Origin of the sequence: Mycobacteroides sp. LB1 (genome assembly GCF_013449725.1) — a bacterium.
GTDB lineage: Bacteria > Actinomycetota > Actinomycetes > Mycobacteriales > Mycobacteriaceae > Mycobacterium.
This window is the reverse complement of record NZ_JACCFF010000001.1, coordinates 1,252,639-1,309,208: the sequence shown is the minus strand read 5'-3', so window position 1 is coordinate 1,309,208 and position 56,570 is coordinate 1,252,639. Positions and strand designations below refer to the sequence as shown.

Genomic DNA, 56,570 nt, shown 5'->3' with positions numbered 1-56,570 from the left:
CGACGTGGTGGTGTCCTGCACCGGCGCGGTCCGCCCGGTGATCTCACTGGCCGATGTGCACCGTGCCCTGACCGGCGGACGTCGACTGGTGTTCTGCGATCTGGGTATGCCGCGTGACGTCGACCCGACGGTGGCCGGTCTGCCCGGTGTGGTCGTGGTGGACATGGAGCGCATCCAGCGCGAACCCACTGCGCGCGCGGCAGCCAACGACGCGGGAGCGGCCCGTCAGATCGTCAACGACGAGGTCGCCCGGTACCTGACCGGTGAGCGGATGGCGGAGGTCACCCCGACCGTCACCGCGTTGCGCCAGCGGGCCGCCGAGGTGGTGGAGGCCGAGCTGTTGCGTTTGGATGGTCGTCTGCCCGGCCTGGCCGGGACCGACCGGGACGAGGTGGCCAAGACGGTGCGCCGCGTCGTGGACAAGCTTTTGCACGCCCCCACGGTGCGCGTGAAGCAGCTGGCGTCGGCACCCGGTGGAGACAGCTACGCCGAGGCGCTGCGCGAGCTGTTCGAGCTCGATCCGCACACCGTCGAGGCAGTGGCCACGGCTGGCGAATTACCGCTCGCCACAAAGGAATTACGCGAAGAGAGCCGTGGTTGACGGTGTTCGCCCACGTGGCTCATCGACGTTCGATGGTCCTCGCCTGACAGGCTCATCCATCCCGACGGTCTTCGCCTGACAGGCTCATCCATCCCGACGGTCTTCGCCCGAGAGGCTCATCCATGATCCGAATTGGTACCCGCGGCAGTCTGTTGGCGACGACTCAGGCCGGGGGAATCCGCGACGCGCTGCGCGCCAAGGGGCACGACGCCGAGCTGGTGATCGTGACGACGGCGGGAGACCAGTCGTCGGCACCTGTCGAGCAAATCGGTGTGGGGGTCTTCACGGCCGCCCTGCGGGAGGCCATCGCCGATAACGTCGTCGATGTTGCCGTGCACTCCTACAAGGATTTGCCAACCGCTGCCGATCCCCGGTTCGTCATAGCCGCCATTCCGCCTCGTGAAGACTATCGGGACGCCCTTGTGGCCCGTGATGGTTTGGTGCTGGGGGAGTTGCCGACGGGCTCTGTGATCGGTACCTCGGCCCCCCGGCGGGCCGCGCAGCTTAGAGCACTGGGTCTCGGTTTGGAAATTCGCCCCCTTAGAGGCAACCTGGATAGCAGGTTGAGCAGGGTCTCCAATGGTGATCTTGATGCTGTGGTAGTCGCCCGGGCGGGTTTGGCCCGTATCGGACGGCTTGCCGACATCACCGAGACACTGGAACCGGTGCAGGTTTTGCCCGCACCGGCTCAGGGAGCGCTGGCGGTGGAGTGCCGTAGCGAGGCCACCGAACTGGTGGCTGTGCTGGCGGAACTCGATCACGCCGACACGCGCGCCGCGGTGACTGCCGAAAGGGCTCTGCTTGCCGAGCTGGAGGCGGGTTGTACCGCACCGGTTGGCGCGATCGCCGAGGTGGTCGAGTCGATCGATGAGGATGGCCGCGTCTTCGACGAATTGTCGTTGCGCGGATGTGCGGCGGCGCTGGACGGATCTGACGTGATTCGGGCCTCCGGGATTGGCACCCCCGATCGGGCCGCAGAGCTTGGGCTCGCGGTTGCGAGGGAACTGCTTGATCTCGGTGCACGAGCACTGATGACAGCTGAGTAGGCGGCACAAACCGCCGATATGGGAGGCAGTAGTGACCCGAGGGCGCAAGAAGCCAGGGCGCATCCTGTTCGTTGGTTCTGGTCCGGGTGACCCCGGCCTGTTGACGGTTCGAGCGCGCGCGGTGCTGACAGGCGCCACGGTGGCGTTCACCGATCCCGACGTACCGCAGGCTGTGCTCGATCTTGTCGGATCCGCGGTCGAGCTTCTTGAACCCGCGCCCGTCAAACCCGCACCGGCTGACGTCGAGGCGCCCACTCCGGGTAGCAGTGAGGCCGCTGCCGAGCCCGCGCTCACCATCGACATCCGTCCGGCGCTGGGAGATCCCGCCGATGTCGCCAAGACCCTGGTCGCCGAGGCCAAGAACGGCGTGGACGTCGTGCGACTGGTCGCCGGTGATCCGCTGTCGATTGATTCGGTGCTCGCCGAGGTCATTGCCGTCACACGGACACAGGTGGCCTTCGAGATTCTGCCCGGTCTGACGTCGAGCACTGCGGTGCCCGCCTACGCCGGTGTGCCGCCGGGATCCGCCCACACCGTTGCCGATGTGCGCGGCGATGTGGACTGGGCCGCGCTGGCCGCCGCTCCCGGCCCGCTGATCCTGCACGCCACTCCGACGCATGTGCCCGATGCCGCCAAGGCGCTCCTCGAGCATGGACTGTCCGACCAGACGCTGGTCGCAGTGACCGCGCAGGGCACCACCTGTGCACAGCGGACAGTGGAGACCACGCTGGCCTCGCTGATCGACGGCATTCCGCTGGATGCCAATGATCCGCACGGGCCGATGACCGGTGCGCTGGTGCTGACCATCGGTCGTGTGGTGGGTGGTCGGTCCAAGCTGAACTGGTGGGAGAGCCGTGCGCTGTACGGCTGGACGGTTCTGGTGCCGCGCACCAAGGACCAGGCCGGCGAGATGAGCGAGAAGCTTGTCGGATACGGAGCCCTGCCGGTCGAGGTTCCCACCATCGCCGTGGAGCCGCCGCGTAGCCCTGCCCAAATGGAAAGAGCCGTCAAGGGTTTGGTCGACGGCAGGTACCAGTGGGTGGTCTTCACCTCCACCAATGCGGTGCGCGCGGTGTGGGAGAAGTTCGGTGAGTTCGGTCTGGATGCCCGGGCCTTCTCCGGTGTGAAGATTGCATGCGTGGGCCAGGCGACCGCCGACAAGGTGCGCGCGTTCGGTATCAACCCCGAGCTGGTGCCCGACGGAGAACAATCATCGCTCGGCTTGCTGGATGAATTCCCGCCCTATGACGACATTTTCGATCCGGTGAACCGGGTGCTGCTGCCCCGCGCGGATATCGCCACCGAGACCCTCGCTGAAGGGCTGCGCGAGCGCGGCTGGGAAATCGACGACGTGACCGCGTATCGCACCGTGCGTGCGGCACCGCCGGCGGCGCAGACCCGCGAGATGATCAAGACCGGAGGTTTCGACGCGGTGTGCTTCACGTCGAGCTCGACGGTTCGCAACCTGGTGGGTATCGCCGGGAAGCCGCATGCGCGCACCATCGTGGCGTGCATCGGACCGAAAACCGCTGAGACCGCCATCGAATTCGGCCTGCGGGTGGACGTGCAGCCGGAAACCGCGGCCGTCGGTCCGCTGGTCGAAGCCCTGGCCGAGCACGCCGCGCGGTTGCGCACCGAGGGTGCACTGCCGCCGCCGCGTAAGAAGAGCCGGCGGAGATAAGCGGAGGGCTTGCCGTGCCTTTTCCCTACCAGCGTCCGCGACGGCTGCGAACCACCCCGGCAATCCGCCGGCTGGTGGCCGAAACCACGCTGGCGCCACGGCAATTGGTGCTGCCGATGTTCGTGGCCGACGGTTTGGCGGAATCGCGCCCCATAGCTTCTATGCCGGGGGTGGTGCAGCACAGCACGGAATCGCTGCGCCGGGCTGCCGAGGATGCCGTGAAGGCCGGTGTGGGCGGGCTCATGCTGTTCGGGGTTCCCGAGGAGAAGGACAAGGACGCCAGTGGCAGTGCCGGACTGGCGTCGGATGGCATTCTCAACCGGGCGCTGTCGATCCTGTCTGAGGACCTGGGTGATTCCACGGTGCTGATGGCCGATACCTGCCTCGACGAGTTCACCGATCACGGCCATTGCGGGGTTCTGGCCGCCGACGGTCGCGTCGATAATGACGCGACGCTGGTGCAGTACGCGAACATGGCGGTGGCACAGGCGAATTCTGGCGCTCATGTGGTGGGACCCAGCGGCATGATGGACGGCCAGGTAGCGGCCATCCGCGACGGCCTGGATGCTGCCGGGCACACCGATGTGATCATCTTGGCGTACGCCGCCAAGTACGCCTCGGCGTTCTACGGACCGTTCCGCGATGCCGTCGGATCCTCGCTGCGCGGCGACCGCCGCACCTACCAGCAGGACGTGGCCAACGGGCGAGAAGCCCTGCGCGAGGCCGAGCTTGATGTCGAAGAGGGTGCCGACATCCTGATGGTCAAACCGGCCATGGCGTATCTCGATGTGCTGCGGCAGGTCGCCGACGTCTCGCCGGTGCCGGTAGCCGCGTATCAGGTGTCGGGTGAGTATTCGATGATCTGTGCTGCGGCGCAAAATAATTGGATTGATTTACAGGCCATGGCCCTGGAGACGCTGACCTCGATCCGGCGTGCGGGCGCCGATATCGTGCTGACCTACTGGGCGGCAGACGTGGCGGGTTGGCTCGCCGACTAGGGGTGTAGTGCCGTCCTCCACTACCGTGGTCGCGTGACATATCCCGATCCGCACCATCCCGGCGGATTGGCTGGACCACCCCCGACTGGTCCGGCCAAGCCGCGACCCGCCGATATCGAGACCGGCTGCTGGCTTTGGCTGGCCGCGCTTCCGCTGATGATCGTGAGCTATCTGGCCGCGAACGTCGGCCAATGGCAACTGGACCCCGAGGTGCGCAAGTCCGCGCCGCTCTGGACGGTGTACGCCTCCAACGGGTTCATCGTCATCGTGGTGGGGTCCCTTGTCGTTACCGCGATCTTCCTGATGCGCGCGGGATATCGCCTGGCCCGCACCTTCCTGACCGGTGGTGCTGTGGGCTCGGTGGTGTTCACCGCAACACGGCTGTTCGGCCTGGAGGGCGTGCCGGCGGTCGTGCACGCGCTCTCGGGGATTACCGCGGCCGTCTTGATCTGCGGCGGCCTGTTCCTGCTGCATCGCGAGGACTCCACCGCGTACCTGACGAGGCAGCGGTAACGCCCCGATACGCTGCTCGAATGACTCCGGAACAACCGCGGCCACGCATCGTCGATGTGGCGTTCTGGTTCTGGGCGGTCGCGGCGGCGGCGCTGTTCCTCAACGGGTTGGCCGGGGTGACTCAGCGCTTCGGTCCGGTGCGGGCTGCCGCGAAGCCTGCGCTGACCGACGGGGACGTAAGAAACCTCGTCACCTACTTCCGGGTGTGGGGCGTGCTGTGCATTTTGCTGGCGATCGGCATCGCATTTCTTGCCGGGCGGACACGGCAGGGGGACAAGCGTTTTCGTCGCGCATTGATCGCGCTCTCGGTCGTCTCGGTCCTCGGTGCCATTGTGATGGCCGGCTTCGGGTCGGTGGGACCGCTACTGCTCATCGCCGCGCTGTCCCTGATCGTGGCTAATGTGCTGATCATCAGGCCGACCGCGCAGGACTGGTTCGATGGCGGTGAACATGCCTGAGAAATCGACCGATGGCGAAAGGCTGTTCTACGAATCGGGCGGCCGCTGGCGATGGCTGCTACTCGGGCCGCTTGCGGGTCTCATCATGTTGGGCCTGCAGCTGTGGAGCAAGATGGGCGTCGATCTCCTCATGCCGGTGGGCACCGCGGCGGTGGTGTCCTTCTTCATCGCACTGCAGATCTATGCCGCACGGATCCACGCCAGCGTCGAGCTGACGCCCACCGTGCTGCGTCAGGGCGCCGAAACCCTGGCCGTCAGCCAGATCAAGTGGCTGTATCCCGACGCCGATCGCGATATCTGGGAGGAGGCCCGTCCTCTCGGGGAGCTGACGGGTGTGCCCAAGGGGCGCAAACCGGTGGGTCTGCGTCTCGCCGGGGGGCGGCGTGCACAGGCGTGGGCCAGAAGGCATGAGGAGCTGCGGGCGGCGCTCGCGAAGTTGGTGCCCGCCCCGCCGGCAGGCATGGATCTGGGTAACGACCCGGAAATCGATATCGAAAGTGAGCAGTGGTGAAGTTTGGAGCGCGAGTAGCGGTGGATCTCGCCATCGCGGTGGCGGCGATTGCACTCGCCGGCTGGGCGGCAGTGGCCGCCCGCATCCCGACCGAGATCGCACCCGTCGCGAAGGGTGAGCCGACGCTCTACTTCACCGCGCTGGATGGCGCATGCGTGGCCCGGGCGCTCGCACTTGCCGCTGTCGCCGGAGTATTCCTGGTTCTGGCGATATCGCGGGGTGTCCGTGACCGTCGCATGATTCACAGCTAATCCTTATGTCAGGATAACTGACATTGGCATAGGCTGCTGTTTATGACGAAAACCACTGATATCGATGTGATGCCACGCGCTGGATTCGGCGCCTGCGTGTTGGACCGCAAGCTGCAGACGGACCGGCTCGAGTACCTGGACCGTGACGATGTCCCGGCGAAGAAACGGGCCGTCGTCGAGTCTCTCGACCTCATGGGCCAGAAGAAGGGTCTGCACAGGTGGAATGCCGAACAGGCGGCCGGGTTCCTTGTCGGCATCGACAATCCCCGGGTGCTCGAGCTCGGTGCGGCGCATGGTGGCTTATCGCGTGAACTGCTGAAGCTGCGTCCCGATGCCTCGATCACGGTGACGGATATCGAGCCCACCTCCGTCGCGGGTATCGTGGCTTCCGGCCTGGGTTCGGACTCGCGGGTCACGGTCCGCGCCATGGATGCGACAGCTATTGAGGCACCCGATGGGGCTTTTGATCTGGTGGTATTCGCGCTGTCGTTTCACCATCTCCCGCCGTCACTGGCCGCGAAGGTGTTCGCCGAGGGCACCCGGGTGGGGCGCACCCTCTTGATCGTCGACTTGCTGCGCTTGCCGGCCCCGCTACTGGCCCCGGCGTTCCTCTTTGCGGCGGCCGTCGGTTGGGTGCGTCCGGTTGCTCACGACGGTGCGATCAGTCAGTTGCGCGCCTACGGCCCCAAGGCGTTGCGTACCCTAGCTGCACACGCGGACCCCTCGATCGCTGTCGAACTCCGTGCCAGAGTTCAGCTGCCGATGCCGTTGCAGATCGTGGCGGCGCGTCGGGGGCAGTAGCGTAGGTCACCCTATCGATTAGTACCCCCTAGGGGTATCATTTAGGCATGGAGTTTGTTGACACCGGCATGGAGACCACTGATCTGCGGTTGCATGGCATGACATGCGCCTCGTGCGCGTCCCGTGTGGAAAGAGGCCTCAACAAGATCGAGGGTGTGACGGCGCGGGTCAATCTCGCGTTGGAGAGCGCTCGCGTTGAGCACGACGGTTCGATCTCCGATGTGGATCTGGTCAAGGCCGTCGAGTCGGTGGGCTACCAGGCTCAGGTGATCGGCGGCTCGCAGCGCGGTGCTGGTTCCGGTCACGAGCATGCCGGTCACGATTCGCAGGACCACATGAGCCACGATGTGCCGGACCGTCAGCTCAAGTCGCGGCTCATCGGCTCGCTCATCTTGGCCATCCCGGTGGTGGCCATCTCGATGGTGATGCAATGGCATTTCCCCGGCTGGGAGATCGTGGTCGCGGCACTGACCACCCCGATCCTGCTGTGGGGCGGCTATCCGTTCCACCGCGCCGCGTTCGTCAACGCACGCCATGGCGCGTCGACGATGGACACCCTGGTTTCGTTGGGCACCATCGCCGCATTCGTGTGGTCGCTCTGGGTGCTGTTCGCCGGTGCCGGGCACACCCACGGCGACGTCCACGTCTACTTCGAGGTGGTGGCGGCGGTGACCGTCTTTCTGCTCGCGGGCCGGTTCGCGGAGTCACGCGCCAAACGTTCGGCGGGCTCGGCGCTGCGCGCGCTGCTGTCTCTGGGCGCAAAGGAAGTCGCAGTGTTACGAGGCGGGCATGAGACACGCATCCCCGTCGAACAGCTGGCCGTGGGCGACGAATTCGTCGTGCGGCCGGGGGAGCGCGTAGCCACCGATGGCGCGGTGATCGACGGCCACTCGGCGTTGGACACCTCCACCATGACGGGCGAGTCCGTGCCTGTCGAGGTGGGTGCGGGCGATCCGGTGGTGGGCGGCTATGTCAACACCCACGGACGGATCGTGGTCCGCGCGAACAAGGTTGGTGCGGATACCCAGCTGGCGAGGATGGCGCAGCTGGTTTCGGATGCGCAGACCGGCAAGGCGCAGGTGCAGCGGCTCGCCGACCGGGTGTCGTCGATCTTCGTACCTGTCGTGCTCGGCATCGCGGCGCTGACGTTCGTGGCCTGGGTGGCGCTCGGCTTCCCGCTCTCCGCGGCGTTCACCGCGGCCGTCGCCGTGCTGATCATCGCGTGCCCATGTGCACTCGGATTAGCCACGCCCACGGCCATTCTGGTGGGTACCGGACGCGGTGCGCAGCTGGGTGTGCTGATCAAGGGCCCCGAGGTTCTGGAGAACGTCAAGAACATCGACACCGTCGTGCTCGACAAGACGGGCACCGTGACCACCGGCGCGATGAGCGTCGTGGCAGTGCGGCGCAGCATCGGGTCAGGTGTCTCCGATGCCGATGAGATCCTGCGCATCGCTGCCTCGGTGGAATCGGCCTCCGAACATCCGGTTGCCCACGCGATCGTTGCGGCGGCAGGAGCTGCTCAACTCATCCTGTCGCCCGTCACGAACTTCCGCAACGAACCCGGCATCGGCGTTGTGGGTCTTGTGGACGGTCAAGAGGTTTCGATTGAGGCCATACCCGGTCAGAACACCACCGCGGCGGTCAGCTGGGGCGGATTGCGCCGCGGTGAGATCGAGGTGGCCGATACGGTGAAGCCGTCGAGCCGGCAGGCCATCGACGAGCTCAAGGCCATGGGCATCACCCCGGTGCTGCTGACGGGCGATAACGCCGAGGTGGCCGCGCGCGTCGCGGAGGAAGTCGGCATTGACCCCGGCAATGTGATCGCCGGGGTCAAGCCCACCGAGAAGGCTGATGTCGTCAAACGTTTGCAGGCCGAGGGCAAGAAGGTGGCCATGGTGGGCGACGGTGTCAACGACTCCGCCGCACTCGCGACCGCCGATATCGGGATGGCCATGGGCACGGGTACCGATGCCGCGATCGAGGCCAGCGACCTGACCCTGGTGCGTGGTGACCTCACCACCGTGCCGACGGCACTGCGTTTGTCGCGCAAGACACTTGGCACCATCAAGGCCAACCTGTTCTGGGCTTTCGCCTATAACACCGCCGCGATTCCGCTGGCCGCATTGGGTTTGCTCAACCCGATGATCGCGGGGGCAGCGATGGCAGTGTCATCGGTCTTCGTGGTGCTGAACAGCCTGCGGCTGCGAACCTTCCGTCCCCTCTAGCGCCGACACGCCGTGTGGTGGCGGTTCCGTATCGCACTTTGTCGCCACAGGACGGCGTGTCGACGCTCAGAAAAGCAAGCGCCACAGGCCGATCAGGCCCACCGCCACGATCACCACGCGCAGCGCGCCGGGCGAGAGCCTGCGCCCCCAGCGTGCACCCGCCAGACCGCCGGCAAACGAACCAACCGCGATGATTCCCGCCACGGTCCAGCTCACCCGGTCGAAGGCAACGATCGTATAGGCAAGAGCCGCAACAATATTCGTGACCATTGCGAGCACATTCTTGGCGGCGTTCATCCGCTGCATGGATTCAGGCAGTAGAGCGCCCATCACCGCGATCTGCATGATTCCTTGGGCAGCGGTGAAGTACCCGCCGTAGATCCCGACAAGAAAGTTGCCTCCGGTGAGCGCGGCCATACGGCCCGGAGGGACATGGTCGGCGTCCAGGCCCTGCGCTTCAGAACGCTTTCGCGCCCACGCCTGAATGCGCGGCCCAACCACCACCAGAACAAGCGCCAGGATCAGCAGTATCGGCACGATGGTGACGAACGTCTTCTCGGGTAGGTGCAGCAGCAGGAACGAACCGATGAGTGCGCCGAGCAGCACCGCGGGTATCTGCCATTTGAGTCGCGACCATTGTCCGGACAGTTCGCGGCGGTATCCCCAGACGCCCGTCATGCTGCCGACCGTCAGCCCGACGGCATTGGACATCGTCGCGACCACCGGTGGATAGCCGAACGCGATGAGCGTGGGGAAGGTGATGAGGGTGCCCGACCCGGCGACCACGTTGATTGCGCCGGCACCGAAAGCGGCAAGCGCGACGAAAAACATCTCCTGCACCGGCACTCGTGCCAGCGTACGACCGTTAGCCAGTCGAACCAATTCCTACTCTCAGTGAAACCCGCCACAGGTGCTGGATCCTCTTCGCGCACGCGGCTCATCGACGTGATGCTCGACGCGGCGGCGTAGATGGGCAAAATGGTGGGCATGCGTGTAAGTCGATCCGCCGGTGTGGCGGCATTAGTGCTGGCCATGTCCATCTCAGGGTGTACCCGAGACCAGCCGACCGCCCCGGTGGCGTCGAACGCTCCCGTTCCGACGTTCGACAACGCTCAGCTGAGCATGCGTTTTGCCGCGTGTGCCGACCTCAACGGGTTTGTGAACGCCAAGTGGGTCGAGCAGGCCACCATCCCCGCGGACAAGTCCAGCTATGGCAGCTTCGACATGCTGGCCGATGAGTCCCGCAAGGTTCAGCACGAGATCCTCGATGGTGCGGTCTCGGGGCTCGGGACCGCCGACCATGAGTCCGTCAACTATCAGGTCGGTGTCCTCTATCGGGCTGCCACCGATGACGCGAAGCTGGACTCCGCGGGATATGACCCCATCCGGCCAACGCTCGCCGCGATCGAGCAGATCACGTCACCCGAGGAGCTCGCGGCGTTTCTGGCCGCCGATGGAGCCACCGGACAGCATTTGGTGTTCGATTTCACGGCCGGTGCGGATTACGCGAACGCCACCGAGCAGATCGGCTATGCCACCGCCGACGCGCTGGGCATGCCCGCCAAGGACTACTACACCGATCCGAAGTACGCGACCGTGTTCGATGCCTACCGTTCGTACATCACGTCGACCTTCGGATTGATCGGAGCGGACCAGGGGGCCGCCAAGGTTCGTGCAGAGCAGGTGGCCTCGCTTGAATCGGGATTGGCCGCCGCGACGTTAAGCCCGGTGCAGCGACGCGATCCGGCCAATCAGTACAAGCTGGTGACCGTCGAGCAGGCCGACGCGGTGACACCGCATTTCGAATGGGGCGCCTACCTGAAGGCGCTCGGAGCTCCGCCCGCCAGGCCGTTCTCGCTGGCCGAGACCGAGTTCTTCACGACGTTCGATCGGCTGCTCGCCACCACTGACGTGGACACCTGGAAGTCGTACCTGACGTTCCATGCGGTACATCGGTCGGCTGACGCGTTGTCGAAGGCATTCCGGGACAACGCCTTCAAGTACAAGTCGGCGCTTACCGGAACCACGGCACAGCGGCAGCGGTGGGAGCAGGGCGTTGAGATCGTCAACAAGCTGGTGGGTCCCGCGCTGGGACAGTTGTACGTCGACCGGATGTTCAGCGATCGCGCGAAGCACGCCGCCACCGAAGTGGTGGGCAACGTCAAGGAGGCGTTGCGCAAACGCATCGAGGCCGTCGACTGGATGAGCCCGCAGACCAAACTTGCCGCAAAGGGCAAGTGGGACAAGCTGATCCTCAAGGTGGGGTTCCCCGATAAAAATCGGGACTACTCGAAGCTGAAGCTGGCAGGCGATAACTTCTACGCCGACCGGGCCACGGCGCTGAAGTTCAACCACGACTTCGACATGGGCAAGATCGGGCACCCCACCGACAGGTCGCTGTGGGGGATGACGCCGCAGACGGTCAACGCTCAGTACGACCCCACCGAGAACAGCATCACCATTCCCGCCGCGATCCTGCAGGCACCGTTCTATGACGCCAAGGGTGATCCCGCGTTCAACTACGGCGGTATCGGTGCGGTGATCGGTCACGAGTTCACCCATGCGTTCGACGACGAGGGCAGCCAGTTCGACGGTGAGGGCAACCGGGTCAATTGGTGGACGCCGAACGATCGAGAGGAGTTCGAGAAGCGTGCCAACCGGCTGGTGGAGCAGTTCAACGCCTACGCGCCGATTCCGGGCCATCCCGAGCTGCACGTCGACGGCAAGCTCACCTTGGGGGAGAACATCGCCGATCTCGGCGGTATCAACACCGCCTATGACGCGCTGGTCGCCGAACTGGCCAAGAAGGGCAGCGGGGACACGCTCAGCGGCATTGTCGGATTCAACGCCAAGCAGCGGTTCTTCCTGAACTACGCCAGGATCTGGCGTGACAAGCAACGACCCGAGGACGCCATCACGCAGCTGGCCAGCGATCCGCACTCTCCGGCCGCGTTACGCGTCAACGGTGTGGTGCTGAATGTCGCACCGTTCGCCGCCGATTTCGGCTGTCTGTCAGGCGATCCCATGGTGAACGCGCCGGGCAAGTTCGTGAAGATCTGGTAGGCGCTTTCGCGTTTCCCCTCGCGAGCAGACATGTATTGCACGCTCGACCTGCGATCTGTGTGCAATACGTGTCTGCTCGCGGGATGGAAGTTAGGCGTAGGTCAGCAGTACGGCCTGCTCGAACGGGAGTTTCCCGAACGTGCGGCTCTTCACCAGCGTCGCGGCCTCATCCCGGTTGACGACCCGGGGGTTGACCACGGTGTGTGTCTTGCCTCGGCGCACAACCTTCCCGCCTCCGGCGGCTTGCAGGTTCTTGAGCCAGTCGCGGTCCGGGCCATAAGTCAGCAGGATGGCAACGCCGTCAGGCGTTAGGAACGCCGTGACGGGTGTTCGGAACTCCTTGCCGGACTTGCGGCCCTTGTGCTCGATGATCGCGAAGCTCGGTGCCCAGCCCGCCCACAACCGCTGGATGGGGTTGGTGACGTACTTGTTGATACGTGCGACCGATTGCGGTATTTGCATGCCCCCATCAAACTGTGATTCATGGCATACCTCAAGCCCCCATGGTTCGTGAAGAACATCTTCAACCGGGTGGCCATGGCCGCCAATATTGGTGAGACCCTCACGATCACCAAGCGGGTCAGCGGAGAGTCGCAGCAGATCCCTGTGGCCACTGTCGACGTCGCTGGCGTCAAGTACCTGGTATCCACCCGCGGCGAGAGCCAATGGGTCAAGAACATCCGGGCCAACCCGCAGGTGACGCTGACGGTCAAGGGCGCCAGCACGGTATACACGGCCGCCGAGGTCCCGGCGGCCGACCGCGCGCCCATCATCGCCGCCTACAAGCCGAAAGCCGGAAAGGTGGTCGATGGTTACTTCGCCAAGCTGCCCGAGGACGCCGATCACCCCACCTTCGCGCTGACACCTACCTGATCCACTACACCCTGTAGTGGACGATTTGGCGGCTGCTGAGACACTGGATGCCGTGCCTGACGCGTCCTCATCGCTGCCTAACTCTGCGCGACTGTTCGCCGAGGCCTCCGCCGTCATCCCCGGTGGTGTGAATTCGCCGGTGCGTGCCTTCGCCGCGGTAGGCGGTACGCCGCCGTTCATTAGATCGGGCTCCGGGTGCTGGCTCACCGATGTCGACGACAACCGATACGTCGACCTGGTCTGCTCGTGGGGCCCGATGATCTTGGGGCATGCTCACCCGGCGGTCGTGGATGCCATCCGGGAGGCCGCGCTAAGCGGTACGTCCTATGGCGCCCCCACCGCGGGGGAGATCGAGCTGGCGCGGGAGATCATCGACCGCGTGGCACCGGTGGAGCGGGTGCGTCTGGTCAACTCCGGCACCGAGGCCACCATGAGCGCGGTGCGCCTGGCACGCGGATTCACCGGACGGCCCAAGATCATCAAGTTCGCCGGCTGCTATCACGGCCACGTGGACGCGCTGCTTGTCGACGCCGGATCGGGGGTCGCCACCCTGGCGCTACCCTCAACGCCCGGTGTCACCGGCGCTGCGGCTGCTGACACAATCGTGTTGCCCTACAACGATATCGGCGCAGTGGCTCGCGCATTCGCCGAGCAGGGTGACCAGATCGCCGCGGTCATCACCGAGGCCGCCGCAGGCAATATGGGCACCGTGGCCCCGGCCCCGAATTTCAACGCCGGGCTGCGCCGCATCGCCGAAGACCATGGCGCACTGCTCATCATGGACGAGGTCATGACGGGCTTCCGGGTCAGCCGATCCGGCTGGTTCGGGGTCGAACAGGTGCCTGGCGATCTGTACACCTTTGGCAAGGTGATGAGCGGTGGTCTGCCGGCTGCGGCTTTCGGTGGCCGCGCCGACATCATGGAGCGCCTCGCGCCGCTGGGGCCGGTGTACCAGGCCGGCACGCTGTCCGGCAATCCAATCGCGGTCGCCGCAGGGCTGGCCTCGTTACGTGCTGCAGACGCCAAAGCGTATGAGACGCTTGACCGTAACGCTGACGCGATCATCGCGCTGCTCACCGCATCGCTGGACGCCGAGGGTGTTCCACATCAGATCAGCCGGGCCGGCAACATGTTCAGCGTCTTCTTCGGTGCCGAGCCGGTGCACGATTTTCAGACCGCGAAGGCGACGGAAACGTGGCGATACCCCGCGTTTTTCCATGCACTGCTGAGCCGTGGCGTGTATCTGCCGGCGAGTGCGTTCGAGACCTGGTTCGTTTCAACCGCCCTCGATGACGAGGCGTTCGACCGTATCGCCGACGCTTTGCCTGCCGCTGCCCGAGCCGCGGCCTCTGTTGAGGAGAGGTAAGAAACCCGATGACCCGCACCATCGTTCATTTGATGCGCCATGGCGAGGTACACAACCCCGAAGGAATTCTGTACGGCCGGCTGCCAAATTTCCGGCTGTCGGAAAAGGGCCAGGCGCAGGCCGCGACGGTGGCGAAATCGTTGGTGGATAACAAGATTACCGCCGTAGTCGCCTCACCGCTGTTACGTGCCCAGCAGACCGCCACGCCCATCGCCGAAGCTCACGGGCTCACCATCGTCACCGACGAGGACCTCATCGAGGCCGGGAACTCCTTCGAGGGTATGCGGGTGTCGGTGGGTGACGGCGCATTGCGTGACCCCCGTAACTGGTGGAAGCTGCGGGACCCGTTCACCCCGTCTTGGGGAGAGTCGTACAGCGATATCGCCCACCGGATGACGGCGGCGATCGACCGCGCCCGCACCCGCGCCGAGGGTGCCGAAGCGGTGTGCGTGAGCCATCAGCTGCCGGTGTGGACCGCGCGCCAGTATCTGCTCGACAAGCGACTGTGGCATGACCCGCGCAAGCGCCAGTGCAATGTCGCGTCGCTCACCTCGCTGGTGTTCGAGGGGCCGGATTTCGTCGACGTCGTGTACTCGGAACCGGCGGGGTAGTCGGTGCGACGTGTGGTCGCGGCGATGGCCGCGCTGGTACTGCTCATCACCGCGTGTTCCACCGGTGATGACGCGGTCGCGCGCGGCGGGCAGTTCCAATTCGTCTCACCGGGCGGTAAGACCGATATCTTCTACGACCCGCCCGAGACGCGGAAGACGCCCGGCCCCATCGAAGGGCCAAGCCTCCTGGATCCCACAAAGACGCTGTCGCTCAACGATTTCAGCGGAAAGGCCGTCGTCCTCAATGTGTGGGGGCAGTGGTGCGGTCCGTGTCGTTCGGAGTTCTCGGCCCTGGAAGACGTCTACAAGGCCACCCATGCGCAGGGTGCGGAGCTCCCCGTCGAATTCTTGGGCATCAACGTCCGGGACAACGAGATCACCAAGGCACAGGACTTCGTGGCCGACCGCAAGGTTCCGTATCCGTCAATCTATGACCCACCGATGCGCACGCTTATCGCGTTCGGCAAGAAGTTCCCCACCGGGGCCATCCCGGCCACCCTGGTGCTGGACCGTCAGCACCGCGTGGCCGCAGTGTTCCTGCGTGAGCTACTCACCGAGGATCTGCTGCCTGTCGTCGAACGTGTTGCGAAAGAGCCTGCAGGAGACATGAAGTGATTCTCGCCGACGCCGGCTCCTCTTTCCAGGAGGTGGCGACCAGTGGACCGCTGCTGCTGGCGCTGGGTGCCTGTGCTCTGGCCGGGCTGGTGTCGTTCGCCTCGCCGTGTGTGATCCCGCTGGTGCCCGGGTACCTGTCCTATCTCGCGGCCGCGGTGGGTGCTGATGATGAGGACGGCGGACGCGGCGCACGGCTGCGAATCACCGGATCCGCACTGTTGTTTGTAGCCGGATTCACCGCGGTGTTCCTACTGGGCACGGTGGCCGTGATGGGCATGACGACCACGCTCATCACCAATCAGGTTCTGCTGCAACGTATCGGCGGCGTCATCACGATTGCGATGGGACTGGTGTTCATCGGTCTGGTCCCGGCGCTGCAGCGCGATATCCGGTTCACGCCCCGCCGCCTGTCCACAGTGGCCGGTGCGCCGCTGCTGGGTGCGGTGTTCGCGCTCGGGTGGACGCCCTGTCTGGGCCCCACCTTGACCGGGGTCATCGCGGTGGCATCGGCCACCGAGGGCGCCGATGTGGCCCGCGGGATCGCGTTGGTGATCGCGTACTGCCTTGGGCTGGGCATCCCGTTCCTGCTGCTGGCCTTTGGATCGGCGCGCGCGGTGCGCGGTTTGGAGTGGCTGCGGCGGCACGCCCGCACCATCCAGGTCATCGGCGGTATTGCACTGCTGGTGGTCGGAATAGCCTTGGTGACCGGAGTGTGGGCGGACTTCGTTGCCTGGGTGCGTGACTCATTCGTCACCGACGCGAGGTTGCCCATCTGATGAGAAGGATTCTGGCCTTCGTGCGGAACACCTGGCGCGGTCTGACCTCCATGGGCACCGCGCTGGCGCTGCTCGTATTGCTTGCTCTCGGTGCGATACCCGGTGCGATGCTGCCGCAGCGTGCACTCAACGAAGCCAAGGTCGACGAGTACCTGGTGGAGCACTCCACCCTGGGCCCCTGGCTCGACCGAGTACAGGCCTTCGACGTGTTCTCCAGCTTCTGGTTCACGGCGATCTACGTGCTGCTGTTCATCTCGCTGGTCGGATGCATCATCCCGCGGACCGTGGAACACGCCAAGGCGCTTCGCGCGCAGCCGGTTCCGGTGCCACGAAATCTGGGGCGCCTGCCCAAGAATACGAAGAGCACCGTGCGGGCCGACCAGTCCGCTGTTGCCGCAATCATCGACGGCCACCTCAAGGGTTGGCGCAAGACCACCGGTCAGAACGGCGAGATAACCGAAATATCGGCCGAAAAGGGCTACCTGCGCGAGTTCGGGAACCTGGTTTTCCACCTCTCATTGGTGGGCCTGCTCGTCGCGTTCGCCGTCGGCAAGCTGTTCGGATACGAGGGCAATGTCATCGTCATCGCCAACAACGGTCCGGGATTCTGTTCGTCATCGCCCGCCGCCTTTGACTCGTTCCGGGCGGGCAACACCGTCGACGGCACCAGCCTGGACCCCGTCTGCGTCAAGGTCAAAGATTTCAAAGCGACATATTTGGCGTCGGGACAAGCACATTCATTTGAATCCAATATCGAGTACCAAGCCGCCAGCGACCTGCAGGCCAACAACTGGCGGCCCTATCGGCTGGAGATGAACCACCCGCTGCGCGTCGATGGCAACCGCGTCTACCTGCTCGGCTACGGATACGCACCCACCTTCACGGTGACTTTCCCGGACGGCCGTAAGCGCAGTGAGACCATCCAGTGGCGCCCTGACGACCCGAGGACGCTGCTGTCCTCTGGTGCGGTGCGGATTGATCCGCCGGCCGGGACGTATCCGGATCCCAACGTGCGTCGCAAGAACCAGATCGCCATTCAGGGACTGTTCGCACCCACGGAGCAGCTGCACGGCACCTTGCTTTCGTCCAGCTTCCCGGAGATGCGTAAGCCTGCGGTGGCCATCAACATCTACCGCGGTGACACCGGGCTGGACTCGGGCCGTGCCCAGTCGATCTTCGAGCTCGACCCCCGGATGATCGAACAGAAGCGGCTAAACCAGGTGGCGCGCGCCAACTTGCTGCCGGGGCAGTCGGTCAAGCTGAACGACGGCACCATCATCAGGTTCGAAGGCGCCGTCAACTTCGTGAACCTGCAGGTGTCACGTGACCCCGCTCAACTGTGGGTGCTGATCTTCGCCCTGACCATGATGGCGGGCCTCGTGGTGTCGCTGATCATCAAGCGCCGTCGTGTCTGGGCTCGGCTTACTCCCGGCGCGGTCGCGGGTACGGTAAACATCGAGCTCGGAGGGCTGGCGCGTACCGACAGCTCCGGCTGGGGCGATGAGTTCGAGCGGTTGTGCGACCGCTGTCTTGACGGTCTGCCCGTCGTCGCAGCCGGGAACGGCCACACAGATGAGGATGCCGAATGAATTCGACCGATATCGACGTGAATCTGGCCAGGTTTTCCGACTACGCCTTCACCTCCGCGATCGTGGTGATGGTCGGTGCGCTGGTGCTGTTGGCCATCGAGCTGGCGTACCGGCAGAGCAGCAAGACCGCCCAGCGGGAGCTCGTCAGCTCGGGCGGCGAAGTGGTGTCCGCCGACGAAAATCGGCCGGGTCTGGTGGTGCCGAAGGGCAAACGCCCGCTCGGTGAGCAGGTCGGCGGCGCCGGGTTGGCGCTTGTCTACCTGGGCATCGGACTGCTGCTGGTGTGCATCGTGTTGCGCGGGCTCGCTACCACCCGGGTGCCCTGGGGCAACATGTATGAGTTCATCAACCTGACCTGCGCCTGCGGCTTGATCACGGCGGGGGTGGTGCTGCGTAAGAGATCCAATCGTGCGCTGTGGGTGTTTGTGCTGATTCCGGTGCTGATCCTGCTCACGGTGTCGGGCCGGTACCTCTATACCTATGCCGCACCGGTGATGCCGGCGTTGCAGTCGTACTGGCTGCCCATTCACGTGTCGGTGGTCAGCCTCGGGTCGGGTGTTTTCCTGGTCGCCGGCGTGGCGAGCATCTTGTTCTTGGTCAAGATGTACTTCCCGGACGATGCCGAAGCTTCTTCGCGCGAGTCGCTCATCAGAACGATGGTCCGGCGGCTGCCCGACGCCCAGACGCTCGACCGGTTGGCGTATCGGACCACCATCTTCGGATTCCCCATCTTCGGGTTCGGCGTGATCTTCGGTGCGATCTGGGCCGAGGAGGCGTGGGGCCGATTCTGGGCCTGGGACCCCAAAGAGACGGTCTCCTTCATCGCCTGGGTTATCTACGCCGCCTACCTGCACGCACGATCGACGGCCGGCTGGCGAGACAGGAAGGCGGCATGGATCAACGTCGCCGGATTCATCGCGATGGTGTTCAACCTCTTCTTCGTCAATCTGGTGACGGTCGGTCTGCACTCGTACGCCGGCGTGAACTAGGCGTGAAGTCTGGGGGACTGTTCCGCCGGATGGGCCCATCACACCTGCGATAGGGTGCGAACCTAGTGCTCTCCGAACTCGAGCTGCACATCCGACCAATGCATTGGGGGATCGATGTCTGACTATCCCGCGCACCGCGCGCCGGATGGGCCGTCGCCGTACGCCGACGAGGCGCACAGCGGGCCCACGGCTCCGCCATGGGCAGCGCAGGAACCGGCGCAGCCCGTGATGTACGGCCAGGGCGTGCCGCAGCAGCCTCATGAGATGACGCAGCAGTTCCAGGCGATCCCGTTCCAGGACCCGTTCGCGCCACAGCAGGACATCGCCGGCTTGGGCGGGCACGATCCCTCGGTGCCTTCGCTGAACACGCTCGGCGGCTCGTTCGCACCGCTGGACTTCACCCCGTCGGGAGCGCAAGAGATCACCGATCCCACCGCGATCGGTGCGGCCGGATCGTCCGGTGGCCCGGGTGGCTTTAGAGCCGACAACCGATTCAGCGATATCGGTGAGCAGCAGGCCGCGCCGACTCCCTTCACGGCCGATCGCTGGGGTAGCGACACCCCCGCAACGGGTATCCCGCAGCAGGCCCAGCAGCCTCCTGTCAGTGGCTCTCGGTACTACACCCCGGTCGGCGGCCAGCAGACCGGGATCGGCGCCCAGGTTCGACCCGAGCTGCCGCCCTCCTCGCGTGACCTGTCCACCTCGGCACTGCTGCGCCCGCATAAGCCGGCGCCGTCCGCCGGTTGGCGAAAGACCGTATACCGCGCGTCGTTCGGGACGGTCAACCTCGGCGAGGGCACCAAGAAGACCGAGGAAAACGACCTCGTCGCCCAGGTGAACCAGCCACTGCAGGGCTGCTACAAGATCGCCCTGCTGAGCCTCAAGGGCGGCGTCGGCAAGACAACCGTCACTGCCACCCTCGGCTCGACCTTCGCGTCGATCCGCGGTGATCGGGTGATCGCCGTCGACGCGAACCCGGACCGCGGAACGCTGAGCCAGAAGGTGCCGCTGGAGACGCCGGCGACGGTGCGTCACCTGCTGCGTGACGCGAACTCGATCCAGCGCTACAGCGATGTCCGCAGCTACACCTCGCAGGGGCCGAGCCGTCTGGAGGTGCTTGCGTCGGAGAGCGATCCGGCGGTATCGGAAGCCTTCAGCGCCGAGGACTACTCGCGCACCCTGGAGATCTTGGAAAAGTTCTACAGCGTGGTGCTCACCGACTGCGGTACCGGACTCATGCACTCGGCGATGTCGTCGGTGCTGGAGCAGGCCGACACGCTGGTCGTCATCAGCTCCGGGTCGGTGGACGGTGCGCGCAGCGCTTCGGCGACCCTTGACTGGCTCGATGCGCATGGGCACCGGGAGCTGGTGCGCCGATCTGTTGCCGTCATCAACGCGGTGCGCCCGCGTTCGGGCAAGGTCGATATGCAGAAGGTCGTCGACCACTTCTCGCGTCGGTGCCGTGCAGTGCGGTTGGTGCCATTCGATCCGCACTTGGAAGAGGGCGCCGAGATCAGCCTGGACCGGCTGCGGCCCGCGACGCGTCGCTCGCTCATCGAGTTGGCCGCCGTTGTGGCGCAGGGATTCACCGGCACGCAACGCCAGCAGCAGCAGACGTTCCGGGGCTAGTCGCTAGTGGTGCGGCCGCTCGCCGCACAACTTCAGTGTTCGGACGGATCGTCCCTGCTGATGCGCCAGAGGAATTCGGGGTCGTCGTCGGGGCCGGTGACGCGGGTCTGCGGACGGGTCGGGACGGATTGGCTGATCCGCCAACCCGCATAGATCAGCGCCGCGAGCACAGCCGCGATGAGCACGTAATACACAAGAGCCTCCTGAACAACTAACTCCGAATATACGCGCGGCCAACGTCTGCGTTTTGGCAACGATAGGGTGGTGACGTGGCTGAACGGTCGCCGGGGAGCCGGCTCGCTATGGATATCGCGTTGTACACCCTGGCGCGGTTGGGTCTCGCGGTCGTCTTGACGCTCGTCATTTTCGGGGTGGCCCGGCTCATTGGCTACGCGGACTTCCCGTTGGCGGTCGCGATCTTGTTCGCGTTGATCATCGCGCTGCCGTTGGGTATGGCGGTGTTCGCACCGCTGCGCCGTCGGGTGACCGCAAGCATTGCCGTCGTCGACGAGCGGCGCCGTGCCGAGCGTGCCGACCTGCAGGCGCGGTTGCGCGGCGAGAAGCCGAAAGACTAGTTCTCGCCGACACTCCGCCTTGTGGCGGATTCGTGTCGCTTATTTCCGCCGTAAACGGGCGTGTCGACGCGCACCTTGACGTGTCAACTTTCCTTGACGCATCTGGGATGTCAATCTATGTTGACAGACATGAGCGATCTCCCGACTGCTGATCTGGACGACGCCATCAGCAGTACCGATCCGGCCGTGGGCCTGCGGGCAGTGCAGGCCCTGCGGCGCCTGTGCGAACGACTGGAGGCGATCCACGTCGCCAACGCCCGCGGCCAGGGCTGGAGCTGGCAGGCCATCGCCGAGGCGCTCGAAGTGAGCCGCCAGGCAGTGCATCAGAAATACAACCGCGCGAGGAAGTGAGCAGCCATGTTCGAGAAGTTCCAGAAGTCGGCGAAGGTCGCTGTGGTGCTGTCGCAGGAAGAAGCCCGCGAGATGGACGAATCCCGCATCGGCGCCGAGCATGTCCTGGTCGGTGTGTTGGAGAGTGCCGGTGAGTCGCTGACCGCGTTATTGGGTGGATACGGCCTGACGGCCGACACCGTCCGCGACCGGCTGCGCGCAGGTGCGCAGGAACCGCCGTTGGATGACGAGGACGCGCAGGCGCTCAAGGCGATTGGCATCGACCTTTCCCAGGTGCGCGACAGCGTCTCGAAAGTCTTTGGCCCGCAGGCGTTCGACAAGGCCTTCGAACAGTCGGGGCGTCGTAAGGGGCGTATCCGTGGCTGGCGTCCGTTCGGCATGATCCCGTTCAACTCGTCGGCCAAGAAATGCCTGGAGCTGGCGCTGCGGGAAGCCATTGCACACAAAGACAATTGGATCGGGTGTGAGCACATGGTGCTGGGCATCCTGCGCGGCTGCGACCCGGTGGCATTGGCCGTCATCACCGAGCGCGTGCCTGCCGATGAACTGCGGCAGGCTGTGGTCGGTCTGCTCGATCAGGCCGCTTAGCGGCTTCGACGACTGGCGGAGCTGGGGCAGGGCCGAGGACATATCGCATTAGCGGAGACGGGCATCGGTCTTGTCGTGAGCGAATTTATGACGTTGAAATCGCGAGGCCTGAGGCACGCTTCGACTGGCCACGAGGCGCTCGAATCACCTCTTACCACTGGGGTGTTCCATGGTCAACAGGTCATTGGCTGCAGCCCTCGTCAGAATCTGCCGATGGCGGCGGTCCCTTCGTGCGGCCATCGCCTTGCCGAGCTTCCGGTCCAGGTAGCGGGCGGTTGGACCCCCATCGCGGCACGCATACCCCTTCCGGGGTAGGGGTTTCCGCATCCATTAACTTCAGATTGAATTAAAATGAACAAAAGGTGTACTGTGAGTGACATACAAGCGGCGCCTAGCGCTTTCGTTGGCAGTGGGTTACCGGGGGCCGCACCTGAATACGCGGACCTCACGGAGTCGACATGTATGCACTTACCAAGGCAAGAAACATTCTTTGTTGTACGGCGCTGTTAGCTCTACCGCTCTATGGACTCGGGGTGCAGGGCGTCAGTGTTCTGCGCGAGCCGGCGGTAGGGGAATCGCTGGCGGGCCCGATCGAGCCGCCAATACCCGGACCGGGCGTGGGAGATGGTTCGCGTCAGTCATTCACCAATCAGCAGCCCGGCAGGGATGGCAACAGCGGCTGGGGAACGCTTCCCCAGGGCCAGGGACATGCGTGCCAGAACAGCTGGATATTTTGCGATGCCACCGGTAACCCGAATCGCTCAGATCTACCTCCGGGCTACACACAAGGGGGCGGATGGGTGAGCGCACCCGACCACACCGGTGTTACATGCCAAAACACCGGCGTTGTCTGTAAGAACTTTTCGTAGCGGCCCTCGGGCGCTTAGCTCAACCAGGCCAGCGCGGAGGCGGTGAGAACCGCCCAGCCGAGCATGGCGAGTCCGGTGTCACGCAGCGTCGGGATCAGCGCTGGCCCTTGGGCTTTAGTGACCACCGGACGAGCCGCCTTGACCATCAGGGGCAGCATCACGAGGCCCAGTAGGTACCACGGGTGACGGACGCCCAGGCCGATGCTGACCAGGATCGGGACGCTAAGCAGTGCCGGGAACAGGATCCGGGTGCGCGCATCGCCCAACCTGACGGCCAACGTGATCTTCCCTGATTCGCGATCGGTGGGAATGTCCCGCAGGTTATTGACGACCAGTACCGCGCTGGAGAAGCTGCCGATCGCCACCGCCAGCGCCACGCCGATGGGGCTGACCGCCCGGATCTGCACGTACTCGGTGCCCAAAACGGCCACCAAGCCAAAGAACACGAAGACGGCGATCTCGCCAAAACCGCTGTATCCGTAGGGTTTCGACCCACCGGTGTAGAACCAGGCGCCGGCGACGCACACCACACCAACCGCCACCAGCCACCAGGCGGTCGTGATGGCCAGTGCCAAACCTGCCGCCGCACCCAGGGCCAGGAACCCGATGGCGACGGCCTTGACCGCTGACGGGGACGCCAGCCGAGAACCGACGAGGCGCAGCGGACCAACCCGGTCGTCATCCGTCCCGCGGATTCCGTCGGAGTAGTCGTTGGCGAAGTTGACGCCGATGATCATGCATACCGATACAGCCAACGCCAGCAGGGCTTTCCACCACACAGCCGAGCAGGCGGCCGCAGCGGCGCCCGTGCCCGCGATCACCGGTGCCAGCGCGTTGGGCCAGGTGCGGGGGCGGGAACCTTCGATCCATTGCGCGACGCTGGCCATGTGGCGATCCTGCCATGGCCGCGTCCGAACATTCGCTACGGGAAGATCAAGCCAGGTGTCTTCGATAGTGCCGCGGAAAAACGTGCCTGTACATCGGGCCAATTCACCACGTTCCAGAAGGCCTTGACGTAGTCGGCCTTCACGTTCTTGTATTGCAGGTAGTACGCATGCTCAAAGACGTCCAGGCCGAGGAGCGGGACGGTACCGAACGGCACGTTGGCCTGTTGGTCGTACATCTGGAAAGTCAGCAGCTTCTTGCCGAGGGTGTCGTACCCGAGCCATGCCCAGCCCGAGCCCTGAACACCGTTGGCAGCCGCGGAGAACTGCCCGCGGAACTTGTCGAAGCTCCCGAACTGCTGGTCGAGCGCGGCAGCCAGGTCGCCCTGCGGTTTGTCACCGCCGTTCGGGGAGAGATTTTTCCACCAGATCGAGTGGTTCACGTGGCCGCCGAGATTGAACGCGAGGTTCTTTTCCAGTAGCAGGATCGTGGCGTTGTCGCCCTTCGCTCGAGCCTCGGCGAGCTGGTCCACGGCGTCATTGGCGCCCTTGACATATGCGGCATGGTGTTTGTCGTGGTGGAGTTGGTTGATCTCGCCGGAAATATGCGGCTCCAGGGCTGAATAATCCCAGTCCAGATTCGGTAATTCATACACGCTGGTTGTCTCCTTCGTGGGGGCCGTTCCTTCCCCAGGCTGATCGGCACATGACGCGAGTGCCAGGGCTCCGGCGGATGCTGCGGTAGCTATCAGGAACTGTCTTCGATGTAGTTGAGGCCCAATCGAATTCATCTCCCCACCGTAGCCTCGACCTGGGGCGCGTCAAGGCCAGCGAGCCGGAGGCATTATCGGCGGGCAAGTCTGAATTTCCACCAGCAATTCATACACCTGCGACGCGATCGCCAGGAGCGGGAGTATTCGCTCTGCTATTCGGTTGCGGCAACTACGTATGTATTGCTTGGTAAATTGAGAAATTGGCAGCCGAAATTTGTCGGGAACTATTGCGGGTATTTGGGCGACTAACTATTTGTGCAGTGCGGCCGCACACCCCAACTGGTCGCAAGCCGAAGCGTTGAACGACAATATCGGGATGCTCGCGGTGATTGGTGGTAGCGGCTTCTACTCGTTCTTCGACAAACCCGTGCGGAGCGTCACCCCGGAGACGCCGTACGGTCCGCCCAGCGCACCCATCACGATCGGGCTGGTTGGGGAGCGCGAGGTGGCGTTCCTGCCTCGGCATGGCCGCAGCCACGAATTCTCGCCGCATACCGTGCCCTATCGCGCCAACATGTGGGCCTTGCGTGCGCTGGGAGTGCGCCGGGTCTTCGCGCCGTGCGCCGTCGGCAGCCTGACCCCGGACCTGGGTCCCGGCGCCATCGTGGTGCCCGATCAACTGGTGGACCGCACCAGCGGACGTGAGCAGACCTACTTCGACAGCGGCGGTATCCATGTGGAGTTCGCGGACCCGTACTGCCCCGGGCTGCGTGCTGTCTCCCTGCAACCCGGTGCCGTCGACGGCGGGACCATGGTGGTGGTGCAGGGACCGCGGTTCTCGACCCGCGCCGAAAGCCGGTGGTACGCGTCGCAGGGATTCACTCTGGTCAACATGACCGGCTACCCCGAGGCTGTGCTGGCCCGCGAACTCGAAATCTGCTACGCCGCAATAGCCTTGGTCACCGATCTGGACGCCGGTATCGAACACGGCCAGGGAGTGCGAGCCGTGGATGTGTTCGCGGAATTCGAGCGGAACATCGGCGGATTCAAGGAGCTGGTGCGCGCCGCCGTCACCGCCACCGAATCCGTCGACTCCTGCGCACACTGCCGCGCACACGACGGCGTGAAACTCCCGATCGAGCTGCCCTAGCGAACGTAACGCGTCTGTCCGTGCGGGTTCTTCATGAAGGACAGCACCTTCGACGGCACCACTGTGAACACGATCGCGAACTCGTCGCCCTCGCCGAACCCACCCTCGCTCGTGGTGAACTTCCAGTCCTCGCCGTACTTTTCGAGGTAGGCGTCCGCGAGGTTCTGCAGGGTGTCGGCGTCGATGACGCGTTCGGCCGTCCCCTCGACGACGATGTCGTGCCCGTCATTCCAGGTACTGATACCGGTGGCAATGGCCACGCTGCCGTTCGATTCGAGATTGCGGGCCTTCTGCTCGGTAGGGCCAGTGCAGAACGCGAACGAGTCCCCCTGCCAAAGGCCGACGAGTGGAGTCATGTGGGGGCTGCCATCCGCGCGGACGGTGGTCATCCAATACAGCTCGGCAGTGGCCAGCAGCGCCGACACGTCGCTCCATGGAGGCGCGGAGGCGCCGGGCTCGCTGAACCGCTGATCGAAATGCGAGGTAAAGGTCATGGTGATACAGACCCGCCCCGTCGCCAGGATTCATCGCGGGTACCGTCAACCCATGCGTGATTCGGTCACCGTGCACATCGCAGCCCCCGCCGACAAGATCTGGGAACTGGTCAGCGATATCACCAACACGGGGAAATTCAGCCCGGAGACTTTCCAGGCCGAATGGCTCGACGGCGCCACAGGCCCCGCGGTCGGTGTGCGCTTTCGTGGCCACGTCAAGCGCAACGAAATAGGGCCGATCTATTCGACTGTGTGCCGGGTCGTCGAATGCGACCGTGGCCGCGCCTTCGGGTTCGCGGTGCTGTTGCCCAATGGCAAAACCGTCAACACCTGGCGCTATCGCTTCGAGCCTGTCGGCGATGCCACCGATGTGAGCGAATCCTTTGAACTGACACCGACATTGCCGCTACGGGTTTACTGGGCGCTGCTGGGCTGGGCCCGCGGGCGGAGGAATCGGCGTGACATGCTGACCACCCTCAACCGGATCAAGGCGGTTGTCGAGGCCGCCTAGCCGCTGCGCTACCGGGCGTCCAATGCCGACAGTCCGCGCCCCTCTGACCACACCGGACTCGTGGTGAAGTGGTTGTCATACATCTCGGGTGCGGCCTCGAGCTCGCTGATATCGGCTTTGTTGTGGACGATTCGGTCAAGTAGCCGAAAGTAATCGAAGCGCTGCACGCCGGGGGACAACACCGTGAAGATGCTCGCATCGCTATCGGCGGTGGCGCCGAAGGCGTGCGGCATGAGCCGTGGAACCAGCAGGGTGTCGCCTTGTTCAAGAACCTCGATACGATCTCCCGCCAGAATTTCCAGTCGCCCCGACACCAGGTAGAACAGCTCAGTGGACCGGGTGTGGAAGTGCGGGGCCGCACCGTCGGCACCCTTCGGCAGATAGATGCTGAGCACGCTGACCGCCCCACCCGTCGCGTCGGCATCCATCACCAATCCGGTCTTGTTTCCGGCCGCGGTGCTCACGATCTCCTGTTCACCGTCCCGAACCAGCGGCGCGGAACCCAGGACAAACTTTTCGAGTGTCATGGTGGGCAACGCTATGAACTCAAGTGCACTGGAGGTCAAGAGAAGCGTTTGACGAGGGCGCGACGGTCCAGCTTCCCGATCCCGCGGCGGGGTAGTTCGTCGACGACGTGCAGTTCACGCGGTGCAGCGGTGCCATCGAGCGCGGCCGTGACATGTGCCCGGAGATCATCGAGGGTCGGAGTGCCCTCCGGAGACGGCACCACCGCGACGGCGACACGCTGGCCGAGTCGGTCATCGGGCACACCGAACACCGCGCACTCGGCGACCAGCGGATGGGCGGCAAGAGCGGCCTCGACCACCTGGGGCACCACGGTGAGCCCACCGGTGCCGATCGCCTCGTCCAACCGTCCCAATACTCGTAGCCGTCCGTTGTCGAACTCGCCGAAGTCATCGGTGTGGAACCACCCTGGGTCCGCAAAAGACTTGTGGTCGGGCATGTTTCGATATCCGGCCGCCACCGTGGTGCCGCCGAGGCTGATCCGCCCCTCCGGACCGATGCGCACCACGACGCCATTGAGGGCAACGCCGTCGTACACGCATCCCCCACAGGTCTCGCTCATGCCGTAGGTCCGTACCACCGGGACTCGCGCTTGGGCCGCCCGAACGGCGACAGGGGCGGGTAGAGGACCACCGCCCAGGAGGACCGCATCGAAGGAGGCAAGTGCCTCCGATGCTGCCGGGTCGTCCAGGGTCTTGACCAATTGTGTTGCCACTAAGGAGATATACCGCCGATTCCCGGTCATCTCGGCGGCCGCCCGCACGAAGTCGGGTACGGAGAAACCGGCCGAGACGTCGAGTACCACGGGTTCGGTTCCGGCCTGGATGCTGCGCAGCAGCACCTGCATTCCGGCGATGTGATGGGGTGGCAGCGCGAGCAGCCATTGGCCGGTACCGCCCAGGCGTGCGTGCGTAGCCCATCCACTGGCAGCGAGGGCGCCGCCAGTGAGCATGGCGCCCTTGGGTTTTCCCGTTGTGCCGGAGGTCGACACCACCACTGCGACGTCCTCGGCGATGGGTTCGTCGGCGGACAGTTCGGAGGCGAGGAAATGTGCCTGATCGGTGTCATCGGCAGGCACCGGCAGCACGGCGTCGCCGCGGCCGTCCAGCAGCTCAGCGAGGCGGGGGAGCAGGCCGAGCATCGTCTGCCCGCTGGGGACGGGCAGGGCGCGCAGCAGATGTGTCACGCCGGATGATCGGAGGCCTGATCGGAGCCGTTCTCGTCGTGGTCGGCGGGCTCACGCGGATCATCAAGGGGCCAACCCTTTTTGGCCAGTCGCTGGCGTACCCGCTCGATATCGTCCTCGCTCGGCAGCTCGTCGGTGAGCTGGGTGATGAGCACGCCGATGTCGATATGGTCGAAGTCGCTACGCGTCATCAACGCGTTGGCCACGGTCTTGACCTCGTCATTACTCAGACGCCGCCCCAGCAGGGCCAGCAGGGGAACATAGTCGGGCGGCGGGACGCCTTCGGGGTATCCCGCCCGAAGCCAGGTGACGATCTTGTTCAGAAATGCGTTCACGGCCTCTAACTCCTGACAGGGGACGGGCGGCCGTCCTGGTACGTGGCGACTGCTAGCGATGGTAGTGCGGATGGCTTGTGTTGTCGCCAGACAAAAACTAGCCGCAATCAGCGTGGAAACCGGCGCGCAGTCCTAACAGTCAGCACCCGAAAGGTTAACGGAATATGAACTCCTTGCGGGAAATACCAAACTGGCCGGTCAGGGCACGGACTTTGATTGTCATCAGCTGGTCAAAGTCAAGGCCTTTACCCCAGAATTAGCGCCATGGACGCAACCATGATCATCCTGGTGCTGTTGATCGCAACAGCACTGGCCTTCGACTTCACCAATGGGTTCCACGACACCGGTAACGCCATGGCGACGTCCATCGCGACGGGCGCGTTGAAGCCCAAGACCGCGGTACTGCTGGCAGGCGTCCTCAACCTCGTCGGTGCATTCCTGTCCGTCGAGGTTGCCCTCACCGTCACCACCTCGGTGCTCAAGGTGCAGGACAGCAAGACGGGCCACCTACTACCGTCGATCGACGCCTCCACTGGGCTGACGATCATCTTCTCCGGCCTCATCGGCGGCATCCTCTGGAACCTGTTGACTTGGCTGTTCGGCATCCCGTCCAGCTCCTCGCACGCCCTCTTCGGCGGATTGATCGGCGCGGGACTCGCGGCCATCGGCACTGCGGGCGTCAACTGGAACGGTGTCGTTCAGAAGGTGCTGATTCCCGCGGTTGCGGCCCCGCTCATCGCGGGCCTGGTGGCCGCGGCCGGTACCTGGCTGGTCTACCGCATTACTCGCAACGTGGTGAAGAAGCGTCGGGAAGAGGGCTTCCGCTGGGGCCAGATCGCCACCGCGTCCCTCGTCGCGCTGTCGCACGGCACAAACGATGCGCAGAAGACCATGGGCGTTATCGCCTTGGCGCTCATCACGACCGGCCATCTGACCGGCAACGTCAAGGAGCAGGGGCTGCCGTTCTGGATCATCGCCAGCTGCGCGCTCGCGATCGGCCTGGGCACCTACCTCGGCGGTTGGCGCGTCATCCGCACCCTGGGCAAGGGCCTCGTCGAGATCGAGTCGCCCCAGGGCCTGGCTGCCGAGGCATCCTCGGCCGCCATCATCCTGAGCTCCAGCGCTGCGGGTATGGCGCTGTCGACCACCCACGTCGCGACCGGTTCCATCCTCGGTAGCGGTGTGGGCAAGCCGGGCGCCGAGGTGCGCTGGGCCGTCGCCGGCCGCATGGTGCTGGCTTGGCTGGTCACCCTGCCCGCCGCCGGAATCGTTGGCGCGCTGTCCTACTGGCTCTCGCACGTTGTGGCCGGTGTCAGCTCCCCGCTGGTCGGCGCGATCGTCATCTTCGCCGTGTTGGTCGCACTGTCCGGCTACATGTGGTGGCGTGCGCAGCAGCAGAAGGTTGACTCAAGCAACGTCAACGCCGATTGGGACGAGTCGACCAACTCGGTCGTGCCTGCCGACGCCCGCGAGCTCGATGTCGATGCCAGTGGCGATGTGGAGGCCCAGGCGCCCGCGAAGGACAAGACCGGCTCCACCGCCGACACGGCTTCGGTCTGATCAACCCAGCGAACAGAAGGAATCTTCGATGAACTACGCAGAATCCATCCTCAAGGTGCTCGCCGTGGGATTGATCCTCGGTGCAGGCCTGCCCGCCGTCTTCGCCGCAGGCTTGGTCGCCTTCTCCACGGGCTCGGGCGGGGCAAATGACGACGGCACCGTCACGGCGCCCAACCCGGCCGTCAAGTTCCTGGGGCTTGCGCTCTTCACGCTGGTGAGTGCGGTTGTCGTGCTTGCCATCCTCTGGATCACCCGGACCACGATCATCCACCACACGGGAGTCGACCTTTTCCCGTTCCTCAAGAAGTAACGGTCCTCAAGAAGTAACACGGCATCTCACAAGACACCCGGCGGGCGCTACCGCCGGGTGTCTTTGCGTAGAGGGTGGTCCGGCGGTATCTGCACGAAGATCAGCGTGACGCCATCGGGGGCGGCGACATGCATTTCATGTAGGCCCCACGGTTCCTGTTGCGCGGCACGGGTGATCGATGCCCCGCGGCTCTCGAGGTCGGTCTGGGTTGCGTATACGTCGCGTACCTGGAGCCAGAGCGCACCCGGAAATACCGCCGGGTGGCCGTCTGTGCGGCCGTGTCCGGCGATCTCGATGAGGGATTGCCCCGCGAAGAACACCATGCCAGCCCCGTAGTCGCGCGCGACGGCAAGCCCCAGCGTGTCTCGGTAGAACGCCAAGGTCGTGTCATAGTCCTTAGGCCGCAACAATATTCGGCTGGACAGAATCTCCATCCCCGTGTTTACCACGGGGATGGAGAATATTAGAGGGCTTCGCGCGCGGAAGCCGCGACCTTTGTCACCAGCGAGGGTGCCACGGCGTTGGTTGCAGCGGCCAGCACAGAGAACCGTGGGGCGATGCGCACCGGCCGGGTTCTTGCCGCCAGCACCATCCACTCGGCGGCTTCCGCGGAGGTCAGCGCTGCCGCGTTCGTGTACTCCGCGGTCGGCGCGATCATCGGGGTGCGGACCAGGGGGAAGTACAGCGTGGTGGTGTGCACGTTGTACTTGCCGTATTCGGCGTCGACGATCCGGCTGACCGTCGAAAGCGCGGCCTTGGAGGCGTTATAGACGGCGAACTGGGGAACGACGTCGTTGAGCACACCCCAGGTGGCGACGTTGATGATGTGCCCGCCGCGGCGCTCGACCATGCCGGGGGCGAAACCGCGGATAAGCCGCAGCGGTGAGAAGTAGTTGAGCTGCATGGTGCGCTCGGCGTCATGCCAGCGGTCCAGAGATTCGTGGGTTTTGCGCCGGATGGAACGCCCTGCATTGTTGACCAGGATGTCGACGCCGCCATGGCGCTCGTTCACGGTCTCCACCAGCTTGTCGATGGCATCCAGATCGGACAGGTCGCAGGTGATGGCGTCGGCGGTGCCACCGGCGGCGGTGATACGCGCGGCGACCTCGTTGAGCAGGTCTTCGCGACGGGCCACCACGATGACCTTGGCGCCAAGCTTTCCGAACTGATACGCCGCTTCCTCGCCGATGCCCGAGGATGCGCCGGTGATGAGGACACGCTTGTCCTTGACGGATGCGCCGTAGCTTGCATCAAACTTGGCCCGGACTAGCGACGGGCTGGGGAAAGGCTGCATTAGCGCGCGGGCAAAAGCAGTGCTGAGCCGCTTGCTCACCGAGTTCTTACTCACGAGTAAGAATCGTATGCCCCTTTGGGTGGATGCGTACCGCCGGGCCTCGTGACTTACGTCTCGTGGCTGTCGCTGATCGAGGTTTCTCGGCAATTGCTTAGGGGCGCAACCTGTCCCAATTTTCCAGACACGCTGTTCAAGAAGTGAGAGACCCGTGACTTATGGTGAGCTCACCAACCATCTGACGACAAGGATGTAGCTATGGGATCGCTGGCAGGTAAGACCATCATCATGTCGGGAGGCAGCCGCGGAATCGGCCTGGCCATCGCGTTGCGCGCGGCCCGAGACGGTGCGAACGTCGCGATCATGGCGAAGACCGCGGAGCCGCATCCCAAGCTTCCCGGCACCATCTACACCGCTGCCGAGGAGATCGAAGCCGCCGGCGGCCAGGCGCTGCCCATTCTCGGCGACGTCCGCGACGACGATGTGGTGATTTCGGCGGTGGCTCAGACGGTCGAGAAGTTCGGCGGGATCGACATCGTGGTCAACAATGCCAGTGCCCTGAACCTCGCTCCCTCGGAATCGATTTCGATGAAGGCATACGACCTGATGCAGGACATCAATGCGCGGGGTGCCTTCTCGCTGTCCAAGTCTGCGATCGGTGCGCTCAAGGAGTCGGAAAATCCGCACATTCTGACGCTGTCACCGCCAATCACCTTGGACGCCAAGTGGTTCGACCAGACCACCACCGCGTACACGATTTCCAAGTTCTCCATGAGCCTGGTGGCAATTGGGTTGGCTGCCGAGCTGCGCAGCTACGGAATCGCGTCGAATGCGCTCTGGCCGCGTACCACTATCGACACCGCCGCCATCCGGAACATCCTCGGTGCGGAGCTGGTTGCCCGCTGTCGTTCTGCCGAGATCATGGCCGACGCCGCGCACGAGATCCTCACCAAACCCAGCCGTGAGGTCACCGGAAACTGCTTCATCGACGACGAGATACTCACCGAGTCGGGCGTCACCGACTTCTCGAAGTATCGCCAGTGCGCCGAAGAGGAGCTCGAACTCGACTTCTGGATGCAGCGGTCCTAGTAGTGCCAGGGGTAGGGCGACCAGTCGGGCTTGCGCTTTTCCAGGAACGAGTCGCGGCCCTCGACGGCCTCGTCGGTCATGTAGGCCAATCGTGTTGCCTCCCCTGCGAATAGCTGCTGTCCGACCAGCCCGTCATCGGCGAGGTTGAAGGCGTACTTGAGCATCCGTTGTGCCTGAGGTGACTTTTCGTTGATGGTGTCAGCCCACTCCAGTGCGACCGTCTCCAGGTGTTCGTGGTCGACGACCTCGTTGACGGCGCCCATGCGATGCATCTGTTCGGCGGTGTACGGCCGGCCCAGGAAGAAGATTTCGCGGGCGAACTTCTGGCCAACCATCTTGGCTAGGTATGCGCTGCCGTAGCCGCCGTCGAAGCTGCCCACATCGGCGTCGGTCTGCTTGAAGCGGGCGTGTTCGCGGCTGGCCAATGTCAGGTCGCACACGACGTGCAGGCTGTGTCCACCGCCGGCGGCCCAGCCATTCACCAAGGCGATCACCACCTTTGGCATGAAGCGGATGAGCCGTTGTACCTCGAGGATGTGCAGACGTCCCGCACGACCGGGGTCGACGGTTTCGGCGGTCTCGCCCCCGGCGTACTGGTACCCGGTGCGGCCCCTGATCCGCTGATCGCCGCCGGAACAGAATGCCCAGCCGCCGTCCTTGGGGCTGGGGCCGTTCCCGGTGAGTAGGACCGCGCCGACATCGGAGGTCATCCGCGCGTGATCGAGGGTGCGGTACAGCTCGTCCACGGTATGGGGTCGGAAGGCGTTGCGTACCTCGGGCCGGTCGAACGCGATCCGGACGGTTCCCCTTTTGACGCCCTGGTCGACGTGCCGGTGATAGGTGATATCGGTCAGGTCCTCGAATCCCGCGACCGGCTGCCAGCGCGTGGGGTCAAAGGGATTGGTGGTCTGCCCATCGTCCTGCGTCATGGCTCCGACTCTAGAGGCCGCTCGGTGTGCGGTCGGTCGAAGCTACCCGTGAACTACTGCGCCGCCGACGGCGCCGACGCGGATGCCGTCCATTGAGTGAAGGCTCCCGGCGGCGGTTGTTGGCACCACGACCACTTGCCGCCCTCTTTCCGGAACTGATTCGACTTGGTCTGGGTCTGCGTAGCGGCTCCGCCGATGCTGTACGTCGCGGTGATATCGCCCGTGGCGGTGTCACCGACAATTTTGATGTTGTCGATCGCGAACTTCTCGACCGTGGTGGACTCGCGGATCACCTGCAACACCGTGGCCGAGTAGGCGAACTGGTCGCGGTTGACAATGGTCTTGACGAGGGCGGCGCGCTCGCTTCCACCGGCGCTCGGGAACCGTTGTGACACCTGGCTGGAAAGCGTGGAGGTGTCGCCGTACATCAGCGCCTCCTCGGAGCCCTTCCAGGAATTGATCGAGGGGACGAGGTTCTCGTCGGCGGTGCGACTGGACACCTGATAGCGCGGGCAGGTCAGCGCATTGGCGGCGAACAGGTCAAGACCGCCGAGGGCCTTCCCCATCTGCCCCGTCACGTCACGGATCTGATCCTGGTCAGTGGCCTGTATTGCTGCCGGCGTCGTCACGACGGTCTCCGTGGGCTTGGTGAGTGTTTGGTAGACGCTGCACCCGGACAACGCGGTGGCGAGGGTGGCGGCCAGGATCACCGAGCGCGCTGTCTTCTTGAAATACGCGGCACGCACCTGAGGCATCGTTGAGTACCTTCCCCGTGAGATATGTCAATGACCAGATCATTAGGCTGGCTTAAGAAATCCAACTCATGGGGATTCCGGTGTATTCCCGTCCGGCGCGACCAGATATCAGCGTTTCTTGATGGGGTGGCGGCTGAGGATCGAGATCCGGTTGAAGGTGTTGATCATGACGGCCGACCACACCAGCACCGACACCTGATCATCGGACAGATGCTCACGTGCGGCGGTGTACTGCTCGTCGGTGAGGTGCTCGACGGTGACCTCCGTCACCGCTTCGGCGATCCGCAGGGCCGCGCGCTCCACATCGCTGAACAGCTCGGCCTCCTCCCACACGGGCAGCACGGCGATCCGCTGGGTGGACTCGCCCTCCTCCAGCGCCACCCGGGTGTGCAGGTCCAGGCAGAACAGGCATCGGTTGAGCTGGGATACCCGAATGTTCACCAGTTCCAATGTTATTCGCGAGAGTCCTGCCTCGGCGGCCCTGGCGCGAAGCTCGGCGGCGGTCTTGGTCAGGGCCTGGTAGACCGAGGGAGTCTGCTTGTCGATGTAGACGCGGCGCCCGGTCATCCCTGGCGTGCCTCGACCGCGGCCAGCGCCTCCCGGGTCACGGGGTCGACGATGTCGTCGAACTCGTGGTGCTTTCCGACGAACTTTTTGACGTATGGACATACCGGGATGATGCGTCGTCCGGCGTCCCGGGTGCGTGTCAGCGCGGACTGCACCAGCGTTCCGGCCAGGCCTCGTCCGCCGAACTTCTCGTCGATTTCGGTGTGGTAGAAGATCCGGACTTGTGTGCTGTCCAGCGATGTATCCAGGTACTCGGTGAATCCGGCGAGTTCACCGTCAGCGGTGATTTCGAAGCGGTGCGAATCGGGCGCGTCGGCAACCGTGGTTGTGGGTTCGGAATCGTCCATGCCCGCCAACTATGCCGCACGTCTCGTGAGTACGGACCATGATGGTCGCATGAGCAATACCGAGACCACGCCGACGGAAACCCGATGCGGTGTCGGCCCATGCCCCGTTGACGGAGAGGGGCATCCCGTCGTCGAAATACTCACTCCCCGTGAGGTTCCACTCGGAGGACCGCGGGCTATGACGGTATTGCGCACCCTTCCCCAGGCGCAGCGATCGCTGATCGGCGCCTGGTGCTTCGCGGACCATTACGGACCCGACGACATAACGCAGACCGGCGGGATGGATGTCGCGCCTCACCCGCATACCGGATTGCAAACGGTGAGCTGGTTGTTCACCGGAGAGATCGAGCATCGTGACAGCCACGGCGTACATGCGATGGTGCGACCGGGGGAGCTCAACCTGATGACGAGTGGCCGCGGCATCTGCCACTCCGAGGTGTCGACGGCTGAGACGAAGACCCTGCACGGTGTGCAGTTATGGGTCGCGTTGCCCGATAAATCCCGCGACGCAGCACGCGATTTCCAGCACTACGCACCCGAGGCGATCGTGATCGGCGGGGTCAGCCTGCGCGTGTTCCTGGGAACGTTGGCGGGGCAGGTATCGCCGGTGCGTACGGCGACTCCGTTACTTGGGGCGGAACTGCTATTGGAGCCGCGGAGCATGATGCGGTTCGATATCGATCCCGGATTTGAACACGGGCTACTGGTGGATACCGAGGCCATCGAGTTGTCAGGCACCAGGGTGTCTCGGGGTGAACTCGGCTACGTCGGTACCGGGGTGGAACAACTCACCGTCGTCAACCCCACCGATGCGCCCTCGCGAGCGATCCTGTTGGGCGGCAAGCCATTCGGCGAGCAGATCGTCATGTGGTGGAACTTCGTCGGCCGTGATCATGATGAGATAGCCGCCTTCCGAGAGGAATGGCAGGCAGAGTCCGAGCGTTTCGGCCGCGTCGAGGGATACCAGGGTGCGGTGGCGCGTCTTCCCGCACCGCCGTTGCCGACCGTCAGGATGGTTCCGCGCAGGAATGCCCCGACGGCCAACATCGCCCCACGATGATCTCGTATATCCGCAACACCGCCTGGATGGGCTTTCTGCGCCAATGGTGGACCGAGCCGGTTCCCACGGGCTGGTTGCGGGCGTTCCTGCACGCCCGCAAGCTCGATCGGACCGTCCGTAATCTCATCGGCGGGTATGCGTTGATCTTCGCCGCGATCTGTATCGCCCTCCAGTTCAGCGACACCGGGCCCCGAAGCACGACGGGCCGTGTCATCGTCGGTCTCTGCGCGGTTGGGGCGCTGGGTTGGGCGGTTCGGTGGGTGGTCGGGCCGTGGTTGAGCCTGCGTGAAGCGGTTTTCTTCGTAGCGTTCGCGGATATCGCCATAGCGGTGGCCTGCGGGCAGGACTCAAACGCCCTTGCCGGTCTCGTCGGGACGGTTCTGTTCACGCCCGTCGGTGCGTACGTGAGCTTCTTCCTGGCTAACCGGCTGCTGATAGCGCATGTGGCGTGGTGCGGCGCAGTGATCGTCCTGCTATCGGCACGTATGTTCGCCGAGGGTACGGTCGGCGCGGCGATGACCGCATTGGTCAAGGTGACCAGTTTGTTTTTGGTCGTGGTGCTGATACCCGCGGTCATCCAGTTCGGGATCGCGGTGGTGCGGTTGGATGCGCTTGCCGCGCAGCGGGACCCGCTCACGGGGCTGCTCAATCGCCGCGGCATCTTCGGCGAATGGCAGCGCCTGCACAGCGGGTTGTCCAGCGAGTATGGGTTGGAAGGTGACTTCGTCATCGCGGCGGCCATCGTCGATATCGACCGGTTCAAGTCAATCAACGACCGGCACGGCCACGGCACGGGGGACCGGGTGCTTGTCGACCTGGCCGCATCGCTCGCCGCTGAGGCGACCCCGGGCACGATGGTGGGCCGCTCGGGCGGAGAGGAGTTCCTCGTGGTGACGGTTTGCCCCGCCGGGGCCGTCGCCGATTTCGCCACCCGCCTCAAGGAATCCGTCATGGCCTGCAGGCCGGCGGGTATTGTCGTGACCGCGAGTGTGGGTGTTGCCGCCCAACCGGTCGCGAGCGTCGCATCCGCTACCTCGCAGGGGGCGATCGACGCACTGAACGCCTGTGCCGATCGTGCCATGTACCAGGCAAAGCGCAACGGCGGCAACCAATCACAGATACTCCACCCGGACCGCGGCTCCGATGAAAACTATCTGTCGCAGTGGGGCGCATAGCGACTAGGGGTGCTCGGTAGACCCGTCTTCCAGGGGATCGAACCGGAACACCGCGGCTATCCCGGCGAGCGCCTCGAACTCATCAGGGGTGCCCTCCTTGACCAGCCCGGCGTTCCTGATGAAACCAACACCGGTGGGCACCTCGATCGGAAACGCGCGCAGCACCGGGCGTGAGTCCTCAGGGGACAGCTCGACAATGCCGACCCGCTGGGTGTGGCGCCCCTGCGTCAGTGTGCCCTCCTTGGCCTTGCGGGCGTTGGCAATCCAGGAAGAACCCGGCACACCTCCAACGGCATAGCGTCGGCCATCGAGTGTGAATGGAGTGATCGGGGTGGAACGCGGCTTACCGGACTTGGCGCCGGGCACTGTCAGCACCAGCATGGGCAATTTGAGGCCCACCTTGTGCCCGCCGATGACGACCTTGTTGAAGTACTTGAGCCATTTGGGAACCGGCTTGATGTCAACTGACATGACATAAAGGTACGCCAACGTGAGGGGTATGGCTAGGGGGCCTTGCCTGCCAGGATATCGCCCAGTAGCCGGTTGGCCTGCTCCTCGGCCACGACCGCATTGAGGCCCAGCTCGGATAGCTTTCGAGAGGTGTCGGTGTGGCCGGAGAGTATGGCTAGCAGGATGTGTTCGGTTCCAATGAAGTTGTGGCCCAAGCGAAGCGCGGTGTGTAAGGTTGCCTCCAGCGCTTCCTGAGCATCGCCGTCGAACTCCGCGGTGGGCAGCTTCGGGGCGACGGCCTCGTAATCGGGAGCCGGTCGGCCGGGGATTCCGAGTGTGTCTGTCGTTATCCCGGCATGGGAAACGATGAGTGCGGCAAGTCCTTTCGGGTCGCTCAGGGTGCCGGCGAGCAAGTGGGCAACGGTGATCGGAGTGCCATCGGCGAGGGCAAAACCTGCCGCAGCGACGACCGAACGCCGAGCCCGGTCGGTGAACCGGGAGAACATCCGCACGGACGGTACGTAGCGCTTCTGCGCGGCCTGCTTGGAGACGCCCATGCTGGAACCGATTTCGCTCCAGGAGGCGCCGGAGCGGCGTGCCTGGTCTACGAAATGCCCGATAAGGGCATCGGCGTGGTCGGACAGCCGTCCCGCCAGCAGCATCGCATCGGTGAGGTGGTCCAGCGGGTTGCCGGCGGGGTGCATCTGGCGCACCCCGACGATGAGGGTGTCCAGGGAGATGGGAAACTCGACCATGCGTCAACCATAAGTTGACGATCTGGGGCTGTCAACCAAAAGTTGACCAGTTGATGAGGTAGGAGCCCGGAACATGCGACGATCGTGCTGTGGACCTGCGCCGGATCTATGTCGTGACGCATCCGGAGTCGGATCATCATGTAGATCGGTTGGTCGGCGGCTGGTACGACTCTGCTTTGACACCGACGGGTTTGAATGCGGCCCGAGCGATAGCAGCGTCGTTGCGTGCGCGTATCCCCAACGGGAGCGGCGTGGAGGTGTACAGCTCGGATCTGATTCGTGCGGCGCATACCGCCGAGGCGATCGGTGACGCGTTGGGGGTCGTACCGATTGTCGATACGCGGTTTCGTGAGAAGTCCTACGGCGAAGCTGGAGGCAGACCTCAAGAGTGGCTCGATCGGAGGTTCGTGCCGCCACCTGCGATGGGCGAACGGATGGCACACGATGAGGGGATCCCCGGTGCGGAGACCAAAATCGTTTTCGCGCAACGGATCTACGATGCCATGGGCACTGTCCTGGACAGCAGCTGCCGTCACCAGGTGATCGTGACGCATGGCGGCGCGTTGACGTTCGCGGTGTCGGCGTGGATCAAGATGCCCATCGAGTCGGCGGACTACGTGTCATTCCGTGCGCCATCGGGGAGTATCAGCGTCCTCAGCGAGGACGATTTTTTCCACAACCGCACGGTGGCCGAGCTGGGGAGCGTCAGTCACCTAGCTTCGCCTTAGCGTGCGACGATCGCAGCGTGGAGCTGCCCGCGCTGGATGACGTGCTCGACCGTATGCACGTCGTCGCGTTGCCCATGCGGGTGCGATTCCGTGGCATCACCACCCGTGAGGTGGCGCTGATCGACGGCCCGGCGGGTTGGGGAGAGTTCGGCGCCTTCCCCGAGTACGAGGCGCCCGAAGCCTCCGCCTGGTTGGGGGCCGCCATCGAGGCCGCCTACGCCGAGCTACCCGCGCCGCGGCGTGACCGGATTCCCGTCAACGCGACGGTGCCCGCGGTGGACGCCGCGTTGGTTCCCGAGGTGCTGGCCAGGTTCCCCGGCGCTCGCACCGCCAAGGTCAAGGTGGCCGAACCAGGCCAGACCCTTGACGAGGACATTGCGCGTGTCGATGCGGTCCGTGCGCAGATCCCCACCGTGCGGGTGGACGCCAACGGCGGCTGGACCGTCGAACAAGCCGTCCACGCGCTGACTTCACTGACCCGAGACGGCGACCTCGAGTACGCCGAACAGCCCTGCGCCACGGTCGAGGAACTGGCCGAACTGCGTCGGCGTCTTCCGGATGTACCGATCGCAGCCGATGAAAGCATCAGGCGGGCAAGCGATCCGCTCCGCGTTGTGCGGGCACACGCGGCCGATATCGCGGTGCTCAAGGTGGCGCCCCTCGGCGGTGTGGCCGCGCTGCTGGGTATCGCGGAACGGATCGGCCTGCCCGTGGTGATCTCCAGTGCCCTGGACAGCGCGGTGGGTATTGGCATCGGTCTGCGCGCGGCGGCAGCGCTGCCGGTGCTGGAGCATGCGTGCGGACTGGGAACCGGAGGATTCTTCGTGGAGGACGTGGCCGACACCCCCGCCCCCGAGGACGGTTACCTCGCGGTGGCATCGTTCACGCCTGAGCCGGCCCGGCTCGCCGCGCTCGCCGCGCCCGCCGACCGGCGCGATTGGTGGCTGAGGAGAGTGGCCGACTGCTACCCGCTGTTGAACCGGTAGGTTCAACCAGCGTGCCTCTCGCGAATATCAACGGTGTCCAGATCAGCTACGACGAGCGTGGCCCCCTAGCGCTCGGTGCCTCGGGTGATCCGGTCGTCTTCATCTCCGGGCGAGGTGGCGCGGGCCGCAGCTGGCACCTGCATCAGGTACCGGCATTCCGCGCCGCGGGATATCGCACCATCACCTTCAACAACCGGGGGATACCACCGACCACCGAATGCGCGGATGGCTTCACTCTGGAGGACATGGTGGCCGACGCCGCGGCGCTCATCGAGCATCTCGGTGCCGCCCCCGCCCGGTTGGTCGGCTTCTCGATGGGCGCGCTCATCGCACAGGAGCTCACGCTCACCCGTCCCGACCTGGTGACCGCTGCGGTATTCATGGGGACCCGCGGCCGGGAAGATCTCACGCGGTCGTTCTTCCGCAAGGCCGAACTAGAACTTTCCGTCTCGGGTGTTGAGATACCGGCGTCGTACCAGGCGGCCATGCGATTGATGGCCAACTTTTCGCCCAAGACCCTCAACAACGACGCCGCCATCAAGGACTGGATCGACATGTTCACCCTGTGGCCTGAGCCTGCCTCGGGGGGTATCGACCACCAGCGCAGTGCCGTGCCCGGCCCCGACCGGCCCGGCGCCTACGCGGGAATCAGCGTTCCGTCGCTGGTGATCGGGTTCAGCGATGACATGACCTTGCCGCCTTACTTGGGCAAGGAAGTAGCCGACGCGATCCCCGGTGGCCGGTACGTCGAGATCGCCGACGCCGGGCATCTGGGCTTCATCGAACGCCCCGACGAGGTCAACCGCGTGATCCTCGAGTTCTTTGCGAGCACGTCGCGGGCGGTGTGACACCCTGATGGCATGAATCCGTCGACCGCACAGGCCCATGCCGTCGTCGACGAGCTCATCCGCGGCGGCGTCCGCGATGTGGTGCTGTGTCCCGGATCGCGCAATGCCCCGCTGGCCTTTGCATTGCACGACGCGGACAAGGCCGGGCGGCTGCGGCTGCACGTGCGGATCGACGAGCGCACCGCAGGCTTCTTGGCCGTCGGACTGGCGGCCGCCAGCCGCGCGCCGGTACCGGTCGCGATGACCTCGGGTACCGCGGTCGCCAACCTGGGCCCCGCGGTGGTGGAGTCCAACTACGCGCGCATTCCGCTGATCGTGTTGTCCGCCAACCGCCCCTACGAACTGTTGGGCACCGGCGCCAACCAGACCATGGAGCAGCTCGGCTACTTCGGCACTCAGGTTCGCGCCGCGATCAGCATCGGTCTGGCCGAGGAGGGTTCGGACAAGATCGAGGCGCAGAACGCGCATTGGCGCTCTGCGACCTGTCGAGTCTTGGCCGCAGCCAAGGGATCCCGCACCGCAAATGCCGGCCCCGTGCAATTCGATATCCCACTGCGGGAACCGCTCGTGCCCGACCGTGACGGGGGGTCGGCTCCCGCCGGGCGTCCCGGCGGGAGACCGTGGACGTACACCCCGGAGGTGACGTTCGACGAACCCGTCGAGATCGATCTGACCCCCGATACCGTGGTGATTGCGGGGCACGGTGCGGCCATGCACCCCAATCTGTCGAGGTTGCCGACGGTGGCTGAACCGACTGCGCCGCAACCCGATAACCCGGTGCATCCGCTGGCGCTCGCACTGCTGCACCCACAACAGGTGATCATGCTGGGACGCCCGACCCTGCATCGGCAGGTGTCGTCCATATTGGCGGACAGCCGGATTCCGGTGTACGCGTTGACCACCGGCCCGCGCTGGCCCGACGTGTCCGGCAACTCGCTGGCCACCGGGACGCGGGCGGTGACATCCGGTAACCCGGATGCCGCATGGCTGCAACGGTGCGCGCACGCACACCAGAAGGCACTCGACGCGGTGCAAGGGCAGCTGGACACCCATCCCCTGACCACGGGTCTGCACGTGGCGGCCAGGGTCTGCGGGTCGTTGCACGACGGCGACCAACTGGTGCTCGGCGCATCCAACCCGGTGCGCGATGCCGCGCTCGTCCCCTGGGGGGCCAAAGATGTTCACGTGCGCTCGAATCGGGGAGTGGCCGGTATCGACGGAACGGTATCCACCGCCATCGGTGCGGCGCTCGCGCACCCGGGTGGCCGCACCATCGCATTGATCGGCGATCTCACCTTTGTGCACGACAGCTCGGGCCTGCTGATCGGCCCGACCGAACCGCACCCGGAAGATCTGACCATCGTCGTCTCAAACGACAACGGCGGCGGCATCTTCGAGCTGCTGGAGCAGGGAGACCCGCGATTCCGCGACGTCTCCTCGCGTGTCTTCGGCACCCCGCACGACGTGGATATCGCGGCCCTCTGCCGCGCCTACCATGTGGATTCGCGGTCCATCTCGATTGAGGAGCTCGGCCCGGCATTGGACGAACCAGCCGGGGGCATCAGGGTTCTGGAGGTCAAGGCCGACCGTTCCACCCTGCGCGAGCTACACGCCGCCATCAGGGCGGCCCTGTGAACCGGCGCTCCCGCGTCATCAGGAGAGTCCGGATCGGAGTGTGGGTTCTGGCCGGACTGCTGACTCTGCAGTCGCTGCTGCTCATCGTGGGGGCCTGGCGTAACGATAAGGCCATCGAACGAGATATGGGCGTCGCACTGGCCGAGGTGCTCAGCGCGGGGCCGCGCCGTTCCACGATTGAGTTCGTCACACCCGAACGGGTCACGTACCGACCAGAATTGGGAGTGCTCTATCCGTCGGAGCTCAGCCCGGGCATGCGCATCTACGTCGAGTACGACAAATCGAACCCGGATTTGGTTCGCGTACAAGGACGTAACGCGTCACTGTCGATTGTCCCCGGTGGGTCCATCATCGTCGTGGTGTGGGCAGTCGCCGGGGCGGCGCTGTTAGGCCTCGCCTGGATCCAGCGCCGAGGTCCGGCTCCTATTCACGCTTAAATTTGCGCGACGTATGCCTGGGGGCAACCTAACTGCCAGGTGACGCTGACATGCTGTCCACGTGCGCATCGCGATCGTCGCCGAGTCGTTCTTGCCGAACGTCAACGGAGTCTCCAACTCGGTGCTGCGGGTGCTGGAGCACCTCGGCCGCACCGGGCATGAGGGCATCGTCATCGCGCCCGACACCCCGCGCGGGCAGGCGCCCGCCGCCGTTGAACATGACGGGGTGCCCGTCCACCGGGTTCCCGCGATCATGTTCCCCAAGGTGAGCACCCTGCCGCTGGGAGTGCCGCAGCCGCGGATGGTGCGTATTCTTCGCGATTTCGCCCCCGATGTGGTGCACCTGGCCTCGCCGTTCGTCTTGGGATACGGCGGCCTGCGCGCCGCGCAGCATCTCGATATCCCCACGGTCGCCGTCTATCAGACCGATGTGGCCGGGTTCGCCGACAGCTATGGCGCCGGGTTCGCCGCGCGCGCGGCCTGGCGTTGGACCAGGCACCTACACGGACGCGCCGACCGCACCTTGGCCCCGTCCACCTCGGCGATGGAAGACCTTGCCGCGCACGGTGTCCCGCGGGTGTTTCGGTGGTCTCGCGGTGTCGACATCGAACGCTTCGCACCGTCGGCGCGTGACGAGGATCTGCGCCGCTCCTGGTCGCCAGAGGGCAAGCCGATTATCGGATTCGTCGGGCGGCTTGCTCCCGAAAAGCATGTGGAGCGACTGGCGGTACTGGCCGAGCGCGACGACCTACAGCTCGTCATCGTGGGCGGTGGGGTAGGGCGGGACGCACTCGAAAAGCTGATGCCCACAGCGATTTTCACCGGTGAGCTGTCCGGGTCCGCACTGTCGCGGGCGTACGCCAGCCTCGATGTCTTCATCCATCCGGGCGAGCACGAGACGTTCTGCCAGGCAGTGCAGGAGGCGCTGGCCAGCGGGGTTCCCGCCATCGCGCCGGATGCCGGCGGGCCGCGCGACCTCGTGATCCCGGGTCGTAACGGAATGCTGCTGCCGGTAGCCGATTTCGAGGCGCGGCTGGGCATGGCGGTGGATCACCTGGTGCAGCCCGCGACCCGCAGCCGATTTTCGGCGGCCGCGCGCAGGGGAGTGTTGGCGCGCACGTGGCCTGCCATCTGCGATGAGCTGCTGGAGCACTATGCCGCCGCGGCGGGCACCACGCTCGGTCGCGGCATCATGACGGCCTGACGCTTAGGACGTGACGCGCCGCCACCGAGACCTGTGCCGACGATAAACAACGGCAAGTTGCGTTGTCACGCCGATACTTTGTTCGATCCTGCGCCATTGCCTGCTTCCCGCGCGGGGCGGCTCGAGACCCGGATGGGCCACCAGAACCACCGGCCCAGGAGGGTCGCGATGGAGGGGATGACAAGCGAGCGGACCACGAGCGTATCGAGCAGGAGCCCGACGCCGACGGTGGTGCCGATCTGCGCGAGGGTGCTGGAGTAGCCGGCGATCAACGCGAACATTGTGAAACCGAATATCAGGCCCGCCGTGGTGACCACGCTGCCGGTGCCCACCATGGCGCGGACGATCCCGGTTTTGATTCCGGCGCCGATCTCTTCTTTGAACCGGGCGACGAGCAGCAGGTTGTAATCGGCCCCGACCGCGACGAGAAAGATGAAGGAACACGGTGCGACAGCCCAGTGCAAGGGCAGGCCGATGCCGTACTGCCAAATGGCGACACTGAGCCCCCACGCGGAAAGAAAAGACAGTCCAACGGTGCCGACGACGGCGACCGCGGCGACAAAGCTGCGCAACAAAAGCAGCACGACGCAGAACACGAATGCGAACGCCGCGACGGCGCTGGTGAGGAAATCCTCCTTGGCGAAGGCGGCGATATTGAGCAGTGTGCCCCCGGCTCCTCCGATGCTCACCGTGCTCCCGCCGAGCGAGGTGCCCTTGAGTGCCGACTTGGCCGCGGGGATGATCTTTGCGCTGTAGTCCATGCTCTCTTGGCTGAAGGAGTTCACATCGCCCATGACGAGCATTCGGGTGATCTTGCCGTCCGGAGAGAAGAAGACGGAGAGCGCGGATTGGAACAACGGGGATTCGAAGGCCTGGCTCGGAAGGAAGAAGTACCCGCCGGGGTCTCCCTTCATGTAGGTGTCGGCAATCTCTCGCAGGAATGCCGTCACCTCGTTCATCTGCACCAGTAGCGAATCGGCCATGCCGCGGATCGGAGCGAGTGTCTGCTTGGCGTCGTTGAGAAAACCGTCCAGCATCTGGACCTGATTAACCAATCTCGGCAACGACTGCGTGGCGACCTGGGAGGCGTCCACCATGTCCTCGAACTTGCGCCCGCCGGCCTGGTTGAGTCCATCGAGAACGGTGAGTCCGGTAAGCGCCGCGTTGCAGGGCAGCACCTCCCTGCAGTCGGGGACCATGTCGACGAGCTGTCCTGCTGCATCGATTCCGCCCGCGGCGACCGGCTTTATCTGGCTATGCATCGCCTTCGCCATTTTCAATATCTCGACGAGGCGTTTTCGGGTGGCCTGCACACCGCCGCCGGGCAGTTCGGCAGCGCGCTGGACGACCTGGAGATCGTTGAGGACCTCCTTGACACCCACCGAGAGCTGATCGATCTCACCGGTGATCTTGGCGATGCCGTTGAGCTGAGTGCTGACCATCTCGGCTATCTGCGCCATCCGTTCGCCGATGTATCCGCCTTGATAAGTCAGGGTTCCTTGTGGCAGCGGCGAGATGAGCGGGCGCGTAATGCCTTGTACCGCTTGGACTCCCTCCACGGAGTAGACGGAACTCGTCAGCTTCGCGAGTGCGATCAAGTCCGCTGAGTTGCGCATGTCGTGATCGGACTCGACGAAGAGCAGGTTCGGATTGAGCATATTCGGCGGCAGGTGCCGATCCGCGGCATCGAGACCCAGATTTGCCTCGGTGTTGGCCGGTTGGGCCGCGCGTTCGTTATAGCTGATGACATACGTCGGCAGGACGAGAATCGCGAGTGCGAGCACGGCAAGGCTGCCGGCGAGCACCGGGCCGGGCCAGCGGACGACGTGGGTGGCGATGCGCCTCCAGCGCCTGACGGCTCGCTCTCCGCGCGGCTCGTAGAGTCCGAGCCTGCATCCGATCGCCAATAGTGCGGGGCCGAGGGTCAGCGCCGCGGCAAGAGCGGTGAGGATGCCGATGGTGCACGGCAGACCGGAGGTGGAAAAGGCGGCGAGTCTGGTGAGCGTCATGCACGCGGTCGCGCCCGCCACGGTCAGTCCAGAGGCGAAGATGATGCGTTGCACGCTGAACAGCGCGGTGTAATACGCCGTGGTCGGGTCCTCACCCGCCCGTCTGGCCTCCTGATATCTGCCGAGCAGGAAGATGCCGTAGTCCGTCCCCGCGCCTAGGACGATGCCGGCCAGCAAGCTCGAAGCGAAAATGGAGATACCGATGATCTCGTGCTGGCCGAGAAGGGCGACGATCGGCCGGGCGGTCACCAAGGCGACCGCCACGACGAGCAGCGGCATCGCCGCGGTGAACAGCGAGCGGTAGGTCAAAGACATGATGATGGTGATGCAGATGGCGCACGCGAAGATGATCGGCAGGATCGAGCGGTTGATGGCGAGCAGTTCGTCGTTGACGACGGCGGACGGACCCGTCACGTAGATCTTGACTCCCGCGGGGGGCGGGTAAGCCTTGACGATGTCGCGCACGGCTTGAGTGGATTCCATGGCCAACGCGGTGCCCATGTTGCCGCCCAGGTTGAGGTAGCTGAAGGAGGCCTTCCGATCCTGGCTTTCGAACGCCGGCGCGAATGAGGGGTCGGACCACAGGTCGATCGTCGTGATGACGTGCTTCTTGTCCGCCTTGAACTTCTCCATCAGGCGCGCGTAATAGCTGTGCATCTCCGCGCCGAACGGATGCTCGCCCTCGGCCAGCACCGCGACGAAGTTGTTCGTGCCGCCGTTGCCGAAATACTTGCCCATGTTGGAGAGCGCCTGCACCGAGGAGGCCTCGTCGGGCAGGAAGGACAAAGCGTGCCCTTCGATCACCTTCTCAAGCTGGGGGCCTGCGGCATTGAGCCCGCACGCGAGTAGCACCCACAGCACAACGATGGGTATGGAGAGCCCGTACAACAGCCTCGCGTACAGGGGCCTGCGCTGCTCGGCGCGAGCGTAAGTCTCCCGACGGAAAGGCACAGTGAACTCGCCGCGCACTCGGCCACCGAATGCTCGCGATCGGGCGGCGAACCCGGCACGTGCCTCAGGTGTGCCGGGAGCCGTTATCGGGCCGGTGTCTGCTTCGGCCTCGTCCCGGGTCATGCGACCTGCACCTTGCAGCTCGCGATGCCTCCGGTGGCGGTCGCGACTTGTTCGTCGCGGACCTGCCCGTTGACAGTGATCCGGCAACCGACACCGGAGGCATTGGACTGTACGACCATGCTGGTCACGAGGGACGGCTCCACGGTGCGCAGTGCCTCCTGCCAAGGCAGGACCGTGCCGACGTTCTGGTTGTGGCCGTTGTCGTCAAGATAGGACACCGTCGCCGGAGTCCCATCCGGCCCGATGGCCTCGTACTGGATGGTCCGTTCGGTGAGACTGCCCAACGCGGGGAGGCGGCTCACGGTCCCCACCGCCTCGTCCGGGATCTCGCTCCAGCGCAGTTTGAGGATGAATGCGGCCGCGACAGTAAGCACAGCCAGCACAACAAGGTACACCCAGACTTTCCTCATAGAGCTACCTTCGAGAGGAGCGAGAAAGTCATCTGAAACACCCTTCGTATCGCCAATCAGACGGGTACAGTGCGAACTCCACGGAATTAGACGACAGGCACGGCATCTTTAGTGGTCAAGATGATTCCAGAAGAGTTCGAATGTCTCCCTATTTCGGCGAAAGTTCCATTAATCTCCAGATAGTTCGTTAACGAGGAGAGGGCAGCGCATTGGTCGCAGTGGCTATCATCGGTATCGGATGCAAATTTCCCGGGGGAATTGACGACGCGGACAGTTTCTGGGAATTCGCGTTACTCAAAGGTGACGCTGTTGCCGATATTCCAAAGGACCGCTGGGACGCGGACAAGTATTACGATCCCGACCCCGACACTCCGGGCCGGATGTACACGCGGCGGGGCAGCTTCCTCACTCAGGGATTCCGCCGATTCGACGCGGACTTCTTCGGGATCTCACACCGCGAGGCTGCCGTCCTGGACCCACAACAGAGGCTTCTTCTCGAGACCACCTGGGAGGCGCTCGACGATGCGGGCATCGCCGGGCAGGCGTTGGGCGGCAACGTGGGGACGTTCATCGGCGGCTTCATGAACGACAACATGATCAGCCGGGGGCTCGCCCGGAACCTCGAGAAGATCAATAACTTCGCCGCCTTCAGCGCATCCCAGACTTTGCTCTCCAACCGCATCGCCCACGCGCTCGACTTGTGGGGGCCGAGCATGACCGTGGACACGGCGTGCTCTTCCTCGCTCGTCACGACGCACCTCGCGGTACGGGCGGTCGCGGGCGGCGAATGCGACGTGGCGCTCGCCGGTGGGGTGAACGTCATGTTCCAGCCGGAAACGTTCATCACCATGTGTAAGGGCAGATTTCTCGCCGCGGATGGCCGTAGCAAGTCGTTCGACGCTGCCGCCGATGGCTACGGCCGGGGTGAGGGCGTTGGCATCGTCGTGCTCAAGAACCTCGAGCAGGCGCAGCGCGATGGTGACCGTATATATGCGGTGATTCGCGGCAGCGGGGTCAATCAGGACGGCAGAACGATAGCGCTGCCCGTGCCGAATCCGGTGTCGCAGCAGCGGCTCGCGGATCGGGTGCTCAGGGAGGCGGGTATCGACCCGGCCCTTGTCGGATATATCGAGGCGCACGGCACGGGCACGAGCGTCGGAGATCCGCTGGAGGCGGAGGCGTTGGGCCATTCGTACGGTCAGGCGGCCGGCCGTACCGAGCCCCTGGTGATCGGCTCGGTGAAGAACAACTTCGGGCACACCGAGGCCGCGGCGGGTGTCGCGGGCCTGATCAAGGCCGCGCTCACCGTTCAGCGCCGGACCATTTTGCCGCAGGTCGTTCTCGACAAGCTGAACCCTGCGATTCCATTCGATGAGCTCCAAATTCGGATCCCGACAGAGGTCGAAAAGTACCCCGACTTGGGTGCACCGGCGTACGCCGCAGTGAACAGCTTCGGCTACGGCGGGACCAACGCGCACGTCATCGTCGAGGAGCCCCCCACACCCGTAGCCGCCGCGGCTCCCGCCCGTGACAGCATCCGGATCTTCCCGGTCTCCGCGCGCAGCGGTGCCGCGCTGCACGAGGTCGCCGGGAGTTACGCCGAGCTCCTGCGCTCCGAAGAGGGCACTGCGGGCACAGCGGGCACAGTCTCAGACGAGGCCGGTGTCTCCGATGAGTACGTGCAACGACTGAAGACCGCGGTCACCGGGCGCCGGGCGCAGCATTACCTCCGTAAGGGCTTCATCTACCGTGACGGGGATGACCTCCTTGCGCAGCTGAATTCCTATGCCGAGAGCGACGAAGCGGCACCGGCGCGTGCCCTGGTCGAGGGGATCTCCGATCCGGTGTTCGTCTTCAGCGGCATGGGGCCGCAGTGGTGGGGGATGGCGCGCGGTTTGTTGGAGCGCCCCGGCGCCTTCCGCGAGGCCGCCGCCGAGATCGACGCGGTGTTCCAGGAGGTCTCGGGCTGGTCGGTGATCGCGGAGCTACTGCGATCTGAGGGAGACTCTCGAGTCAGCCGTACCGAGATCGCCCAGCCGGCGAACTTCCTGGTCCAGGCGGCACTCGCGAAGCACCTCGAACAGTTCGGGATCCGGCCCACGGCAGTAATGGGACACAGTGTCGGTGAGGTCGCCGCAGCGTATGTGGGCGGCGCATTGTCCCTACGGGACGCCGCCACCGTCTCATTTCACCGCTCCCGTCTGCAGGCAAAGACAGCGGGGTCCGGCGGCATGCTCGCGGTCGGTCTCGACGCGGAGGAAGCCCTGCGCCGCATCGCACGTTTCGGTGGCTCGGTATGTGTTGCGGCGATCAACAGTGCATCGGCGACGACGCTGTCCGGCGACTCGAAGGCCCTGCAGATACTGCACGATGAGCTTGCCGAAGATGGGGTCTTCGCCCGGATGCTGCACGTGGAGGTTCCGTATCACAGTCAGCTCATGGACCCCATCCTTGATGAGCTCGCGACTGCGCTGGCCGGGCTGGCTCCACGCCCAACGGACATCCCGCTGTACTCGACGGTCACCGGCGAGAAGATCGACAGCGAGGCGTTTGCGGATCCCGCCTACTGGCTGAAGAACGTGCGCGAAAGCGTCTTGTTCGCGAAGACAGTGGACACGCTCATCGCAGATCGGTACCGGGTGTTTCTCGAGCTTGGGCCGCACCCGGTGCTTCTCGGGAACATGCGTGAAAGCTTTGTGCGCCACAGCGTCTCCGCCGCCGCGGTCCAGACGCTGCACCGCGATCAGGATGACGAGCAGTCGGTGCTGCAGGCCGTCACCGACTTGTACGCATTGGGCGCAATCGACGCCCCTGGTGAGGCGGACCTCTACGCGAACGGCTTGATCCCGCATATGGACCTGCCGAAGTACCCGTGGTCGCAAGAAGAACTGTGGGAGGAAGACCCCCTCACGCTGCGGGCGCGCTATGGGGACGCGGATCGCTTCGCCCTTCTCGGCGACCGGGCGGAGGGGCTGACACCGCAATGGGAGGTCACCCTGGCTGCCGCCAACCTGCCCTGGCTGCCCGATCACACGGTCCTCGGTTCGGTTGTGCTGCCCGGAACCGCATATCTCGATGCCGCATTGTCCGCTGTGCGGCAACGCTCCGGCCGGGGCCAGGCCGGACTGGACTCGGTTGTCTTCGCGGTGCCGTTGGTCGTCGCCGAACACGACGCGCCGATCACTCGCCTCACCGTGGACGAGCCCACCAAGCGATTCACCTTCAACGGCCGTTCCGCGCATACCCAGCTGTGGACCGCGCACGCCAACGGCAGACTGGTCGAGGCGAATCTGGGGACATTGCGGATCGACGTTCCGATACGGTCCGAGCACGACAGGATCTTCGACGGTGCAGACGTCTATAAGGGGCTGGCCGCGGTCGGACTGTCCTATGGTCCCGCCTTTCAGCGAATCCAGAGCGTGCGGATCGGCTCGGCCGGCTGCGTGGCGCAGCTGGCGAGCCCGCTGAGCCGCAGCGCCGGCGACATTGCGTCCGAGCCGGAGGTCACACCCAGGCACGCTGTCCATCCCGCACTCGCTGACGCGGCCCTGCAGTGCATCGCGGTCCTCTTGGCAGCGCGTCCGGAGCTGGACATACCTCCGACGGCGCATATCCCGGCTTCGGTCGACAGGGTGCGGCTGTACGGCGAGGTGCCCGAGGACCCGATCGCGGTGGTCGAGATCACCAGCACGCTGCCGCTGCGGGCGAACGCCTATCTCGCTTCGCAGGACGGCGAAGTCGCGCTGGCTATGACCGGAGTGACGCTGCGACCGGTGGGAGCCGCATCTGACCCGCTGGCCGAGCTTGATCAGTACTTCTACGAGCCTCGTTGGGAGCCTCTGGAGGAGGAAACGGAGGGGCCAGAAGGACAACGCGCGCCTGTGCCCGCTGCCTCGGTGTCCGCGGCCCATCCGGCGAACGCGGTCGTCGAGATCGGGGATGTATCTGCCGCTGTCGCTGAGGGCGCCCGCCGCGCGGCCCGCGCCGGTGCCGCAGTCCTGAACGCCGAAGCCGAGCAGGCAACAGATCTCGCCGAGACGTTCGCGGCAGCGTTGCACACAGACGCGTTCTTGCGTGTCCTGGTGACCGTCGGCTCCGGGAAGTCCTCGGTTGAGAACCTCCACCAACTTGTCACGGTCGCGCAGGCGTTGAGGACGGTCTTGGAGGCCGAGACCGAGCGCGGCGTCGTGAATCCGGACGTGCAGGTTGTCATCGTGAGCAACCGAGCCTTCCTTGCGCCCGGCGACCAGCTCAGAGAACATGGCCTGGTCCTCGACCAGGCCGCGCTCGTGGGGGCACGCCGTGTGTTGGCGAACGAGCAGCACCCCGCCAAATGGTCTCTGGTGGACCTGCCTGATTCAGTCACGGCCGACGAGGTGGCCGCAGAGATCAGCGCGATGAATCGAGCGGAAGAAGTCGCGGTACGCGCGGGGGAGCGGTGGACCCAGCGGATGCGCCGGTCACTGTCCGAACTCGTCGCGCCATGGGAAGAACCATTCGAGCCCACGGATCCGGAGGTGGCCTACGAGGTACAGATCCCGGATACGCGGACGCTCAAGGACATCACCCTCCGAGCATGCGATCGCGTCGAGCCGGGACCTCGACAAGTGGAGGTCCGCGTCGAGACCGTCGGACTCAACTACAAGGACCCGCTGAAAGTCCTCGGAATCCTGACAGAGCGCGAGCTCGGCGAGACATATTTCAAGCTGGAGCCCGGTATGGAGGGTTTCGGCGTCGTCACGCGGGTGGGCTCCGCGGTCAACGAGCTCCGGATCGGCGAAAGCATCGCGGTCGCGGAGCGGGGTCTCCTGCGCCGCTACCTGACCTTCGACCTCGACGGTGGCGCGGCTTGGGAGCGGATAGAAGAAGAGCATCTCCAGCGTGAGGACTTCGATCCGCTCGCGGTGGGTTCCGGTGTCCCGTTCTTCACGGCGGGCTATGCCTTCTACAAGCTCGCCGATCTGCAGCCCGGCGAGACGGTCCTTATCCACGGCGCGGCGGGCGGCATGGGAATGGGCGCGGTGCAGATCGCGGTCAACATGGGCGCGGTCGTGTACGCGACGGCCGGTAGCGAGGAGCGCCGGCGTGCGGCGCTGGAGCTCGGCGCTGCCGCGGCCTTCGACTCGCGGTCGGTCGGGTTCGTCGACGACATACTGAGAGTGACGCAGGGACGTGGAGTAGACGTCATCTACAACTCGCTGCCCGGCGAGATGATCGCCCAGAACTTTGCGGTCGCCGGAGAGTTCTGCCGGATTATCGAAATCGGGAAGGCGGATATCTACTTCGGCGGAGCGATGGATCTCAAGCCGTTCAGCGGCAACCTGTCGTTCCACGCGATCGACATGGACCGCATGCTGCGGTTGCGTCCGGAAACATTCCGCGAGCTCCGGCGCGAGTGCACCGAGATGCTCACCTCGGGCAAGCTCACCCCGCTCCCGTTCACGAGGTTCCCGATCGAAGAGGTCGTGGGGGCGTTCGAGGCGGTGTTCCGGGCGGCGCACATGGGCCGGATCGTGCTGGATCTGCGCGATCAGACACCCAAGCTGCTGCCCCGCAAGCCAGATCCGGCTCCGGTGCGTCCCGGCCACTCCTACCTCATCAGCGGTGGATTCGGCGGATTCGGATTGGCCACTGCGCGCTCGCTGGCCAGGGCCGGGGCCACCCATCTGATCCTTGCGGGCCGCAGCGGCGCCACGACGGAGGTTGCGCGGGCGCAGATCGAGGCGCTGCGGGCCGCCGACGTCGACGTCTGGGAAGAGCGGATCGATATCAGCGACTACGACCAGGTCTCGGATCTGATCGGGAAGGTGGAAGCCTCAGGGCATCCACTGCGCGGCGTGTTCCATGCCGCCGCGGTGGCTCATGACGAGGTGGTCGCGGATATCAGCGCGGAGTCGCTGTACAAGGTTTTCGGGCCGAAGGTCGACGGTGCGCTGAACCTCGACAGGGCCACGCGCGAGCACAATGTGCCACTCGATCACTTCGTGCTGTACTCCTCCATCAGTGGCCTCATCGGCATTGTTCCGCAGCTGACGTATGCGGCGGCGAACAGCATGTTGGACGGCCTCGCTCAGTCGCGGCACGCGGCCGGGCTGCCCGCCCTGTCGGTGAGCTGGGGTGCGATGAGCGGTGGTGGCATGGCCGAGATAGAGGCCATCGTGAAGTTCCTCGACTCGGTCGGGCTGCGCCGCCTCAACATGGATCTCGGGGCGACGCTCATGCATGAGTGTTCCCGTTTCCAGCTTCCGCATGTCGCCATCGCGGGCGTCGATTGGGGGGTCCTGCGCACTCCGCTGCCCTCGACCGCCAAGAGCACACGTTTCGCGCATCTATCCGCAGAAGCTGCCGCAGTGTCGAACGAACAGGCCGCCTTCCGTGCGACGGTGTTGGCGCTGCCGGAGGAGGAGCGCGGCCCGATGGTCACCAAAGAGCTGGCCAAGGAGCTCGCCAATGTCCTCAAGGTCGACGTGGAGAGCATCGACCCCACCGGGCCGATCGCCGACCTGGGGATCGACTCCCTCATGGCGGTGGAGTTCGCCGCCCGCGCTGGCAAACAATTGAACATCCAGATAAGTGCCTTCCAGTTCACCCCGGACCTCACTCTCGAGGCGGTCGGTGCCCGAGTCGCACTACTCATTGCTCAAGGGGTCGGCGATCCCGAGCACGACGCGATATAGAGGATCTGAGTGACTGTTCCGTCTCCGCTTGAGTGCTGGTGGTGGCCCAGGGCCTATCAGCCGTCATTGCCCACCGTGCTGTTTTTCCCCGGCGCGGGAGCCAACCACGCCGGCGAGCAACACCTTGTCCCGTTCCTGGCGGGGGTGAACTTTGGGGTGTGGCGGATGCCGGGGCGCAGCACCCGGTCGAAGGAGCCGTCTCCGGAGAATCTGCGCGCGCTCGCGGAGGATTGCGCGTCGGCGGTCATCGGACTCGGTTGCCGTCGGCCGGTCATCGCTGGGAAGAGTTTCGGGGGATTGTTCGGATACGCGGTGTGCCAGGCATTGGAGTCACGCGACTTCGCAGTGGGCCGGTTTGTTCCGGTGGTGAGTGGGCATCCGTCCCTTTGGCGAATGGACGCCGTCTACGCCAAGACCCGGGGCCACGACCCGAAGCAACACGCGCTCTGGAGGCTCACCAATGACGAGCAGCGCGGCGCCTGGCCGCCGCAGAAGATAGCGGATGAGTCGCTGCTGGAGCAGGCGCGTCTCAATGCGGTGACCGATTTCAGTCTTGGCCTGCAATCGATCTCGCGCCGCCGGATCAAGACTGCGATCACTGAGGTGAGTGCGAAGGACGACCAGGTGCTGCCGAGGTTCGCGCCGCCACGCCGATGGGCTCCGTACACGAAGGGGGATTTCACGAGCATTCTCGTGAAGGGCGGGCACTACTTCTACTGGTCGAATCCGCAGGCCTTGGCGACCATCTTGACGAACGAAGCAGAATTCGCCCTCAGCGGCTCCTACTCCTAGCCGCTGAGGTTGCCCCCTGATTAGGGGTTATCGCGCTGGCAGTCCGGGCCTGTGTACTGCCAGTTCGGGTTGCTTGAGTACTCGCAGCCAGGGCCGACGTACTTCCAGTTCGGGGCCGGGGCAGGTAGACGCCCGCCTTCGCCACGCCAGTCGCGGCCTCCGTACCGCCAGCCCCAGTTGTCGAACCAACTGTCGGGGTTGACGCAGCCGTCGACGGTTCCCGGTCCCCAGGGGGGCGGGGGAGATGGGTACGGTCCGTTGAAGCACACATCCGCGGGGGCGGGTGTCGGCTGCGCCGACGCTATCCCGGCGTTCATTACGGCGACCGGAGCGGCGATAAAGCCCGCCGCCAACACGGCCTGTCCAACCATGATGATCTTGTTCATGGGACAACCTCCGACGTTGGATGCTGCTGTGATTCCGCAAGATTAGCGCACTACATACCCGTTTTCCTTGAATTTCGGTAATTGCGCTAATCGGCATAACGTCGTACGTACCGACGTATATCGAGCCTCCAATATGTCGGAGATCAGCGGTCCGCTGACGGGACGGGCGTACCAATTTTCGCCTTCGCTATCCGCGTCGAATCAATGGTGTTGGCTCCGCTGCCGCAATGGTCATGACACCCCGGCCGTGATCGTGAATGAATGAGCGGCAGATTGCCTCTAGTGCCAACCGCATCGCGGCGACGCCGACTACCAT

Annotated in this window: 57 protein-coding genes (1 of these 57 running past the window's edge); 37 read left to right on the top strand and 20 right to left on the bottom strand. The window is 64.8% G+C overall.

Annotation, left to right across the window (positions count from 1 at the left end; genetic code table 11):
• From MLB1_RS06530 to MLB1_RS06485, 10 genes are all read left to right on the top strand, one after another.
• On the top strand, positions 1-601 hold the end of the coding sequence (locus MLB1_RS06530) for a glutamyl-tRNA reductase (protein ID WP_180748829.1). The gene continues 743 nt to the left of window position 1, outside the view; 601 of the gene's 1,344 nt are visible here — the last part of the coding sequence; its start codon lies beyond the left edge, outside the window; it ends in the stop codon at positions 599-601.
• 122 nt (positions 602-723) lie between these two features.
• Complete coding sequence (gene hemC, locus MLB1_RS06525; RefSeq protein ID WP_180748828.1) at positions 724-1,647, top strand: hydroxymethylbilane synthase; 924 nt, start codon at positions 724-726, stop codon at positions 1,645-1,647.
• A 31-nt stretch (positions 1,648-1,678) separates the two neighbouring features.
• On the top strand, positions 1,679-3,328 hold the full coding sequence (locus tag MLB1_RS06520) for a bifunctional uroporphyrinogen-III C-methyltransferase/uroporphyrinogen-III synthase (protein ID WP_180748827.1): 1,650 nt from the start codon (positions 1,679-1,681) through the stop codon (positions 3,326-3,328).
• Positions 3,329-3,342: 14 nt separating this feature from the next.
• Positions 3,343-4,326, top strand: coding sequence for a porphobilinogen synthase (gene hemB, locus MLB1_RS06515; RefSeq protein ID WP_180748826.1), 984 nt, complete (start codon positions 3,343-3,345; stop codon positions 4,324-4,326).
• Positions 4,327-4,359: 33 nt separating this feature from the next.
• Complete coding sequence (locus MLB1_RS06510) at positions 4,360-4,839, top strand: hypothetical protein (protein WP_180748825.1); 480 nt, start codon at positions 4,360-4,362, stop codon at positions 4,837-4,839.
• Positions 4,840-4,859: 20 nt separating this feature from the next.
• Entirely contained in the window at positions 4,860-5,297 is a 438-nt protein-coding gene (locus MLB1_RS06505) for a hypothetical protein (protein ID WP_180748824.1), read from the top strand.
• Positions 5,290-5,808: a hypothetical protein gene (locus tag MLB1_RS06500; RefSeq protein WP_180748823.1), complete on the top strand. Its 519-nt coding sequence runs from the start codon at positions 5,290-5,292 to the stop codon at positions 5,806-5,808. The genes MLB1_RS06505 and MLB1_RS06500 overlap by 8 nt, the downstream gene beginning before the upstream one ends.
• 20 nt (positions 5,809-5,828) lie before the next feature.
• Positions 5,829-6,059: a hypothetical protein gene (locus MLB1_RS06495; RefSeq protein ID WP_180749728.1), complete on the top strand. Its 231-nt coding sequence runs from the start codon at positions 5,829-5,831 to the stop codon at positions 6,057-6,059.
• 42 nt (positions 6,060-6,101) lie between these two features.
• Positions 6,102-6,860 carry a class I SAM-dependent methyltransferase gene (locus tag MLB1_RS06490; RefSeq protein ID WP_180748822.1) on the top strand — a complete coding sequence of 253 codons (759 nt, stop codon included), beginning with the start codon at positions 6,102-6,104 and terminating at the stop codon, positions 6,858-6,860.
• Positions 6,861-6,907: 47 nt separating this feature from the next.
• Positions 6,908-9,088 (top strand): heavy metal translocating P-type ATPase, encoded by a 2,181-nt coding sequence (locus tag MLB1_RS06485; RefSeq protein ID WP_180748821.1) that lies wholly within the window; start codon positions 6,908-6,910, stop codon positions 9,086-9,088.
• A gap of 66 nt (positions 9,089-9,154) precedes the next feature.
• Here the strand turns inward: MLB1_RS06485 and MLB1_RS06480 are convergent, their stop codons facing one another.
• Entirely contained in the window at positions 9,155-9,934 is a 780-nt protein-coding gene (locus MLB1_RS06480; protein ID WP_180748820.1) for a sulfite exporter TauE/SafE family protein, read from the bottom strand.
• 132 nt (positions 9,935-10,066) lie between these two features.
• On the opposite strand from MLB1_RS06480, the gene MLB1_RS06475 reads away from it, so the two are divergent.
• Entirely contained in the window at positions 10,067-12,151 is a 2,085-nt protein-coding gene (locus MLB1_RS06475) for a M13 family metallopeptidase (RefSeq protein WP_180749727.1), read from the top strand.
• 90 nt (positions 12,152-12,241) lie between these two features.
• Here the strand turns inward: MLB1_RS06475 and MLB1_RS06470 are convergent, their stop codons facing one another.
• Entirely contained in the window at positions 12,242-12,613 is a 372-nt protein-coding gene (locus MLB1_RS06470) for a nitroreductase family deazaflavin-dependent oxidoreductase (RefSeq protein ID WP_180748819.1), read from the bottom strand.
• 21 nt (positions 12,614-12,634) lie between these two features.
• On the opposite strand from MLB1_RS06470, the gene MLB1_RS06465 reads away from it, so the two are divergent.
• The 8 genes from MLB1_RS06465 (at position 12,635) to MLB1_RS06430 (ending at position 20,599) form a co-directional block, all read left to right on the top strand.
• Positions 12,635-13,024, top strand: coding sequence for a nitroreductase/quinone reductase family protein (locus MLB1_RS06465; RefSeq protein ID WP_180748818.1), 390 nt, complete (start codon positions 12,635-12,637; stop codon positions 13,022-13,024).
• A 43-nt stretch (positions 13,025-13,067) separates the two neighbouring features.
• Positions 13,068-14,390 (top strand): glutamate-1-semialdehyde 2,1-aminomutase, encoded by a 1,323-nt coding sequence (gene hemL / locus MLB1_RS06460; protein WP_219602830.1) that lies wholly within the window; start codon positions 13,068-13,070, stop codon positions 14,388-14,390.
• A gap of 8 nt (positions 14,391-14,398) precedes the next feature.
• Positions 14,399-15,001 carry a histidine phosphatase family protein gene (locus MLB1_RS06455; RefSeq protein WP_180748816.1) on the top strand — a complete coding sequence of 201 codons (603 nt, stop codon included), beginning with the start codon at positions 14,399-14,401 and terminating at the stop codon, positions 14,999-15,001.
• Positions 15,002-15,004: 3 nt separating this feature from the next.
• Complete coding sequence (locus MLB1_RS06450) at positions 15,005-15,616, top strand: TlpA disulfide reductase family protein (RefSeq protein WP_180748815.1); 612 nt, start codon at positions 15,005-15,007, stop codon at positions 15,614-15,616.
• Positions 15,613-16,392: a cytochrome c biogenesis CcdA family protein gene (locus MLB1_RS06445; protein ID WP_180748814.1), complete on the top strand. Its 780-nt coding sequence runs from the start codon at positions 15,613-15,615 to the stop codon at positions 16,390-16,392. The genes MLB1_RS06450 and MLB1_RS06445 overlap by 4 nt, the downstream gene beginning before the upstream one ends.
• A complete protein-coding gene (locus tag MLB1_RS06440; RefSeq protein WP_180748813.1) occupies positions 16,392-17,981 on the top strand; it encodes a cytochrome c biogenesis protein ResB in 1,590 nt (529 codons plus the stop codon). The genes MLB1_RS06445 and MLB1_RS06440 overlap by 1 nt, the downstream gene beginning before the upstream one ends.
• Positions 17,978-18,970 (top strand): c-type cytochrome biogenesis protein CcsB, encoded by a 993-nt coding sequence (gene ccsB, locus MLB1_RS06435; RefSeq protein WP_180748812.1) that lies wholly within the window; start codon positions 17,978-17,980, stop codon positions 18,968-18,970. Before MLB1_RS06440 ends, ccsB begins: the two co-directional genes overlap by 4 nt.
• 228 nt (positions 18,971-19,198) lie before the next feature.
• Positions 19,199-20,599: a MinD/ParA family protein gene (locus tag MLB1_RS06430; RefSeq protein WP_180749726.1), complete on the top strand. Its 1,401-nt coding sequence runs from the start codon at positions 19,199-19,201 to the stop codon at positions 20,597-20,599.
• Between the two features lie 32 nt (positions 20,600-20,631).
• On the opposite strand, the gene MLB1_RS24030 is transcribed toward MLB1_RS06430, so the two are convergent.
• Positions 20,632-20,793 carry a hypothetical protein gene (locus tag MLB1_RS24030; protein ID WP_180748811.1) on the bottom strand — a complete coding sequence of 54 codons (162 nt, stop codon included), beginning with the start codon at positions 20,791-20,793 and terminating at the stop codon, positions 20,632-20,634.
• A 75-nt stretch (positions 20,794-20,868) separates the two neighbouring features.
• Here MLB1_RS24030 and MLB1_RS06420 point away from each other — a divergent pair, with 75 nt between their 5' ends.
• From MLB1_RS06420 to MLB1_RS06410, 3 genes are all read left to right on the top strand, one after another.
• Positions 20,869-21,174 (top strand): DUF4229 domain-containing protein, encoded by a 306-nt coding sequence (locus tag MLB1_RS06420; RefSeq protein ID WP_180748810.1) that lies wholly within the window; start codon positions 20,869-20,871, stop codon positions 21,172-21,174.
• A gap of 129 nt (positions 21,175-21,303) precedes the next feature.
• Positions 21,304-21,525 carry a sigma-70 family RNA polymerase sigma factor gene (locus MLB1_RS06415; RefSeq protein WP_180748809.1) on the top strand — a complete coding sequence of 74 codons (222 nt, stop codon included), beginning with the start codon at positions 21,304-21,306 and terminating at the stop codon, positions 21,523-21,525.
• Positions 21,526-21,531: 6 nt separating this feature from the next.
• Positions 21,532-22,113, top strand: a complete 582-nt coding sequence (locus MLB1_RS06410; RefSeq protein ID WP_180748808.1) for a Clp protease N-terminal domain-containing protein — start codon at positions 21,532-21,534, stop codon at positions 22,111-22,113.
• 883 nt (positions 22,114-22,996) lie between these two features.
• Here MLB1_RS06410 and MLB1_RS06405 read toward each other — a convergent pair.
• Together MLB1_RS06405 and MLB1_RS06400 are read right to left on the bottom strand one after the other, a co-directional pair.
• Positions 22,997-23,869 (bottom strand): 1,4-dihydroxy-2-naphthoate polyprenyltransferase, encoded by an 873-nt coding sequence (locus MLB1_RS06405; RefSeq protein WP_180748807.1) that lies wholly within the window; start codon positions 23,867-23,869, stop codon positions 22,997-22,999.
• A 35-nt stretch (positions 23,870-23,904) separates the two neighbouring features.
• On the bottom strand, positions 23,905-24,522 hold the full coding sequence (locus MLB1_RS06400; protein ID WP_358144963.1) for a superoxide dismutase: 618 nt from the start codon (positions 24,520-24,522) through the stop codon (positions 23,905-23,907).
• A 433-nt stretch (positions 24,523-24,955) separates the two neighbouring features.
• Here MLB1_RS06400 and MLB1_RS06395 point away from each other — a divergent pair, with 433 nt between their 5' ends.
• Positions 24,956-25,729 (top strand): S-methyl-5'-thioadenosine phosphorylase, encoded by a 774-nt coding sequence (locus MLB1_RS06395; RefSeq protein WP_180749725.1) that lies wholly within the window; start codon positions 24,956-24,958, stop codon positions 25,727-25,729.
• Here MLB1_RS06395 and MLB1_RS06390 read toward each other — a convergent pair.
• Entirely contained in the window at positions 25,726-26,223 is a 498-nt protein-coding gene (locus MLB1_RS06390; RefSeq protein WP_180748805.1) for a pyridoxamine 5'-phosphate oxidase family protein, read from the bottom strand. The genes MLB1_RS06395 and MLB1_RS06390 overlap by 4 nt on opposite strands.
• Before the next feature lie 52 nt (positions 26,224-26,275).
• Between MLB1_RS06390 and MLB1_RS06385 the strand changes: the two genes are divergently transcribed.
• The gene (locus MLB1_RS06385; protein WP_180748804.1) at positions 26,276-26,734 is read left to right on the top strand and encodes an SRPBCC family protein; all 459 of its coding nucleotides are present in this window, start codon (positions 26,276-26,278) and stop codon (positions 26,732-26,734) included.
• A gap of 8 nt (positions 26,735-26,742) precedes the next feature.
• On the opposite strand, the gene MLB1_RS06380 is transcribed toward MLB1_RS06385, so the two are convergent.
• From MLB1_RS06380 to MLB1_RS06370, 3 genes are read right to left on the bottom strand one after another with little or no spacing between them, the layout of a single operon-like run.
• A complete protein-coding gene (locus MLB1_RS06380) occupies positions 26,743-27,261 on the bottom strand; it encodes a cupin domain-containing protein (RefSeq protein ID WP_180748803.1) in 519 nt (172 codons plus the stop codon).
• 35 nt (positions 27,262-27,296) lie between these two features.
• On the bottom strand, positions 27,297-28,445 hold the full coding sequence (gene menE, locus MLB1_RS06375; RefSeq protein WP_180748802.1) for an o-succinylbenzoate--CoA ligase: 1,149 nt from the start codon (positions 28,443-28,445) through the stop codon (positions 27,297-27,299).
• A complete protein-coding gene (locus tag MLB1_RS06370; protein ID WP_180748801.1) occupies positions 28,442-28,780 on the bottom strand; it encodes a DUF3349 domain-containing protein in 339 nt (112 codons plus the stop codon). Before MLB1_RS06370 ends, menE begins: the two co-directional genes overlap by 4 nt.
• Before the next feature lie 264 nt (positions 28,781-29,044).
• On the opposite strand from MLB1_RS06370, the gene MLB1_RS06365 reads away from it, so the two are divergent.
• Both MLB1_RS06365 and MLB1_RS06360 read left to right on the top strand, forming a co-directional pair.
• On the top strand, positions 29,045-30,340 hold the full coding sequence (locus tag MLB1_RS06365) for an inorganic phosphate transporter (protein ID WP_180748800.1): 1,296 nt from the start codon (positions 29,045-29,047) through the stop codon (positions 30,338-30,340).
• A gap of 28 nt (positions 30,341-30,368) precedes the next feature.
• Positions 30,369-30,650, top strand: coding sequence for a hypothetical protein (locus MLB1_RS06360; RefSeq protein WP_180748799.1), 282 nt, complete (start codon positions 30,369-30,371; stop codon positions 30,648-30,650).
• A 47-nt stretch (positions 30,651-30,697) separates the two neighbouring features.
• Here MLB1_RS06360 and MLB1_RS06355 read toward each other — a convergent pair whose 3' ends face one another.
• On the bottom strand, positions 30,698-31,084 hold the full coding sequence (locus MLB1_RS06355) for a VOC family protein (protein WP_180749724.1): 387 nt from the start codon (positions 31,082-31,084) through the stop codon (positions 30,698-30,700).
• 29 nt (positions 31,085-31,113) lie between these two features.
• Positions 31,114-31,998, bottom strand: a complete 885-nt coding sequence (locus MLB1_RS06350; protein ID WP_180748798.1) for an SDR family oxidoreductase — start codon at positions 31,996-31,998, stop codon at positions 31,114-31,116.
• A gap of 201 nt (positions 31,999-32,199) precedes the next feature.
• Here MLB1_RS06350 and MLB1_RS06345 point away from each other — a divergent pair, with 201 nt between their 5' ends.
• Complete coding sequence (locus tag MLB1_RS06345; RefSeq protein WP_180748797.1) at positions 32,200-33,030, top strand: NAD(P)-dependent oxidoreductase; 831 nt, start codon at positions 32,200-32,202, stop codon at positions 33,028-33,030.
• Here the strand turns inward: MLB1_RS06345 and MLB1_RS06340 are convergent.
• The 4 genes from MLB1_RS06340 to MLB1_RS06325 all read right to left on the bottom strand — a co-directional run bounded on the left by MLB1_RS06340 (position 33,027) and on the right by MLB1_RS06325 (position 35,628).
• A complete protein-coding gene (locus MLB1_RS06340) occupies positions 33,027-33,959 on the bottom strand; it encodes a 1,4-dihydroxy-2-naphthoyl-CoA synthase (protein ID WP_180748796.1) in 933 nt (310 codons plus the stop codon). The two genes, MLB1_RS06345 and MLB1_RS06340, sit on opposite strands and share 4 nt — an antisense overlap.
• A 53-nt stretch (positions 33,960-34,012) precedes the next feature.
• Entirely contained in the window at positions 34,013-34,666 is a 654-nt protein-coding gene (locus MLB1_RS06335) for a hypothetical protein (RefSeq protein WP_180749723.1), read from the bottom strand.
• Positions 34,667-34,822: 156 nt separating this feature from the next.
• Positions 34,823-35,281 carry a carboxymuconolactone decarboxylase family protein gene (locus MLB1_RS06330; RefSeq protein ID WP_180748795.1) on the bottom strand — a complete coding sequence of 153 codons (459 nt, stop codon included), beginning with the start codon at positions 35,279-35,281 and terminating at the stop codon, positions 34,823-34,825.
• The gene (locus MLB1_RS06325) at positions 35,278-35,628 is read right to left on the bottom strand and encodes a GNAT family N-acetyltransferase (protein WP_180748794.1); all 351 of its coding nucleotides are present in this window, start codon (positions 35,626-35,628) and stop codon (positions 35,278-35,280) included. Before MLB1_RS06325 ends, MLB1_RS06330 begins: the two co-directional genes overlap by 4 nt.
• Positions 35,629-35,677: 49 nt before the next feature.
• Between MLB1_RS06325 and MLB1_RS06320 the strand changes: the two genes are divergently transcribed.
• The gene (locus tag MLB1_RS06320; protein WP_180748793.1) at positions 35,678-36,688 is read left to right on the top strand and encodes a pirin family protein; all 1,011 of its coding nucleotides are present in this window, start codon (positions 35,678-35,680) and stop codon (positions 36,686-36,688) included.
• Positions 36,685-37,863, top strand: a complete 1,179-nt coding sequence (locus tag MLB1_RS06315) for a GGDEF domain-containing protein (RefSeq protein ID WP_255485603.1) — start codon at positions 36,685-36,687, stop codon at positions 37,861-37,863. Before MLB1_RS06320 ends, MLB1_RS06315 begins: the two co-directional genes overlap by 4 nt.
• Positions 37,864-37,866: 3 nt before the next feature.
• Here MLB1_RS06315 and MLB1_RS06310 read toward each other — a convergent pair whose 3' ends face one another.
• Together MLB1_RS06310 and MLB1_RS06305 are read right to left on the bottom strand one after the other, a co-directional pair.
• Complete coding sequence (locus MLB1_RS06310) at positions 37,867-38,334, bottom strand: nitroreductase/quinone reductase family protein (RefSeq protein ID WP_180748792.1); 468 nt, start codon at positions 38,332-38,334, stop codon at positions 37,867-37,869.
• A gap of 32 nt (positions 38,335-38,366) precedes the next feature.
• On the bottom strand, positions 38,367-39,068 hold the full coding sequence (locus tag MLB1_RS06305; protein WP_180748791.1) for a Clp protease N-terminal domain-containing protein: 702 nt from the start codon (positions 39,066-39,068) through the stop codon (positions 38,367-38,369).
• An 89-nt stretch (positions 39,069-39,157) separates the two neighbouring features.
• On the opposite strand from MLB1_RS06305, the gene MLB1_RS06300 reads away from it, so the two are divergent.
• The 6 genes from MLB1_RS06300 (at position 39,158) to MLB1_RS06275 (ending at position 44,906) form a co-directional block, all read left to right on the top strand.
• On the top strand, positions 39,158-39,796 hold the full coding sequence (locus MLB1_RS06300; RefSeq protein WP_180748790.1) for a histidine phosphatase family protein: 639 nt from the start codon (positions 39,158-39,160) through the stop codon (positions 39,794-39,796).
• A 17-nt stretch (positions 39,797-39,813) separates the two neighbouring features.
• Positions 39,814-40,782: an o-succinylbenzoate synthase gene (locus tag MLB1_RS06295; RefSeq protein ID WP_180748789.1), complete on the top strand. Its 969-nt coding sequence runs from the start codon at positions 39,814-39,816 to the stop codon at positions 40,780-40,782.
• Between the two features lie 11 nt (positions 40,783-40,793).
• The gene (locus MLB1_RS06290; protein ID WP_180748788.1) at positions 40,794-41,630 is read left to right on the top strand and encodes an alpha/beta fold hydrolase; all 837 of its coding nucleotides are present in this window, start codon (positions 40,794-40,796) and stop codon (positions 41,628-41,630) included.
• A 12-nt stretch (positions 41,631-41,642) separates the two neighbouring features.
• Positions 41,643-43,265: a 2-succinyl-5-enolpyruvyl-6-hydroxy-3-cyclohexene-1-carboxylic-acid synthase gene (menD, locus tag MLB1_RS06285; RefSeq protein WP_180748787.1), complete on the top strand. Its 1,623-nt coding sequence runs from the start codon at positions 41,643-41,645 to the stop codon at positions 43,263-43,265.
• Positions 43,262-43,702, top strand: coding sequence for a DUF3592 domain-containing protein (locus MLB1_RS06280; protein ID WP_358144938.1), 441 nt, complete (start codon positions 43,262-43,264; stop codon positions 43,700-43,702). Before menD ends, MLB1_RS06280 begins: the two co-directional genes overlap by 4 nt.
• Before the next feature lie 61 nt (positions 43,703-43,763).
• The gene (locus MLB1_RS06275) at positions 43,764-44,906 is read left to right on the top strand and encodes a glycosyltransferase family 1 protein (RefSeq protein WP_180748786.1); all 1,143 of its coding nucleotides are present in this window, start codon (positions 43,764-43,766) and stop codon (positions 44,904-44,906) included.
• 65 nt (positions 44,907-44,971) lie between these two features.
• Here MLB1_RS06275 and MLB1_RS06270 read toward each other — a convergent pair whose 3' ends face one another.
• Entirely contained in the window at positions 44,972-47,989 is a 3,018-nt protein-coding gene (locus MLB1_RS06270; RefSeq protein ID WP_180748785.1) for an RND family transporter, read from the bottom strand.
• On the bottom strand, positions 47,986-48,399 hold the full coding sequence (locus MLB1_RS06265; RefSeq protein ID WP_219602573.1) for an MmpS family transport accessory protein: 414 nt from the start codon (positions 48,397-48,399) through the stop codon (positions 47,986-47,988). Before MLB1_RS06265 ends, MLB1_RS06270 begins: the two co-directional genes overlap by 4 nt.
• Before the next feature lie 209 nt (positions 48,400-48,608).
• On the opposite strand from MLB1_RS06265, the gene MLB1_RS06260 reads away from it, so the two are divergent.
• Both MLB1_RS06260 and MLB1_RS06255 read left to right on the top strand, forming a co-directional pair.
• Positions 48,609-55,076 (top strand): type I polyketide synthase, encoded by a 6,468-nt coding sequence (locus MLB1_RS06260; protein ID WP_180748784.1) that lies wholly within the window; start codon positions 48,609-48,611, stop codon positions 55,074-55,076.
• A 75-nt stretch (positions 55,077-55,151) separates the two neighbouring features.
• Complete coding sequence (locus tag MLB1_RS06255) at positions 55,152-55,868, top strand: thioesterase II family protein (protein WP_371750592.1); 717 nt, start codon at positions 55,152-55,154, stop codon at positions 55,866-55,868.
• A 20-nt stretch (positions 55,869-55,888) separates the two neighbouring features.
• Here MLB1_RS06255 and MLB1_RS06250 read toward each other — a convergent pair whose 3' ends face one another.
• Positions 55,889-56,254, bottom strand: a complete 366-nt coding sequence (locus MLB1_RS06250) for a hypothetical protein (protein ID WP_180748782.1) — start codon at positions 56,252-56,254, stop codon at positions 55,889-55,891.
• Between the last annotated feature and the right edge of the window lie 316 nt (positions 56,255-56,570).

What these genes read in the sequence shown, in the direction of transcription:
- MLB1_RS06310 (WP_180748792.1), bottom strand. Translation starts at nt 38,334, where the DNA reads ATGTCAGTTGACATCAAGCCGGTTCCCAAATGGCTCAAGTACTTCAAC.
- MLB1_RS06505 (WP_180748824.1), top strand. Translation starts at nt 4,860, where the DNA reads ATGACTCCGGAACAACCGCGGCCACGCATCGTCGATGTGGCGTTCTGG.
- MLB1_RS06315 (WP_255485603.1), top strand. Translation starts at nt 36,685, where the DNA reads ATGATCTCGTATATCCGCAACACCGCCTGGATGGGCTTTCTGCGCCAA.
- MLB1_RS06330 (WP_180748795.1), bottom strand. Translation starts at nt 35,281, where the DNA reads ATGACCGGGCGCCGCGTCTACATCGACAAGCAGACTCCCTCGGTCTAC.
- MLB1_RS06345 (WP_180748797.1), top strand. Translation starts at nt 32,200, where the DNA reads ATGGGATCGCTGGCAGGTAAGACCATCATCATGTCGGGAGGCAGCCGC.
- MLB1_RS06360 (WP_180748799.1), top strand. Translation starts at nt 30,369, where the DNA reads ATGAACTACGCAGAATCCATCCTCAAGGTGCTCGCCGTGGGATTGATC.
- MLB1_RS06265 (WP_219602573.1), bottom strand. Translation starts at nt 48,399, where the DNA reads ATGAGGAAAGTCTGGGTGTACCTTGTTGTGCTGGCTGTGCTTACTGTC.
- MLB1_RS06250 (WP_180748782.1), bottom strand. Translation starts at nt 56,254, where the DNA reads ATGAACAAGATCATCATGGTTGGACAGGCCGTGTTGGCGGCGGGCTTT.
- MLB1_RS06415 (WP_180748809.1), top strand. Translation starts at nt 21,304, where the DNA reads ATGAGCGATCTCCCGACTGCTGATCTGGACGACGCCATCAGCAGTACC.
- MLB1_RS06270 (WP_180748785.1), bottom strand. Translation starts at nt 47,989, where the DNA reads ATGACCCGGGACGAGGCCGAAGCAGACACCGGCCCGATAACGGCTCCC.
- MLB1_RS06365 (WP_180748800.1), top strand. Translation starts at nt 29,045, where the DNA reads ATGGACGCAACCATGATCATCCTGGTGCTGTTGATCGCAACAGCACTG.
- ccsB (WP_180748812.1), top strand. Translation starts at nt 17,978, where the DNA reads ATGAATTCGACCGATATCGACGTGAATCTGGCCAGGTTTTCCGACTAC.
- MLB1_RS06320 (WP_180748793.1), top strand. Translation starts at nt 35,678, where the DNA reads ATGAGCAATACCGAGACCACGCCGACGGAAACCCGATGCGGTGTCGGC.
- MLB1_RS06475 (WP_180749727.1), top strand. Translation starts at nt 10,067, where the DNA reads ATGGTGGGCATGCGTGTAAGTCGATCCGCCGGTGTGGCGGCATTAGTG.
- MLB1_RS06305 (WP_180748791.1), bottom strand. Translation starts at nt 39,068, where the DNA reads ATGGTCGAGTTTCCCATCTCCCTGGACACCCTCATCGTCGGGGTGCGC.
- hemC (WP_180748828.1), top strand. Translation starts at nt 724, where the DNA reads ATGATCCGAATTGGTACCCGCGGCAGTCTGTTGGCGACGACTCAGGCC.
- MLB1_RS06455 (WP_180748816.1), top strand. Translation starts at nt 14,399, where the DNA reads ATGACCCGCACCATCGTTCATTTGATGCGCCATGGCGAGGTACACAAC.
- MLB1_RS06390 (WP_180748805.1), bottom strand. Translation starts at nt 26,223, where the DNA reads ATGACCTTTACCTCGCATTTCGATCAGCGGTTCAGCGAGCCCGGCGCC.
- MLB1_RS06405 (WP_180748807.1), bottom strand. Translation starts at nt 23,869, where the DNA reads ATGGCCAGCGTCGCGCAATGGATCGAAGGTTCCCGCCCCCGCACCTGG.
- menD (WP_180748787.1), top strand. Translation starts at nt 41,643, where the DNA reads ATGAATCCGTCGACCGCACAGGCCCATGCCGTCGTCGACGAGCTCATC.
- MLB1_RS06430 (WP_180749726.1), top strand. Translation starts at nt 19,199, where the DNA reads ATGTACGGCCAGGGCGTGCCGCAGCAGCCTCATGAGATGACGCAGCAG.
- MLB1_RS06485 (WP_180748821.1), top strand. Translation starts at nt 6,908, where the DNA reads ATGGAGTTTGTTGACACCGGCATGGAGACCACTGATCTGCGGTTGCAT.
- MLB1_RS06470 (WP_180748819.1), bottom strand. Translation starts at nt 12,613, where the DNA reads ATGCAAATACCGCAATCGGTCGCACGTATCAACAAGTACGTCACCAAC.
- MLB1_RS06325 (WP_180748794.1), bottom strand. Translation starts at nt 35,628, where the DNA reads ATGGACGATTCCGAACCCACAACCACGGTTGCCGACGCGCCCGATTCG.
- MLB1_RS06385 (WP_180748804.1), top strand. Translation starts at nt 26,276, where the DNA reads ATGCGTGATTCGGTCACCGTGCACATCGCAGCCCCCGCCGACAAGATC.
- MLB1_RS06395 (WP_180749725.1), top strand. Translation starts at nt 24,956, where the DNA reads ATGCTCGCGGTGATTGGTGGTAGCGGCTTCTACTCGTTCTTCGACAAA.
- MLB1_RS06490 (WP_180748822.1), top strand. Translation starts at nt 6,102, where the DNA reads ATGACGAAAACCACTGATATCGATGTGATGCCACGCGCTGGATTCGGC.
- MLB1_RS06380 (WP_180748803.1), bottom strand. Translation starts at nt 27,261, where the DNA reads ATGACACTCGAAAAGTTTGTCCTGGGTTCCGCGCCGCTGGTTCGGGAC.
- MLB1_RS06410 (WP_180748808.1), top strand. Translation starts at nt 21,532, where the DNA reads ATGTTCGAGAAGTTCCAGAAGTCGGCGAAGGTCGCTGTGGTGCTGTCG.
- MLB1_RS06500 (WP_180748823.1), top strand. Translation starts at nt 5,290, where the DNA reads ATGCCTGAGAAATCGACCGATGGCGAAAGGCTGTTCTACGAATCGGGC.
- MLB1_RS06465 (WP_180748818.1), top strand. Translation starts at nt 12,635, where the DNA reads ATGGCATACCTCAAGCCCCCATGGTTCGTGAAGAACATCTTCAACCGG.
- MLB1_RS06355 (WP_180749724.1), bottom strand. Translation starts at nt 31,084, where the DNA reads ATGGAGATTCTGTCCAGCCGAATATTGTTGCGGCCTAAGGACTATGAC.
- MLB1_RS06340 (WP_180748796.1), bottom strand. Translation starts at nt 33,959, where the DNA reads ATGACGCAGGACGATGGGCAGACCACCAATCCCTTTGACCCCACGCGC.
- MLB1_RS06440 (WP_180748813.1), top strand. Translation starts at nt 16,392, where the DNA reads ATGAGAAGGATTCTGGCCTTCGTGCGGAACACCTGGCGCGGTCTGACC.